The 57,671-nt window shown below is 69.5% G+C and carries 47 protein-coding genes (2 of these 47 cut by a window edge); 21 read left to right on the forward strand and 26 right to left on the reverse strand.

The genetic code is table 11. The annotated features are described in order from the left end of the window. Positions 1-1,278 carry the 5' portion of a protein kinase gene (locus tag AB0F17_RS15160; protein ID WP_358022070.1) on the reverse strand. 1,140 nt of this gene lie to the left of the window's left edge, so only the first 1,278 of its 2,418 coding nucleotides appear in the window; it begins with the start codon at positions 1,276-1,278; its stop codon lies beyond the left edge, outside the window. Between the two features lie 86 nt (positions 1,279-1,364). Continuing rightward, positions 1,365-2,003: a pyridoxamine 5'-phosphate oxidase family protein gene (locus AB0F17_RS15165; RefSeq protein WP_358022073.1), complete on the reverse strand. Its 639-nt coding sequence runs from the start codon at positions 2,001-2,003 to the stop codon at positions 1,365-1,367. A 71-nt stretch (positions 2,004-2,074) separates the two neighbouring features. Between AB0F17_RS15165 and AB0F17_RS15170 the strand changes: the two genes are divergently transcribed. Together AB0F17_RS15170 and AB0F17_RS15175 are read left to right on the forward strand one after the other, a co-directional pair. Then, a complete protein-coding gene (locus tag AB0F17_RS15170; protein WP_358022076.1) occupies positions 2,075-3,490 on the forward strand; it encodes a PLP-dependent aminotransferase family protein in 1,416 nt (471 codons plus the stop codon). A gap of 15 nt (positions 3,491-3,505) precedes the next feature. After that, a complete protein-coding gene (locus AB0F17_RS15175) occupies positions 3,506-4,222 on the forward strand; it encodes a hypothetical protein (protein WP_358022079.1) in 717 nt (238 codons plus the stop codon). A 5-nt stretch (positions 4,223-4,227) separates the two neighbouring features. On the opposite strand, the gene AB0F17_RS15180 is transcribed toward AB0F17_RS15175, so the two are convergent. Together AB0F17_RS15180 and AB0F17_RS15185 are read right to left on the reverse strand one after the other, a co-directional pair. Beyond that, positions 4,228-5,364: a DegT/DnrJ/EryC1/StrS family aminotransferase gene (locus AB0F17_RS15180; protein ID WP_358022082.1), complete on the reverse strand. Its 1,137-nt coding sequence runs from the start codon at positions 5,362-5,364 to the stop codon at positions 4,228-4,230. Continuing rightward, positions 5,361-6,443 carry a GNAT family N-acetyltransferase gene (locus AB0F17_RS15185; protein WP_358022085.1) on the reverse strand — a complete coding sequence of 361 codons (1,083 nt, stop codon included), beginning with the start codon at positions 6,441-6,443 and terminating at the stop codon, positions 5,361-5,363. The genes AB0F17_RS15180 and AB0F17_RS15185 overlap by 4 nt, the downstream gene beginning before the upstream one ends. Positions 6,444-6,597: 154 nt before the next feature. Here AB0F17_RS15185 and AB0F17_RS15190 point away from each other — a divergent pair, with 154 nt between their 5' ends. From AB0F17_RS15190 to AB0F17_RS15230, 9 genes are all read left to right on the forward strand, one after another. After that, complete coding sequence (locus AB0F17_RS15190) at positions 6,598-7,632, forward strand: phosphotransferase family protein (RefSeq protein WP_358022088.1); 1,035 nt, start codon at positions 6,598-6,600, stop codon at positions 7,630-7,632. A 35-nt stretch (positions 7,633-7,667) separates the two neighbouring features. Beyond that, the gene (locus AB0F17_RS15195) at positions 7,668-8,417 is read left to right on the forward strand and encodes an SDR family NAD(P)-dependent oxidoreductase (RefSeq protein ID WP_358022091.1); all 750 of its coding nucleotides are present in this window, start codon (positions 7,668-7,670) and stop codon (positions 8,415-8,417) included. A 172-nt stretch (positions 8,418-8,589) separates the two neighbouring features. Next, entirely contained in the window at positions 8,590-9,897 is a 1,308-nt protein-coding gene (locus AB0F17_RS15200) for a xylan 1,4-beta-xylosidase (RefSeq protein WP_358022094.1), read from the forward strand. Positions 9,898-10,351: 454 nt separating this feature from the next. Further along, positions 10,352-12,256, forward strand: coding sequence for an ABC transporter ATP-binding protein (locus AB0F17_RS15205; RefSeq protein ID WP_358022097.1), 1,905 nt, complete (start codon positions 10,352-10,354; stop codon positions 12,254-12,256). Positions 12,257-12,475: 219 nt separating this feature from the next. Beyond that, entirely contained in the window at positions 12,476-13,819 is a 1,344-nt protein-coding gene (locus tag AB0F17_RS15210) for an ATP-binding protein (RefSeq protein ID WP_358022361.1), read from the forward strand. A gap of 68 nt (positions 13,820-13,887) precedes the next feature. After that, positions 13,888-14,307, forward strand: a complete 420-nt coding sequence (locus AB0F17_RS15215; RefSeq protein ID WP_358022101.1) for a roadblock/LC7 domain-containing protein — start codon at positions 13,888-13,890, stop codon at positions 14,305-14,307. Beyond that, the gene (locus tag AB0F17_RS15220; protein WP_358022105.1) at positions 14,304-14,663 is read left to right on the forward strand and encodes a DUF742 domain-containing protein; all 360 of its coding nucleotides are present in this window, start codon (positions 14,304-14,306) and stop codon (positions 14,661-14,663) included. The genes AB0F17_RS15215 and AB0F17_RS15220 overlap by 4 nt, the downstream gene beginning before the upstream one ends. A 31-nt stretch (positions 14,664-14,694) precedes the next feature. Continuing rightward, on the forward strand, positions 14,695-15,252 hold the full coding sequence (locus AB0F17_RS15225) for an ATP/GTP-binding protein (RefSeq protein ID WP_358022108.1): 558 nt from the start codon (positions 14,695-14,697) through the stop codon (positions 15,250-15,252). Further along, positions 15,249-16,469, forward strand: coding sequence for a cytochrome P450 (locus AB0F17_RS15230; RefSeq protein ID WP_358022111.1), 1,221 nt, complete (start codon positions 15,249-15,251; stop codon positions 16,467-16,469). Before AB0F17_RS15225 ends, AB0F17_RS15230 begins: the two co-directional genes overlap by 4 nt. A gap of 57 nt (positions 16,470-16,526) precedes the next feature. Here AB0F17_RS15230 and AB0F17_RS15235 read toward each other — a convergent pair whose 3' ends face one another. From AB0F17_RS15235 to AB0F17_RS15245, 3 genes are all read right to left on the reverse strand, one after another. Next, positions 16,527-18,170, reverse strand: coding sequence for an alpha/beta hydrolase (locus AB0F17_RS15235; RefSeq protein ID WP_358022114.1), 1,644 nt, complete (start codon positions 18,168-18,170; stop codon positions 16,527-16,529). Positions 18,171-18,277: 107 nt separating this feature from the next. Then, positions 18,278-18,703: a nucleoside deaminase gene (locus tag AB0F17_RS15240; protein WP_358022117.1), complete on the reverse strand. Its 426-nt coding sequence runs from the start codon at positions 18,701-18,703 to the stop codon at positions 18,278-18,280. An 11-nt stretch (positions 18,704-18,714) separates the two neighbouring features. After that, entirely contained in the window at positions 18,715-19,569 is an 855-nt protein-coding gene (locus AB0F17_RS15245) for an LLM class flavin-dependent oxidoreductase (RefSeq protein WP_358022120.1), read from the reverse strand. A 93-nt stretch (positions 19,570-19,662) separates the two neighbouring features. Here AB0F17_RS15245 and AB0F17_RS15250 point away from each other — a divergent pair, with 93 nt between their 5' ends. Beyond that, positions 19,663-20,118 (forward strand): Lrp/AsnC family transcriptional regulator, encoded by a 456-nt coding sequence (locus AB0F17_RS15250; RefSeq protein WP_358022123.1) that lies wholly within the window; start codon positions 19,663-19,665, stop codon positions 20,116-20,118. On the opposite strand, the gene AB0F17_RS15255 is transcribed toward AB0F17_RS15250, so the two are convergent. From AB0F17_RS15255 to AB0F17_RS15305, 11 genes are all read right to left on the reverse strand, one after another. After that, a complete protein-coding gene (locus AB0F17_RS15255; protein ID WP_358022126.1) occupies positions 20,097-21,311 on the reverse strand; it encodes a DUF418 domain-containing protein in 1,215 nt (404 codons plus the stop codon). The genes AB0F17_RS15250 and AB0F17_RS15255 overlap by 22 nt on opposite strands. A 43-nt stretch (positions 21,312-21,354) precedes the next feature. Then, positions 21,355-24,282, reverse strand: coding sequence for a hypothetical protein (locus tag AB0F17_RS15260; RefSeq protein WP_358022129.1), 2,928 nt, complete (start codon positions 24,280-24,282; stop codon positions 21,355-21,357). An 8-nt stretch (positions 24,283-24,290) separates the two neighbouring features. Then, a complete protein-coding gene (locus AB0F17_RS15265) occupies positions 24,291-25,607 on the reverse strand; it encodes a hypothetical protein (RefSeq protein ID WP_358022132.1) in 1,317 nt (438 codons plus the stop codon). Further along, positions 25,600-26,403, reverse strand: a complete 804-nt coding sequence (locus tag AB0F17_RS15270; protein WP_358022135.1) for a polysaccharide deacetylase family protein — start codon at positions 26,401-26,403, stop codon at positions 25,600-25,602. Before AB0F17_RS15270 ends, AB0F17_RS15265 begins: the two co-directional genes overlap by 8 nt. Continuing rightward, the gene (locus AB0F17_RS15275) at positions 26,400-27,341 is read right to left on the reverse strand and encodes a glycosyltransferase (protein WP_358022138.1); all 942 of its coding nucleotides are present in this window, start codon (positions 27,339-27,341) and stop codon (positions 26,400-26,402) included. The genes AB0F17_RS15270 and AB0F17_RS15275 overlap by 4 nt, the downstream gene beginning before the upstream one ends. A gap of 11 nt (positions 27,342-27,352) precedes the next feature. Beyond that, entirely contained in the window at positions 27,353-28,183 is an 831-nt protein-coding gene (locus AB0F17_RS15280; protein ID WP_358022141.1) for a glycosyltransferase family 2 protein, read from the reverse strand. A gap of 154 nt (positions 28,184-28,337) precedes the next feature. Further along, on the reverse strand, positions 28,338-29,465 hold the full coding sequence (locus AB0F17_RS15285) for a GNAT family N-acetyltransferase (protein WP_358022144.1): 1,128 nt from the start codon (positions 29,463-29,465) through the stop codon (positions 28,338-28,340). After that, the gene (locus AB0F17_RS15290) at positions 29,462-29,830 is read right to left on the reverse strand and encodes a hypothetical protein (RefSeq protein ID WP_214637201.1); all 369 of its coding nucleotides are present in this window, start codon (positions 29,828-29,830) and stop codon (positions 29,462-29,464) included. Before AB0F17_RS15290 ends, AB0F17_RS15285 begins: the two co-directional genes overlap by 4 nt. Before the next feature lie 419 nt (positions 29,831-30,249). Next, positions 30,250-31,761: a sigma-70 family RNA polymerase sigma factor gene (locus AB0F17_RS15295; RefSeq protein ID WP_358022147.1), complete on the reverse strand. Its 1,512-nt coding sequence runs from the start codon at positions 31,759-31,761 to the stop codon at positions 30,250-30,252. Positions 31,762-32,144: 383 nt separating this feature from the next. Then, the gene (locus AB0F17_RS15300) at positions 32,145-33,920 is read right to left on the reverse strand and encodes a substrate-binding domain-containing protein (protein ID WP_358022150.1); all 1,776 of its coding nucleotides are present in this window, start codon (positions 33,918-33,920) and stop codon (positions 32,145-32,147) included. Positions 33,921-34,054: 134 nt separating this feature from the next. Continuing rightward, entirely contained in the window at positions 34,055-34,627 is a 573-nt protein-coding gene (locus tag AB0F17_RS15305; protein ID WP_358022153.1) for a cation transporter, read from the reverse strand. Between the two features lie 212 nt (positions 34,628-34,839). Between AB0F17_RS15305 and AB0F17_RS15310 the strand changes: the two genes are divergently transcribed. The 3 genes from AB0F17_RS15310 (at position 34,840) to AB0F17_RS15320 (ending at position 39,197) form a co-directional block, all read left to right on the forward strand. Beyond that, the gene (locus tag AB0F17_RS15310) at positions 34,840-35,613 is read left to right on the forward strand and encodes a DUF4184 family protein (protein ID WP_358022156.1); all 774 of its coding nucleotides are present in this window, start codon (positions 34,840-34,842) and stop codon (positions 35,611-35,613) included. Further along, a complete protein-coding gene (locus tag AB0F17_RS15315; RefSeq protein WP_358022159.1) occupies positions 35,561-36,418 on the forward strand; it encodes an RNA methyltransferase in 858 nt (285 codons plus the stop codon). The genes AB0F17_RS15310 and AB0F17_RS15315 overlap by 53 nt, the downstream gene beginning before the upstream one ends. A gap of 232 nt (positions 36,419-36,650) precedes the next feature. Then, positions 36,651-39,197 carry a M4 family metallopeptidase gene (locus AB0F17_RS15320; protein ID WP_358022162.1) on the forward strand — a complete coding sequence of 849 codons (2,547 nt, stop codon included), beginning with the start codon at positions 36,651-36,653 and terminating at the stop codon, positions 39,195-39,197. Positions 39,198-39,242: 45 nt separating this feature from the next. On the opposite strand, the gene AB0F17_RS15325 is transcribed toward AB0F17_RS15320, so the two are convergent. Beyond that, on the reverse strand, positions 39,243-42,119 hold the full coding sequence (locus AB0F17_RS15325; protein WP_358022165.1) for an AAA family ATPase: 2,877 nt from the start codon (positions 42,117-42,119) through the stop codon (positions 39,243-39,245). 394 nt (positions 42,120-42,513) lie between these two features. Between AB0F17_RS15325 and AB0F17_RS15330 the strand changes: the two genes are divergently transcribed. After that, entirely contained in the window at positions 42,514-44,457 is a 1,944-nt protein-coding gene (locus AB0F17_RS15330; RefSeq protein WP_358022168.1) for a hypothetical protein, read from the forward strand. A gap of 49 nt (positions 44,458-44,506) precedes the next feature. Next, positions 44,507-46,096: a hypothetical protein gene (locus AB0F17_RS15335; RefSeq protein ID WP_358022171.1), complete on the forward strand. Its 1,590-nt coding sequence runs from the start codon at positions 44,507-44,509 to the stop codon at positions 46,094-46,096. Between the two features lie 11 nt (positions 46,097-46,107). On the opposite strand, the gene AB0F17_RS15340 is transcribed toward AB0F17_RS15335, so the two are convergent. Then, positions 46,108-46,773 carry a rhomboid family intramembrane serine protease gene (locus tag AB0F17_RS15340; protein WP_358022174.1) on the reverse strand — a complete coding sequence of 222 codons (666 nt, stop codon included), beginning with the start codon at positions 46,771-46,773 and terminating at the stop codon, positions 46,108-46,110. Between the two features lie 133 nt (positions 46,774-46,906). Here AB0F17_RS15340 and AB0F17_RS15345 point away from each other — a divergent pair, with 133 nt between their 5' ends. Both AB0F17_RS15345 and AB0F17_RS15350 read left to right on the forward strand, forming a co-directional pair. Continuing rightward, entirely contained in the window at positions 46,907-47,470 is a 564-nt protein-coding gene (locus tag AB0F17_RS15345) for a DUF6461 domain-containing protein (RefSeq protein WP_358022177.1), read from the forward strand. 221 nt (positions 47,471-47,691) lie between these two features. Beyond that, positions 47,692-48,393: a hypothetical protein gene (locus tag AB0F17_RS15350; RefSeq protein WP_358022180.1), complete on the forward strand. Its 702-nt coding sequence runs from the start codon at positions 47,692-47,694 to the stop codon at positions 48,391-48,393. A gap of 148 nt (positions 48,394-48,541) precedes the next feature. On the opposite strand, the gene AB0F17_RS15355 is transcribed toward AB0F17_RS15350, so the two are convergent. Further along, complete coding sequence (locus tag AB0F17_RS15355; protein ID WP_358022183.1) at positions 48,542-48,664, reverse strand: hypothetical protein; 123 nt, start codon at positions 48,662-48,664, stop codon at positions 48,542-48,544. 203 nt (positions 48,665-48,867) lie between these two features. Between AB0F17_RS15355 and AB0F17_RS15360 the strand changes: the two genes are divergently transcribed. Continuing rightward, entirely contained in the window at positions 48,868-50,451 is a 1,584-nt protein-coding gene (locus tag AB0F17_RS15360) for an NAD(P)/FAD-dependent oxidoreductase (protein WP_358022186.1), read from the forward strand. A 97-nt stretch (positions 50,452-50,548) separates the two neighbouring features. On the opposite strand, the gene AB0F17_RS15365 is transcribed toward AB0F17_RS15360, so the two are convergent. Both AB0F17_RS15365 and AB0F17_RS15370 read right to left on the reverse strand, forming a co-directional pair. Next, on the reverse strand, positions 50,549-51,394 hold the full coding sequence (locus AB0F17_RS15365) for a serine hydrolase (RefSeq protein WP_358022189.1): 846 nt from the start codon (positions 51,392-51,394) through the stop codon (positions 50,549-50,551). A gap of 70 nt (positions 51,395-51,464) precedes the next feature. Further along, a complete protein-coding gene (locus AB0F17_RS15370) occupies positions 51,465-51,959 on the reverse strand; it encodes a VTT domain-containing protein (protein WP_358022192.1) in 495 nt (164 codons plus the stop codon). 151 nt (positions 51,960-52,110) lie between these two features. Here AB0F17_RS15370 and AB0F17_RS15375 point away from each other — a divergent pair, with 151 nt between their 5' ends. Beyond that, positions 52,111-52,635: a hypothetical protein gene (locus AB0F17_RS15375; protein ID WP_358022195.1), complete on the forward strand. Its 525-nt coding sequence runs from the start codon at positions 52,111-52,113 to the stop codon at positions 52,633-52,635. On the opposite strand, the gene AB0F17_RS15380 is transcribed toward AB0F17_RS15375, so the two are convergent. The 3 genes from AB0F17_RS15380 to AB0F17_RS15390 form a co-directional block, all read right to left on the reverse strand. Then, positions 52,604-55,972: a BTAD domain-containing putative transcriptional regulator gene (locus tag AB0F17_RS15380; protein ID WP_358022198.1), complete on the reverse strand. Its 3,369-nt coding sequence runs from the start codon at positions 55,970-55,972 to the stop codon at positions 52,604-52,606. The genes AB0F17_RS15375 and AB0F17_RS15380 overlap by 32 nt on opposite strands. A gap of 78 nt (positions 55,973-56,050) precedes the next feature. After that, positions 56,051-57,112, reverse strand: coding sequence for a lysylphosphatidylglycerol synthase domain-containing protein (locus AB0F17_RS15385; protein WP_358022201.1), 1,062 nt, complete (start codon positions 57,110-57,112; stop codon positions 56,051-56,053). Positions 57,113-57,161: 49 nt separating this feature from the next. After that, positions 57,162-57,671, reverse strand: the 3' portion of a protein-coding gene (locus AB0F17_RS15390; RefSeq protein ID WP_358022204.1) for a PIG-L family deacetylase. Its footprint extends 309 nt past the window's final position; only the last 510 of its 819 coding nucleotides appear in the window; its start codon lies beyond the right edge, outside the window — the gene reads right to left on this strand; its stop codon occupies positions 57,162-57,164.

A 57,671-nucleotide genomic window follows, 5' to 3' on the forward strand; every position in this document is an offset into this window, starting at 1 on the left:
GGGCTTACCGCTCTTGGTGACCTTGGGTGTCGGGGTGGGCGCGGGCTCGGTGGTCGGTGGCGCGGTGGCCGCCACGGGCTCGGCGGTCTCCGGCTCGGGGCTGGTGGGGGTTACGGCGAGCGGGGACGGATCGCCGCTGGGCCGGTCGACCGGGGACTCCTCGGGCGGCTGGGTCACCGCGACCGGCGGGGCCTGCTCGGCGGGGCCCTGCGACTGCGAGGGCCCCACCAGGGCCACGTCTATGGGCGTCGTCCCCCGGTCACGGCTCGACAGTGCGACGATCACGGCGATGGTGGCGACCGCGACCAGCCCCACGCCCGTGCCCAGCCGCACCGAGTTCCGCTTGGCCGTTCGGAGGGTCGTACGGAAGACGGTCTGCGCCAGTGAGGTCGTGACCTGGGCGGGAGGCGGCTGCGGCACGGGCAGGAGCAGGGCGAGCAGGGCCACCAGCCCGGCCAGCCGCCGCCTGCCGCGCTCCTCCCAGTCCTCGCCGTACGCGGCCCGCGCCGCCGCCTCCAGCTCGATGACGAACGCGTCGGCGCTGACGGGCCGGGTGGCCGGGTCCTTGGCCAGCCCGCGCGTGATCAGCTCGCGGACCGGCTCGGGGGCGTCGTGGACCGGGATCGGCGCGTGCATGTGCTGGTAACCGAGCACGCTCGGCTCGGTCGACCGGTACGGCCGGTGCCCGGTCAGGCACTCGAAGAACACCGCCGTCGCCGCGTACACGTCGGTGGCGGGCGAGGCGGGCAGGTTCTCCCACAGCTCGGGCGCCATGTACGGGGGCGTGCCCTCGGGACGCGAGGTGGTCCCCTGGTGGACGGCGATGCCGAAGTCGACCAGCTTGCTGACCCCGTCGTCGCGGACGATCACGTTCTCGGGCTTGTAGTCCTTGTGCACCAGGCCGTGCGAGTGCGCCCTGGCCAGGCCGAGCAGCGAGCCCTTGAGGACGGCCAGGGCCGCCTCCGGCCCCGTCGTCCCGTGCTCGCGCAGCAGCGCCCGCAGGGACACGCCGTTGACCAGCTCCATCACGATGGCCGCGCCGTAGCCGTCCTGGATGTACTCCCACAGGGTGGCGATGTGCTGGTCGCGCAGCGTGGTCAGCAGCCGCGCCTCCGACTGGAACCGGGCGAGGGCCACCGGGTCGCGTCTTAACCTCTCCGAGAGGTACTTGATCGCGACCTTGACGCCGGTCTCATCGTGCACCGCCAGCACGACCCGGCCACTGCCGCCCGCCCCGAGCTGCTTGATTTCCGTATATCCAGGAGCGATCCACTCCATCGCCATCCCCCATCAGGAGTAGGGCCCACCTGATGAGACGCGTGATCAAGGAGAGAAGTTTGCCAGGTGGTTCCTGATTTATGGAACTACTCCCGGCCGCGGATGTGAACAGGTACATCCATACCTTCTGGGAGTTTCGGATCCGGCACGGGCTCTCCCCAGGACGTCACCAGCGGCAGCACCCCCGCCCAGACGGGCAGCGCGTAGTCGTCCTCCTCGTCCATGGGGCCGCCGCGCCGCATCTTCACCGACGCCTCTTCGAGCGACAGGGCCAGCACGGCGGTCGCGGCCAGCTCCTTGGGCGACGGCTTCCTGACGTAGTCCCACTGGCCGGGCGCGAGCTGCTCGGACAGGACGCGGAGCCCGGTCAGCCGCTCCTCCGGGTCCGTCAGCAGCCTGGCGTGGCCGTAGATGATCGCGGAGCGGTAGTTGACGGAGTGGTGGAAGATCGACCGGGCCAGCACGATGCCGTCGACGTGGGTGACGGTGACGCACACCTCCGCGCCGCTGCCCGCGCGCAGCGACCGCGCCCCGGTGGAGCCGTGCAGATAGAGGGTCTCGCCCAGGCGCCCGTATCCGGTCGGCACCACCATGGGGTGGCCGTCGACCACCACACCCAGATGGCAGAACAGGCCGGTGTCGAGCACCTCGTACAGATCGTTCCGGTCGCTGCTGCCACGGTTCTTCTCGCGGCCGAGCGTTGTGCGGGGTGTGGTGGAGAGCATGCCGCCACCGTAATGAGAAAGTGGACATAGCTTGTATGGCCACTAATGCCCGCTTCCCGGAGACCACTTTCGTGCGTACCCTCGTGGACCTGCCCATATCCCTGTCCAGGGAGTCGGCCGTCCCGCTCTCGGCGCAGCTCACCGGCTGGCTGCGCCGGGCCATGCTCGCGGGCACGCTCGCGCCCGGGGAGCGGCTGCCGTCCTCGCGCGGGCTGGCCGGCCAGCTACAGGTGAGCAGGACCGTGGTCACGGAGGCGTACCAGCAGTTGTACGCCGAAGGGTGGCTGGAGGGGCGGCACGGCTCCGGCACGTTCGTGGCCTCGCTGGAGGCGTCGCATCTCGCCGTCGAGGCGCCGCCCGCCCCCGAGCCGCCGCCTCGCCCACCGGCCGAGCGGACGATCGACCTGACCCCCGGCACGCCCTGGGTGCGCGACTACGACCGCGCCGCCTGGAAGCGGGCCTGGCGCAAGGCCGCCGACCTGCCTCCGGGTGACTCCCCGGACCCGTACGGCCTGCCGTACCTGCGCGAACTGCTCGCCGACCACCTGCGGCGGGCCAGGGCCGTGACCGTCGGCCCCGAGAACGTCCTGGTCACCAGGGGCACCGGCAACGGCCTCGACCTGTGCGCGCTGGCCCTGCTCGGCGAGGGCGGCCGGGCGGGCGTCGAGGATCCCGGGTATCACGTGGCGCGCACGGTGTTCGCGGCCAGGGGCGCGAAGGTCGTGCCGTGCCCGGTGGACGAGGACGGCGTGATCGTCGAGGGGCTCCCCGACGACCTCCGCGTCCTCTACACCACGCCCGCCCACCAGTACCCGCTCGGCGGCCGCCTGCCGATCCCGCGCAGGGAACGGCTGCTCGCCTGGGCCAGGAGCACCGGCGCGATCATCGTGGAGGACGACTACGACGCCGAGTTCCGCTACGACGTGGCGCCCTTGCCCGCCCTCTACGGCCTCGACCCGTCGCGCGTCGTCCTGCTCGGCACGCTCTCCAAGACCCTCGCCCCCGACATCGGCGTCGGCTGGCTGGTCGGCTCACCCGAACTGCTCGACCGGATCGCCGCCATCCGCCTCACGCTGTCGGACCGCACCAGCGGCCCGGTCCAGCAGGCCGTCGCGACCCTCCTGGAACGCGGTGACCTGGACCGCCACCTGCGCCGGATGCGCCTGGAGTACGCCCGCAGGCGCGGCGCGATCGTCGAGATCCTCGGCCCGCTCTGCCGCCTGCACGGCGACACGGCGGGCCTGCACCTGCTGGCGGAGCTGCCCCGCGAGACCGTCCCCGCGCTGGTCGCCGCCGCGCGGGAGAAGGGCGTGCTGCTCGACTCCACCGTCCGCCACCACTACGGTTCCGAACGCCTCCACGGCCTGGTGATCGGGTACGGCTCGGCCACGCTGGCCGACGTCAGGCGCGGCTGCCGGATAGTGGCCGGTCTGATGTGCTCAGCCGTGAATGAGTATGTGAGCGGTGATGCCGAGCCTCCCTCCTGAGCCAGAGTGGAAGGCATGAAATGGTGGTTACTTCTGGCCTCGGTCATCGGCACCCTGATCACCGCCTGGCTGATCCTCTACGCGGGGGTGCGGCTGTCGACGCTGCTCTCCCTCGGCCTGGGCGCCATCAGCCTCATCTGGCTGGTCGTCCTCCTCACCGTCCCGTGGAACCTGTACTTCGCCGCCCGCCGGGTCGCGCAGGACATCCCCGAGTCGCGTGAGCGTGGCATCGAGGTGCCGCAGGGCCGCGAGGACGAGGCGCGCGACATCGCCCGGCGGATGGTCAGGCTCGCGATCGCCGGGCACATCGTGTCGGCGGCCGTGCTGGTGGGCATCACGTTCTTCTCCGGCGCGCAGGTGGGCTACTACTTCGCGGCCTTCTACCTGCTCGCCACCTGTTTCCGCCCGGTGGGCGCGTACCTGTCGCACCTTCGCCGGCGGGTCACGACGCTGGCCGAGGAGGTCCGCTACCCGCGCAGGGACGTCGTCTCGCTGGCCGCTTTGGCCGACGCGCTCCACCTCAGGACCGACGAGCTGGGCAAGGACCTCGAACGCCTGCGCGAGGAGATGGCCGCCACGCGGTACGCCCTGGAGACGGCCGACCACGACCTCAACCGGCGCATGACCGGCATGACCCGCCGCTTCGACGAGACGGTGGACGGGCTCGGCGACAACCAAGAGGTGATCTCCGGGCTCAAGGCCTTCCTCCGCCTGATCCGCGCCGAGGCGTAGCCGTCTCAGGCGGGCTGGAGCTCGCGCAGGATCGGCAGGGAGCGGTCGGCGTACACCGGATCGACGGGCAGGGCGTGGCGGGCCCACCAGCGGGCCGGGGCCGGATCGGGGGAGGGGTCGGTGAAGGCGGCCGCGTAGTCGTCGTACGGCGGGTCGTAGAGGTAACCCGTCACCACTCCGCGCCGCTCCAGCGCGGCGATCGCCGCGTCCCGGTCGCGCACCAGCAGCGGCACCCGGAACAGCGGCTGGTCGACATGATCTCGTACGCCCTGCGCCACCGAGGGCAGCTCCGCCAGCCGGCGGACGCCCGCCACCCGGCGGGCCCGCTCCCCGGGCACCTTGGCCAGCCGCCTCGACTGGTACCAGCGGGCCAGCGCCCCTCGCCGGGCACGGTAGTCGTGCAGGTCGGCACGGACCCACGGATCGAACGGCGGCAGCGACGGCACCTGCTTCATGGCCACTTCGAGCTCGTCGGGCCGCAGCGGGATCCGGTAGCCCTCGCGTGACTCCTCCATGCCCAGCAGGCGCGAGAGCCGGAGCGCGGGCCGGACCAGGTCGAGCCGGAGCGCGGCCTGGCGGGCCATCGAGCTGGCCACGGCCAGCAGCTCGGCGCGGAAGGCGCCCGGCTCCAGCAGCGCGTCGCGGGCCTGTGCGAGGGCACGCAGGTCTTCCAGGCGCTCCACCGCGAGGACGCCGCCCGACCCGGCGCCCGGGTGCTTGGAGAGGCTGAACACCCCGGCCTGGCCGAACGTGCCCAACGGCCGGCCGCCGACGGTGGTCTCCATCGCGTGGGCGACATCTTCGATCAGGATTTTTCCGGTGAAGGCGGAAACGGCGTCCGGCAGGCCGTACAGGTTGGTGGTCAGGACGGCGTCCACCTGGCCGAGGTTCACGCGGGAGGCGTCGATGTTGCCGTCGCGGCGCGACAGCGGCGCGATCACCGGGCGCAGGCCCGCCGCCAGCACCAGGAAGAGGATCTCGTCGGCGGAGATCGGTGACATGAGCAGCCGCTGGCCCGGCGTGCACCAGTGACGCAGCGCGAGGTAGAGGCCGAGGCGGTTCGACGGGAGCAGCAGGCAGTGGCGGCCGGTGCGCTCGGCGATCCTCTTCACGACCGGCTCGGTCGTGGCTCGTTCGGTCACGACTGGAGCGCCGTGCGGAGTCGGCCGAACGTCTTCAGCGCCCGGTCGGCCGTCTTGTGCAGCAGCGGGTTGGCCAGCACGGTGGCCCGGGTCTTGCGCAGGGGCACCCGCACCAGCCAGTGGACCGCCGAAGCGGCGCCGATCGTGGCGACCCGGCCCTCGGCCACCTGGAACTCGCCGTTCTTCAACTTCTCTTTGTACTCCTTCTCGCCCCGGCCCATGTCGATCACCTGGATGCCGGACCCGGCGGCCTGCTCGGCCATCGCGAGATGGTGGATGAGGCCGGGGGAGTATTTGGCGTATTGCGTGTCGTACGCCGGGAACCAACCCGCGAGCGTGGTGCGCGTGCGCAGACCGAAATGGCCGGCCATCGGCAGGTCGTTCACGTAGATCATGTCGAGCACCCCGGCGAAGCCCTCGGTCTGCGTGGCCAGCAGCCGCTCGACCAGCTCGACGATCCACTGGTGCGCGAACCGGTCGGTGCGCCCCGTACGCCGGTACTGGTCGGTCTTCCAGCCGAGCAGCGTGTGCAGCGGCGCCGGGTCGGTGGTCGCGTACTCGTGCCGGACCGGCCCGATGTCACGCTGGAGCTTGCGCGACTTGGCCAGGGTCGTCTTGTACGTCTTGCCGGAGTGCAGCCGCAGATACTCGGTGTAGCGGTCGTGCCCCTCACGCAGGTCGATGATCGGCGACGGGTGGCGCTCATGCCGCTCGGCGATCAGCGGCTGGCCCGCGACCAGGTGGTCGAACTCGAAGACCGACAGCCCGCACTGCTTGATCAAGCGGCGCGGGTCGATCTCGAGGTCCTTGGCGTGGACTAACCCCTGCGCGTCGGTGAGCCCGGCGGCCACCGGCTTGCCGATGCCCATGGGGTGACGTTCGAACGGGAAGAAGCCCACGATGTCGGGCCCGTCGTAGAGCACGGCGACGCGGACCATGTCTCGTAGCTCACCGACCGTGATCGTGAACTCTGGAGACAGGAACGGGTTGTCGAAGGCCGCGTGTCCCTCCTGGAGAGTCCGCCATCGACTCAGCTCAGGTGCTCCCAGCTCGCGAGGGTGAGCAAGTGTGACGCGCATGGGCTCCTACTGTCGGCATACCTTCAGTTAGCTTGGAGGTAGCTGTTGTACAGCCAGGGTAAGTGGTCTTACATGATGGTCGTCTGCGCAGGTCCGGAACGTTACATAACTCTCAGCTAGCCTTCAGGACCGAGTGACGTTCTAATGTGTGTCCATGACCGTACCTGGGATTGACTGGCCTCGGCTGACCGGCTGGATGGGCGACAACGTGCCCGACGCGGGCGAGCCCCTGTCTGTCTCGCTGATATCCGGCGGCAAGTCTAACCTGACGTACCTCATCGAGACCCGTGAGCGCCGCGTGGTGCTGCGCCGTCCGCCGCTCGGCCACGTGCTGCCCACCGCGCACGACATGCGGCGCGAGTGGCGGGTCATCTCCGCGCTCGCCACGACGCCGGTTCCGGTGCCGGAGCCGGTCGCGTTCTGCGCCGACGAGGAGGTCATCGGAGCGCCGTTCTACCTGATGGGCCACGTGGACGGGCTGGCCGCCAGGACCCGCGAGCAGCTCGGCGCGCCCTCGCCGGCCGAGACGCGCCGGCTGGCCGAACGGCTCGCCGAGGTGCTGGCCGCCATCCACGCCGTCGACTACCGGGAGGTCGGGCTCGGCGACTTCGGCCGCCCGGACGGCTACCTGGCCAGGCAGCTCGCCCGGTGGTGCCAGCAGTGGGACCGCTCGAAGACCGCCGACCTGCCGGAGTACGACCGCCTGGTCAAGCGGCTGGGCGAGCGCATGCCGGCCCGCTCCGCCAGCACGCTCGTGCACGGTGACTACCGGCTCGACAACACGCTCGTACGGCTGGCGCCCGGTCCGCCCGAAATCCTGGCCGTGGTCGACTGGGAGATGTCCACTCTCGGCGACCCGCTGGCCGATCTGGGGCTCACACTCACCTACTGGCAGGACTCCGGCGACGAGGAGCGGGCCGGGATCCCGGTGGCGGGCGACGTGACGATCGCCCCGGGCTTCCTGAACGCCGCCGAGTTCGCCGCCCACTACACGAAGGTCTCCGGCCGCGACATCTCCGACCTTCCGTTCTACGTGGCGTTCGGGAACTTCAAGCTCGCGGTCATAGTGGAAGGTATCCACGCCCGTTTCCGGCAGGGCAAGACCGTGGGTGACGGCTTCGAGAACATCGGCTCCGCCGTACCCACCCTCATCGCCCGCGCGCACCGCCTGCTGGACCAGCCGTCGTAAGAGCCTTTGGGCGTTGAGCAATAGAGGGAGCGCACATGAGCACTGTGGCACTGATCACCGGAGCGGCGAGCGGCATCGGGGCCGCGGTGGCACGGCGGCTGTCGGCGGGCGGGGCCAAGTGCGTCATCCTCGACCTCGACGCCGAAGGCGCCGAGCGCCTCGCCAAGGAGGTCGGCGGCGTGTGGCTGGCCGGTGACGTCAGCACCGAGGAGGCCTCGCGGCAGGCCGTCGCGCTCGCCGAGGACACCTACGGCCGACTCGACCTGGTGCACCTCAACGCGGGGATCTCGGGCGGGGTGGACCTGGCGGAGTTCGACGTCGAGCGATACCGCAAGGTCGTCGGGGTGAACGTGGACGGCGTGGTCTTCGGCGTCGCCGCCTGCCTGCCGCTGCTCAGGCGCTCGGGCGGTGGCGCGATCGTGGTCACCTCGTCGCTGGCCGGGCTCGTCGGCTTCGGCGGCGACCCGATCTACACGATGACCAAGCACGCCGTGGTCGGGCTCGTCAGGGCGCTGGCCGGGCCGCTGGCCAAGGAGGGGATCAGGATCGGCGCCGTGTGCCCGGGGTTCACGGACACGCCACTGGTGGCGGGGGCGCGGGAGATGTTCGTCAACGCCGGCTTCCCGTTGCTGAGTGCCGCCGACGTCGCCGCGGCCGTCGAAAGCGCCTTCTACGCCGACGAGCCGGGCACGCTGCTCATCGTGCAACCGGGCAGGCAGCCGGTAGCGTACCGTTATGCGGGCGTTCCAGGTCCGGCCGGAGGTCAGCGCCCGCCGACGTCTTGATCGACCGCAAGTCCCTTGCAAGTACTGACATATACCGTGAGAAGGGCTGGGAGAGATGTCCCGGCCCTTGTCCACGCGCGAGGGTGGAGGCTCCGTGATACCCACCGATGGCAAACACGCACGTCGACGGCCACCATGGCCGATCGCGTTAGGCGTTGGAATCCTCGCGATAGTGCTCGTCGCGGGGATCATGGTGTACGCGGGCACGCGGAGCGGCCCTCGCGACGAGTACAAGGGCGGTGAGGTCGCCCAGGTCCAGCCGAGCGAGCCGGCGCCGACGCTGCCGCCGCCGCCCACCCTGGACGACTGGCCGCGCTGGGGCGTCACCCACACCCAGTACAGCGCCGACAACTCGCCCCGCGAGATCACCGAGCAGGCCAAGGGCATCCTCGGCCGGGTCCCCATGCTGCAGAACCAGCACATCATGGGCTGGGGCGTGGGCAATCCGGAGCCGAGCCCCGGACAGTTCAACTTACGAGATCTCGACCGGCGGCTGAAGCTCATGGCCTCATCGCGGGCCGTTCCGATCATCACGCTGTGCTGCGCGCCTGACTGGATGAAGGGCGGGCAGGCCGGCCGTACGGACTGGTCCAAGAACCACACGGTCGCCCCCAAGCCCGAGCACTTCGACGACTACGCCAAGCTCGCCGTGAAGATCGCCAAACAGTATCCGACGGTCAAGTACTTCATGGTGTGGAACGAGTTCAAGGGCTTCTGGAACCCGGCCACGAACCGCTGGGACGCCGAGGGCTACACGGAGCTGTACAACAAGGTCTATACGGCGCTGAAGAAGGTGAACAGCGACATCCAGGTGGGCGGTCCGTACATCCCGGTCGAGACCAACTCCGGCAAGTCCCCCTCGGAGCTCAGCGGCCCGTGGGGCACGGTCGACCAGCGCGCGCTGGACGCGATCGAGTACTGGATCGAGCACAAGAAGGGCGCCGACTTCATCGTCGTCGACGGTGCCTCGATGACCAACGACAAGGCCAACCTCCCGGACGACTTCGCCGCCCAGGCCAAGTTCGGCGCGGTCACCACCTGGCTCAAGCAGAAGAGCAACGACATGCCGGTGTGGTGGGCGGAGTGGTACGTCGAGCCCACCAACTCCGGCTGGACCGAGGACAAGCGCATCGCCGTACAGGCCACGACGCTGATGGAGTTCGCCAGGAGCGGCGTGACGTCGGCGCTCTACTGGAACCCGGAGCAGAAGGACGGGACGCAGTGCCCCGGCTGCCTCTGGTCGTCCGGAACGGGCCAGGAACTGCCTATGGCGGGGCTGCTGAGCGGGTTCACCAAGTGGTTCCCCGCCGGGGCGCAACTGGAGGCGGTGACCACCTCCGACCCGCGGATCAAGGTGCTGGGGCAGGAACGGCAGGTCGTCATGGTGAACACGGCCGCCACGAGCGTCACCGCCACCGTGGACGGCAAGCGGGTGACCCTGAAGCCGTACGAGATCCAGTGGGCGGGCCGCGGGACCTGACGCGTCTCTGAAACCCTCGCAGGCCCTCGATCGGATGCCGGTCGGGGGCCTGTTCGCGTGTCCGGATCTTGGCTGGAGCGCCGCGCTTCGCCATTCTTCGAACCAATATTTGCCATCGCCCGGAATTCCATTGCCGAAGGTGGCTTGCGCCGTTCGGAAAGACATCGAGGTGAATTGCTACTTCGGTGATCATCGATGCATCCGCTTGGGTTTGCCCAGGCTCCAGCGGGGCTCAGGTATCGCGCTCGATGTAAGCGCTTTATCGGCCATTTACCTCTGGCCCGCCTACATTCCTTTCCCGCGATGATCGTCAAATTGCCCCCAAATATCCCTCCAACCCCTGTTTTCTCACCTTTTGGGTGCTAGCGTCCTATTTTGAAAGCCGAAATGGTGCTAGTGCACAGGGGGGAATCATGGTTCTCGGTAAGCTCTTCCCGGCTCACCGCACTGACTGGTGGGGCTGGCGTCGTCGCGGCGGTTGCGGTCGTCGTCGCTGGGGTGGATGCGGCGGCGGCTGCGGCGGCGGCGGCTGGGGCGGCGGCTGGCGCAGGCGGTGGTGGTGGTAGCAGAGGTGCCACCTGAGAGCCGCCGGGTCTCCCAGCGGCTCTCACTCACCGCTCAGCCTCTGGCGCCGACGGTGTCCATCCGGAACACATTCCGGGCCTTCTGGCCGGACACGCGCGGCGTCAGGCGGCTGTTCGTGGCCGGGATCGTCTTCTCGATCCTGGCCGCTCTTTGTGAGGTCGCCGCCATCGGCCTGTTCGGCTTCATCACCGACCGGGTCCTCAGCGAGCGGGATCTGGGAGCTTTCTGGGCTCCCGCCGCCACCTGGCTCGGCCTGGCCGTTGTGGCCGGTCTCGTCTCCTTCGCCGGCGCGTACGTCACCGCCGCGGGCGCGGAACGCTTTCTCCTCAAGCTCCGCGACCGCGTCTTCGGCCACGTTCAGACCCTCACACCCGATTTCTTCGAGAACCGCCGCCTCGGCGACCTGATGGCCAGGCTCACCGACGACATCGAGTCCATCGAGGAACTGGTCGGCTCGGGCCTGGTCAAGGTGTTCACCACGGTGGCTAGCGTGATCTTCTTCGCCGGAGCGGCGTTCGTCATCCGATGGGACCTGGCGCTGGTCACGTTCGCGCTGATCCCCGCGTTCCTGGTGGTCTCCAAGCTCTTCGCGTCCCGGTTCAGGAACGCCGCCGCCCGCGAGCGCACCAGCAACGGCACCATGAACAGCGTCATCGAGGAGAGCCTGTCCAACCAATCGCTCGTCCAGGCCTTCAACCAGCAGCACACCGAGGCCAGGCACCTGCACCGCGAAGGCCGCACCTGGCTCCGCGCGAACCTGTCCCAAGCCTGGCTCTCCGGCCTCTACGGCCCGTCCGTACAGGTCCTCGAGACCATCTGCCTGATCGTCATCCTGGGCTTCGGCGCCTGGGAGATCGCCCAAGGCCGCCTCACTCTGGGTGGCCTGCTCGCCTTCGCCGCCTATCTCGCGTATCTGTACCCCGCCGTCCAGGGCCTGGGCGAACTCGCCCTGACCGTCTCGCAGGCCGCCGCCGGTTCGGACCGCGTCCTGGAGGTCCTGTCCGTACGCCCGGCCGTCGTCGACCGCCCCACCGCCGTAGCGGTTCGGGGGCGCAGCAAGGGCCGGATCGAGTTCTCGCGAGTCGGCTTCACCTATCCCAAGCGGATCCGGGCGACCCTGCGCGAGCTGTCGTTCGTGATCGAACCGGGGGAGCTCGTCGTCTGCACCGGACCCAGCGGCGCCGGCAAGTCCACGCTGGCCAAGCTGCTCCTGCGCTTCTACGACCCGAACATCGGCCGCATCCTTCTGGACGGCGTAGACCTGCGCGACCTGACCCGATCGTCCTTGCGCGACAGCATCACCCTCCTGCACCAGGAGAACCTCCTGTTCTCCGGCACGGTCCGTGACAACATCACCTACGGCTCCCCGGACGCCGGCGACGCCGCCGTGGTGCAGGCCGCCGAACTGGCCGACGTGCACGACTTCATCCAGACATTGCCTCAGAAGTACGACACGCCGATCGGCCAGCGAGGTCGCCTCATGTCAGGCGGCCAACGCCAGCGCCTCGCCATCGCCCGCGCGATCCTGCGCGACGCGCCCGTCCTGGTGCTGGACGAGCCGATGACCGGCTTGGACGTGGCCACGGCCGAGCGGGTGATGGAGCCGCTGCGCCGCCTGATGGAGGGGCGGACCACGCTGCTCATCACCCACGACCTCCGGCACGTCCCGGAGGGGGTACGCCGGATCGACCTGGAACCGGTACGACGCTCGGACCGAATCCGGCTCAGGCCGAAGCGGCATGATCTCGGGGTGCATGGCCAGCGCGCCACTTGAGAATGGCGAGTGCGCCTTCCAGCGTGCGTGGCGCGCCGTCCGTCGGCATTTGTTAGTGGACCTACCAGCAAGAACAGCAGCAATTGGTGACCAACCGCCCACACAAAGCGAAGATTCCACTACAATCCGACGAAGATCTTTCAGGTTCTACGTTTCCGACCTCCGACGAGGAACCGCTTGATGCCAGCTCACATACCTGTTCACCGTCGGGCCTTGCTCGTGCCGCTGGCCGCCGCGATCGTCGCCGGCACCGCGTGCGTGTGGGCGGTGGCCGAGGCGCCGGTCGAGGGGCGGACCCTCATGGCCTGGTGCCTGGGGATAGCCGCCGTCCTGCTGTGCGCCGCGATCTCGTTCGGCCTGTACGGCCGGCAGCAGACACAGCAGCTCCGCGACCGTCTCCAGGCGATGGACGCCGACATCGCCCAGCTCGCCGACCAGACGCTGCCCGCGCTGGTGAAGAGGCTGCGCGACGGGGCGTCGGTCGACACCGCGCTCGCCGAGGTGCACAGGCCCGTCGATCTGGCCCAGCAGCGCATCCTGTGGACGCTGGCGCAGGAGGTCGGCAGGGGTGACCGCATGCGCGCGGCCGCCATGTCGGCCTGTGCGAATGCCGCGGGCCGGGTTCAGGCACTGGCGACCAGCATGCTGGCCGATCTGCGGGAGATGGAGGACCGGCACGAAGAGAAGGTCCTCGGCGACCTGCTGAGGCTGGACCACAGCACCGCGCAGGCGGGCCGGCTGGCCGACAGCATCGCCGTGCTGACCGGCGCGCGGTCCGGCCGGCGCTGGACCAAGCCGATCGTGATGGAGAGCATCATGCGCGGCGCGGTGGGCCGGATCAACGCCTACCAGCGGGTCCGGGTGCACTCGGCCAGCACCGTCGCGATCGCCGGGCACGCCGCCGAAGGCGTCATGCACGCCCTCGCGGAGCTGATGGACAACGCCACCAGCTTCTCGCCTCCCTCCGAGGAGGTACACGTGTACGTGGAAGAGGTGAGCACGGGCGTCGTGATCACCATCGAGGACTGCGGTCTCGTCATGAGCGCCGCCGCGCTGGCCCGCGCCCGGCAGGCCGTCTCGTCCGAGCCGCTGGACCTGACGACGCTGTCCGGTACGCGCCTGGGCCTGGCCGTGGTGGGCTGCCTGGCCCGCAAGCACGACTTGACCGTCTCCTTCAGGCCGTCCTCACGCGGGGGCACCGGAGTGGTGGTCATGATCCCGCAGAAACTGGTCACACAGCCTCCGCCGCCCCCCGCGCCGGACCCGCCGCGTCCGCCGAGCATTCCGGCCGCCCGCCGGGCCACCTCCGTGGCCGCCCCGGCGCCCGCGGAGCGCGTCGCGGACGGCGATCTGCCCAGGCGCCGGCGCGGCCAGACGCTCGCGGCGGCGACGTCCACGACGTCCGCGCCCGAGACCACGACTCCGGCGAGGGCGAGGCCCAAGCCGTCCCTCGCCGACGCCGGAGCGAGATTCAGCGCTTTCCGCCAGGCCAGCCGGGGAACCGCCGGCGGCGCAACACCTGCCGACACACCTGATGTCAGCGCAGAGGACGACACCCTGTGACCGACCAACAGATTGGAGGGAGGGCTGTCCGTCCGGTGTCGACGCCGGATGACCGTCCCAGAATCTCGATGAGAACCTCAGATCGCGACCTCGCCTGGCTGCTGGAGAACCTCTTGGAGAGGACGCCGCAGACCCGGCACGCCCTGGTGCTGTCGAAGGACGGCCTCAAGCTCTCCCACACCCACGCGCTTTCGGTGGACCGGGCCGATCAACTGGCCGCCATCGCCTCGGGTATCCAGAGCCTCGCCCACGGCGCGTCCATGGAGTTCGGCGACGGTTCCGGCGGACTGCGGCAGTCCATGACGGAGTTCCACGGCGGGCTGCTGTTCATCGTGGAGGCGGGAGAGGGCGCCCATCTCGCCGTCGTGGCCGGCGATGACGCCGACCCCGGCATCATCGGTCACAACATGAACGAACTGGTCGAGCAGATCGGGGAATACCTGACCGCCCCGCCGCGCGAACCTCAGCAGAGCAGCCGGGCTCTATGATCTCGCGGCGAGTGGCGAGCGAGAACCCGGACCGGCTGTACACGGTCACCGGGGGACGCAGCCACACGGACGAGAGCGCCATGGACATGGTCACCTTGATCGTGAGCGAATGCGATCCGACCCCGGGCATGCAGTCCGAGCACGTCAAGATCCTCCAGATGTGCCGCCAGCCGATGGCGGTCGTCGAGGTCTCCTCGGAGCTGAGACTGCCGATCAGCGTCGTACGGATCCTGCTGTGCGACCTGCTCGACACCGGACGCATCACCGCCCGCCATCCGCCCAAGGCTCCCGCCAAGGCGCAACTGCCCGATCCCGAAATCCTGGAGCAGGTGCTAGTTGGACTTCAGAACCTCTGACCCACTCGTCCGCACACCGCTGCGGAACACGATGACCACCGGACTCAAGATCGTGGTCGTCGGCGGGTTCGGCGTGGGCAAGACGACCATGGTCCGCTCGGTCAGCGAGATCCGGCCGCTGAGCACCGAGGAGACGATGACCCAGGCAGGCATGGGGATCGACGACGCGAGCGGCGTACAGACCAAGTCCACGACCACGGTGGCCTTCGACTTCGGCCGCATCAGCCTGAACGAGCAGATGGTGCTGTACCTGTTCGGGGCCCCGGGTCAGGAACGGTTCTGGTTCCTGTGGGACCGGCTGTTCTCGGGGACGCTGGGGGCGGTGGTCCTGGTGGACGTCCGCCGCCTGGCCGATTCGTGGTACGCCATCGACCGGCTCGAACACCACGGAATGCCGTTCATCGTCGCGCGCAACAACTTCGACGAGCCGACCCATCCCCTGGAACGGATCCGGGAGGCACTGGACCTGTCCGACGACGTTCCGCTGATCGACTGCGACGCCCGCCAGCGTGACTCCAGCAAGGCCGTGCTGATCGCCCTCGTGAACCACCTCCACGCGATGTCCTCCGCCCAGGGGGTTACCCGATGACCTACATCCCCGAGCCCGTGGCGATGTACGGCCCCCGCTTCCAGGAGGATCCGGACCGGCTGTACCGGGACATGAGGAAGGAGTACGGGCCGGTCGTCCCGGTCCTGCTCGAAGGCGACATCTTCGCCTGGCTGGTGATCGGCTACCGCGAGCTCCGCTACGTCCTCAGCAATCCGCAGCTCTTCGCCCGCGACTCCCGCCGGTGGAACGCCTGGGATCGCATCCCGCCGGACTGGCCGCTGATGGCGTTCGTCGGCTACCAGCCGTCCATTCTGTTCACCGAAGGCGCCGAGCATCAGCGGCGGGCCGGCGCCATCGGCGACGCCCTCGCCGCCGTCGACCAGTTCGAGCTGAGAACCAGGACCGAGAGAGCCGCCGACGGCCTGATCGACGCGTTCACCGGCCACGGCCGGGCCGACCTGATCGCCCAGTACGCCCAGCCGATGCCGCTGCTGTCCATCTCCACGCTGTTCGGCCTGCCGGACGCCGAGACGCCACGCCTGGTGGCGGACGTGACCGAGTTGCTGAACACCGGCCCGGGCGTCGTGGAGGCGCATCAGCGAGTCCAGGCCACGATGCAGCGCCTGCTCGACAGCAAGCGCGAGCGTCCCGGTCCGGACCTGCCCTCACGCCTGATGGCCCATCCCGCGGGGCTCACCGACGAAGAGCTCATCCAGGACCTGGTCGTGCTGCTGAGCGGGGGCCAGGAACCGACCGCCAACTGGATCGGCAACACCCTGCGGTTGATGCTGACCGACGAACGGTTCGCCGTGACCCTGTCGGGCGGCCGCCGCAGTGCCGGCCAGGCGCTGAACGAGGTCATGTGGGAGGAGTCGCCCGCCCAGAACAGCCTGGGCCGCTGGGCGGTTCATGACACCCAGCTCGGCGGGCAGCGCATCCGGGCCGGCGACGCGCTCGTCATCGGCCTCGCCGGCGCGAACGCCGATCCGCAGGTACGGCCGGACTCCTACGGCGGCTCCGCCGGCAACCACGCGCACATGTCCTTCGGCCACGGCGAGCACGGCTGCCCGCACCCGGCGCCGGAACTCGCCGAGGTCATCGCCTACACGGCCGTCGAGGTGCTCCTGGACCGGCTCCCGGACCTGGGGCTGTCGGTGCCCGCCGACGACCTCGTCTGGCGGACGTCCTTCCGGCTGCGCGCCCTGTCGGCCCTGCCGGTCGAGTTCTCGCCCGGCTACGCCAGGGGATTGGGCTAGAAGTGCCGGTTGTGCGTCCCCGGTACGTCAGGGGACGCACAACCGGTCAGCTCGACGTCAGTGGACCGGGCGGCCCGTGATGGACAGCGGGGAGTCCTGCGTGGACAGTGTCGTCGCGGGCGGTTCCGTCGGGAACTGGGTGGGACAGTGCGTCCCCGCCGCGGGCAGCGTGCGGTTGATCAGGTACTTCTCGATGTAGTCGCGCGCACAGGTGCTGTTGCGGAACTGGCCGTGGCCGACGCCGTCGTACTCCAGGACGACCGAGCGCGGGATCTGCCGGGCGGCGGCGTAGTTCCAGGCAGCGGGGGTGGCCACGTCGTCACGCGCCTTGATGACCAGGGTCGGCGGAGTGCCGCTGATCTTGAGGCGGTGCTGCGGGTTGGACGTCTTGCCCTGCCAGTTGAGGCAGGTCGTGACATCGCTCCAGAACGGGGACAGCTCGGTGTGCGGGGCGACGGCCTTGAGGCGACGCTTGTAGCGGTCGAGCTCGGCGAAGCTCTTGACGTTCCACTTCCAGTCGGAGCACCAGATGGCCGGGTAGGCGTAGTTGACGCCCTCGGCGGCCGACGTCGAAGCCGAGGCGGCGGCCCTGGCCGTGGTCTTCGCGTCCCCTGACGCGGAAGCCGAAGCGGATGCGGACGGCGACGGCGACGGCGATGCCGACGGCTTGTCGGCGGCCTTCTCGGCCGCCTGGCCGGCCGCCAGTGCCTTCAGCCGGTCGGCCAGCGGGAAGAAGCCCGCCGACGGCTTGTACATCGGCTCGAACACCTCGATCCGGACCTCCTCGTCCGACAGCACGGCGCCGGTCTCCGGGTCCTTCAGGGTGCCCGCCCTGGCCCTGGCCAGCAGGTCGTCCAGGACCGCGGAGACGTCCTGGCCGTGCAGCGCGCAGGCGGCGGTCTCGCCGCACCACTTCGCGAACGCCAGGAACGAGCCCTCGAGGTCGTCGGTGGTGGTCTTCATGTACTGGTAGGCCGAGGTGATGCTGTGGTCCATGTTGGAGTCGATGGCCATCGCGCGCAGGTTCTTCGGGAACAGCTCGGAGTACTGCTGGCCGACCTGCGTGCCGTACGAGATCGCGAAGAAGCTGATCTGGCGCTCGCCGAGCGCCGCCCGGATCGAGTCCACGTCGCGCGCCACGCTGGTGGTGTCGACATGGTCGAACAGCGGGCCGGTGCGCTCGCGGCAGTCCTTCGACAGCTTGGCGTTGAAGGCCAGCAGGTTCTGGTAGTCGGCCTCGCTGGCCGGGTAGGTCAGCGGCGTCTCGTCGACCACGTCCTCGCCGCACAGGATGGGCGTGCTGCGGCCGACGCCGCGGGGGTCCACGCTGACGATGTCGAAGTACTGGCGCAGCGGGCTGTCGTCCGGGATGCCGCGGCCCATGATGTAGGAGTTGAGGCCGGAACCACCGGGACCACCCGGGTGCACGAACAGCACGCCCTGCCGCTTGGCCGGGTCGAGCGCCGTCAACCGGCCGATGGCCAGGTCGATCGTCGGGCCGCCGGGCTTCGCGTAGTCCAGCGGCACCTTGATGGTCGCGCACTCACCCTTGTACGTGGTGCCGCATTCCGCCCAGCCGATCGCCGTGGGCACCGCCTCCAGCCGCTCGGCCGAAGCGGCTGACTGGGCTGATGCCACCCCGGCGAGCTGGGACAGGAGTGCGGCACCGGCCAGTGCCGCGGTGAACAACCGTAACCTCACTATCGGTCCTTCCTGATGCGTCGATGTGTTCCCATCGATCATCCTGGCGGCCGACAGTGAGGTTTGCGTGGTTTTACTGAGGTTGTTGGTAAAAGGCCAGGGTTGGACTAGACGTAATACCCCTCGACCGGCACCCGCGCCTCGTCGTACAGCGCCGGTCCGTCGAGCCGCGCCCCGGCGTTCTCGGCGGCCGGCTTGAGCCCGCTGAGCTGCTCGCTGGACAGCGCGAACACCACCCGCCCGAGCCCCGACCGCTCGATGGCGGCCGAGCACATGCCACAGGGCTGGCAACTGGTGTACATGATGGTGGCGGCCGCGGCCTCGGGGGTGAGCTCGCGGGCCGCCCAGCGGGCCAGCTTCAGCTCGGGGTGCGCGGTGATGTCGGCGTCGCTGATGGAGGTGTTCGTGTCCTCCGCGAGCACGTCGCCGTCCGGCCCCACCAGGAGCGACCCGAACGGCGGGTTGCCCCCCGTCCGGGCCTTGGCGGCCAGCCCGATGGCCCTGCGCAGAAACTGCTCGTCGTCGTACGTCATGATCGCTCCGTTCATAGGTGGTTCGCGTGAAGATCCCAGGAGGCGGCCACGGCCGCCAGAGCGTGCCAGGCCGCCTCAGGGCGACAGGTCTCCTGAGGGTCGCCGCCGAAGGGGTCGAGGACGACGGTGTCCGCGCCGAGGAGGCGTAGTTGTTCGAGGTCGTCCATGATCTGCTCGATCGTGCCCGCGCCGGCCAGCCGGTCGGGATCGGTGATCGGGGTCGTGGTGAGCCGGAGGACGATGCGGGGCATCAGCGCGGGCACCGGGCGCCCGTGCTCGCCGGCCAGGGTTTCCAGGCGGCCGGCGGCTTCGCGCAGCCAGGGCAGGGTGTTCCGGAGCGGGTGCCACGGCTCGCCGAGGCGCACCGCCCGGCGCAGGCCGGCGTCGCTGTTGCCGCCGATCCAGATCGGCACCGGCCCGCCTCGGTAGTCCTCGCCGTCCGCCCAGGCGGCGCGCAGCTCGTGGAGGTATTCGTCGGTCAGTGCCCCGCGCCGCTGGAACGGCACGCCGAGCGCCTCGAACTCCTGCCGTGCCCACCCCACGCCCACGCCGAGGACCAGCCGCCCCCCGCTGAGGTCGTTGAGGTTGGCGGCCATCCGGGCGACGAGCTGCGGATGCCGGTACGGCATGATGAGCACCGTGGTCCCGAGCCTGATCCGGTCGGTGATGCCCGCCAGCCAGGACAGCGTGGTGAAAGGCTCGTAGAACGGCGCCGGATACTGCTTGGCGACGTCGGGTGTCACCACCACATGGTCGGAGATCATCAACAGGTCGAAGCCGAGGCCCTCCACTGTCCGTGCCCAGCCGCGCAGCATGTCGGGGTTGGTGCCTGGTCCGAAGTTCGGGACATTCACGCCTATTCGCACCCGTGCAGGCTAGCCAATCAATCATGGCGGCAGGAAGGGAGTCCTCCCTGCGTGCGCGACGATTGGCCGGGGAATTACCGGTATTTTGGGCGGATGGCCGAAAGCCTTGACATGACGGATTGGTCGATCATCGCCGAGCTCCAGAGAGACGGCCGCATCGCGCTCACCGAGCTGGGGCGACGGGTCAATCTCAGCCCCTCCGCGACGACCGAGCGGGTGAAGCGGCTGGAGGCGGCCGGTGTCATCACCGGCTATCGAGCCGAGGTGGATCTGGAGAAGGTCGGGTTCGCCGTGCTCGCCGTGGTGCGGCTCAAGTTCCCCGGCAACCGGCACGACCCGCTGCACCGGCTGCTCGGCGAGCGCTCGGAGATCCTCGAATGCCTGCGTACGACGGGCGACGACTGCTACCTGCTGAAGGTGGCCGCGACCTCCATGTCCCACCTCGAACAGGTCGTCGACGACCTCGCCCAGTTCGGCAGCACCACCACCAACCTGGTCTACAGCCGGACGCTGCCCTATCGGGGGCCTCAGGCGCGCCCTGACCTCTGATGGGCGCCCCGCCCCGGCCGGCTCCAGTACGTCAGGGCGCGCAGCAACCATTCCACCGGTCCGTACCGGTGGGATCGCAGCCACCAGTGACTGAGGAGGACCTGGGCGACGAAGACGGCCATCGCGATCAGCACCTCCAGCGGCGGGCTGACGCGGTCCACGAGCGCCAGGCCGTACCCGGTGAAGATCAGTGAGCAGATGAGCGACTGCCCGAGATAGTTGGACAGCGCCATCCGGCCCGGCGCCGCCAGCGCCCGCCCGATGCGGGGCAGATACGGCAGCAGCCGCAGGAACGTCGCCGCGTAGGCGGCGGCGAGCAGGGGAGCCGTGACCAGGTCCACGGCCTCGCCGAGGAACTTGTTCACGCTGCCGTGCCAGGCCGACAGCGTGTAGACGAACGCGCCGCCCAGCCCGACGGTGAACCCGAGCCACTGCAGCCGGCGGAGCGTGGCCGTGTGCGCCGACAGGTCGCGCAGCACGCCGAGCTTGCCGACCGCGAGTCCGATCAGGCAGGCGGCCAGTACGGCGGGCCCCTGGAAGAGCACGCGCAGCACGACGATGAGGGAGAGCTTGCGCAGGTGCTCGCCGATGATCTGAAGGCCGGAGCCGCGCAGCGCCGAGTCCGAGTGCACCGCCTCCGCGACCCCCTGCGAGACCGTCCCCGCCGTGTCCAGACCCACCATCGCCAGTACGGCCAGCAGCACGAACCCCAGGGCCAGCAGGGACGTCAAGGCGACCGCGAGCATGACCGCGGTCCTGGGCGAGATCTTGCGGAACAGCAGCAGGGCCAGGCCGACCGCGGCGTAGGTGGTGAGAATGTCACCCGGGAACAGCAGCACGGCATGGGCCAGCCCGAGCAGGAACAACCCGGCCAGGCGGCGCAGGAACATCGGCACGAACGCCTTGCCCCGCCGTACGGCCGAGTCGACCTGCAGCGTGAAGCTGTAGCCGAACAGGAAGGAGAACAGCAAGTAGAACTTGTTCTCCATGAGCAGGGTCACGGTCCACCGCACCGCCCAGTCGAGCGGAGAGACGAACGCGGGCTCGGCCATCCCGGCCATCCGGTAGCCGGAGGCCAGGAAGGCGATGTTCACCACGAGGATGCCGAGCAGCGAGAAGCCCCGCAGGGCATCAACAGAAGTGATACGCGCAGCTACGGATCGTTCGGGGGATATGGCGGGATGTGTCCTCATCAGCGAACATCATTCCGCAAAACCTGAGAGTTTCCTGTGAATCCTAGGTATTTGATGCGATATAGATAAATCGCTCTATGATCACGCCCACGGCCACGGCGAACGCCGGTATGGACACCCACAGCAACACCCTGCGCGCCCTGACCGCCCGGTTCGGCCCGTTGAGCCGGATCACCTCGTAGCCGAACATGCTCGCCCAGGTCAGGGCCAGTGCCGCGAGACCGACCGGCGTCCATGGCGAGGTCGGGTCGCCGCGCCCCTTGTACGGCTGGGGATCCGGGATCTCGGTGCCCTTGACGAACTTCTTCCACGTGTACAGGGCGGCGTCGCTGTTGGAGTAGACCTTCTTCACCTCCGGCGAGGCGTCCAGCGCGGCCCGGAACCTGGCGCCCCAGTCTGCCGGGAACCCCTCGTTGAGCTGCAGGTAGCTGATCTGACCGGTGCTGACGGCGAGATAGCTGTTGCGCGGGCTGGCCTTGAGCGCCGCCACCGCCTTGGCGGTCTGCGTCGGATCCTTGAACACGAGCGCCTGGCCGTTGAAGTTGACCAGCTCGATGTCCTTCTCGCCCCACGGCAGCGTCGGGGTGACCTCGGGGCCCTCCTTGGCCGTCAGGTAGAGGACCCGGGCGCTCGGCTTGTCGTGCGCGTAGATGTAGTGCATCGCGGCGACCTCGCCGGTCGTCACCCGCTCGAACTTCTCGTTGCCGTAGCGGGCGATCAGGAACGCCCCCGCGAACAGCACCGCGAAGCAGGCCGCGAGCACGACCGACAGCTTCCTGGTCAGCTCGGGGTTGAAGCGCACGTTCCGCTTGCGGATGGGCACGGTCTCTTCGCGCACGTCCGCGCTGTCGGCGGGCAGGTTCGGGAAGAACGCGTACGCGGCCAGCAGGCAGGCGCCGGGCAGCGCGAACATGTAGATGCGCAGCCCGATCTCGCCGCCGTAGCTCTGCAGCCCCAGCGCCAGCACCGGCACGCAGAGCAGGATCAGTGACGCCCGGTCGAACACCCCGCGCCGCAGCCGCCTGAGCAGGCCGACCGCCGCCAGCAGCAGGATCGCGCCCAGGATGCCCAGCCGCGCCTTCAACACCAACGCGTGCGCCGGGTCGCTGCCCGCGATGCGGTCGCCGGTGTTGGTCTGCAGGTTCGTCAGAATCCTGCCCAGGCCGCCGAAGATCGCGTCGATCTGGCCCGCCCAGAACCCCACGGTCTCGTAGCTGATCCAGGCCAGGACGGCCAGACCGAGGAAGAACGGCAGCGCCCACGTCAGCTTGGTCCGCTTGAAGATGAGGAACGCCGTCAGCACGCCGAGCATCATGAACGGCGTGATCTGGTGCGATGCCGTCGCCGCGAAGAACAGCGCGAGCAGCATCATCAGCATCAGCAGCCGGTCGGCCCGGAACGTCCCGGTGTTGGCGATCTCGCCGGGCGTCATCGCGTCGAGGCGGCCGAGCAGCTTACGCAGCCCCTTCGGCGCGATCGGCTTGGTCCGCGGCTCCACCCGCCCGAACCAGCGCAACAGGATCGCGACAAAGGCCAGATAGAGGGCGAAGGTAAAGCCCTGCGGCGAGAAGTAGTCCTGCCCGATCCACTGCACCAGCACGAACAGCAGCGCCGCGAACCAGCGCGCCCGCGTGGTGGCCACCACCTGGCGCAGGATCAGCACGAACGGCAGCAGGTAGAGCAGGTTCGTCAGCAGCGGCGTCCACTGGAGGATCGTGGTCATGTCGGTGATGCCGGCGGCCTTCGTCACGAAGGCGAACAGCGCGAAGTAACCCGGCCAGCCCATGCGGGCGTCGATGTTGATCGCGGTCTCGCCGGTCCGGCCGATGAAGTCGACGAAGCCCGCGTGGATGTACGCCGTGGGGAACCTGGGCTCGGAGGCCACCAGTGAACCGGCGCCGTGCAGGGCGAACGTGATGACGGCGATCTGGAACAGCAGGAGGAACTTGCGGTCCGTGCTCTGGGCGACGGTCACGAAGAACGACACCAGCATGATCAGGATCGCGGCGAACGCGCTGGCCGGGAGGGCGGCGATCAGGCCGAGGCCGTTGATGTCGGCCGGGTTCACGCCGCGCAGCGGGCCTGGGGGGACGCGCAGGGCCAGCACGTACATGACCAGGCCCTCGACCGTGAGCAGCGCGGGGAGCCACGTGGGCGCGCTCCGCACCAACCGGCTCACCCGTCCGCCCGGCCCCGGCGTCTTGGCGGGAGCGGGCTTCTCTGGGGCCTTGGCAGGAGGCTGGGCGGGAGTCTCTACCGGGGTCCTGGCCGCGGTCTTGGCCGGGGGGGCGGCGGCAGGCTCGACGGGTGCCTTGGCGGGAGCAGGGGGAGCCGGGGGAGCTTCCACGGACAGTCGCGCGACCGGGGCGGCCGCCTGTGGGGCAGCGGCCCTCGGCTCAGCGGCCTGCGGGGCAGCCCCCTGAGGGCGAGCTCCCTGCGGGCGAGCGGCCTGCGGGACAGCAGCCTCCGGCACGGCGGCTTTCGGGGCGGCCGTCTGCGGGGCAATGGCCTGTGGGGCGGCCGCCTCTGGGACGGAGGCATACGGGGCGGCCACCTTCGTCGGCACGGTCCCCGCGGCGCCGTCATCCGCAGCGGGCTCGGGCGCGGCGGGTTTGGGCGCGGCGTCCTTCCTGCCCTTCGAGCCCCCCGTGCCTTTCGAGTCTTTTGCGGGCGTGTCTTTTGCGCCCTCCGGGGCCTTCGGCGGCGTGCCGATGTGGAGGGTGGCAGGCAGGCGTAGCGCGGGCCGGGTGCCCGTCTCCTCCTTCTCGTCGTCACCATCGGTGACCTCGGCGGAAGAGCCGGACGCGGGGCTGTCCGAGCCGTCCAGGCGCGGCAGACGCGGGATGACGCCCGTGGCATCCGGATCGAAGGCCACGCCCGTTTCCTCCTCTGTGCCGTCTGTGGAGTCGCCCATGGGCTCGGAAGAGCCCGTGATCCCCGTTGTCATGCCATCGCCGTCACGTTGCCTCACGTTGACCATCATGCGGCCCCGGACGACCCCTGAGTGACGCTAGCCCGTCGCATATCACCAAGAATGAGTATTTTGCGTAGAGATTTGAAGATCAAAAGTGCCATCAGGGTCTCGCTGAGCAGCAAGCCGTACCCCACCGCATTGACTCCGGCGAACGGGAACAGCCCCAAGATCGAGACCACCACGAGCACCGCGAGCCCGATCTGCACGCCGGCCAGTCTCCGCGCGTCACTCTGCGCCCGCAGCGCGCTCAGATAGACCTCTATCAGCACCCGCGGCAGCACGGCCAGCGCCATGAGCCGCAGCAGCGTCGTACCGACTGCCGCGAAGCCGTCACCGAAGATGCTCAGGATGAGCGGCGCGCCCGCGAGCACCACCACGATGACCGGTACGATGATCATAAAGGCCCGCTGCAGCGCCCGGCGGCAGTTCGCGGCCAGTTGTGATCGGTCGAAGGAGCCTTCGACGGTCAGCGACACGGCCATGTTCATGGCCAGTAGTTCGATCATGCTGGCCAGCGTGTGGGCCATGGAGAAGCGGCCGAACGTGGCCTCGTCCACCCGGGTCGCGACGACGGTGGGCACGAGGTAGACGATCGCCAGGATCGACAGCGTGCCGGGGAAGTCGCCGGCCAGGAACCGGCCGATCTCGCGCAGGCGCGGCGGCTCCTGGACGGTCTCGGTCCGCTTCATGTGCCGGGGGACGATGACGCCGAAGATCAGCCAGTTGACCGGGATCAGCGCGAGCGCCGTCGGCACCATCCAGGAGGTGAAGATGCCGCCGTCGGGCAGCGCGCCGGCCATCGCGACCAGCAACCCCATCTTGGCCAGGCCGAAGACCAGGTTGTTGAGCGGCACCCAGGTCGCCTCGCGCAGCCCGGTCAGCACCACGTCCTGCAACGTGAACACCGACCAGACCAGCACCGAGGCCAGGAAGAACAGTCCCGGCCCGAACCCGCCGAGCACCGAGTAGGTCCGCCCCCACAGCGGCAGGGTCAGCAGGAAGCCGAGTGCCGCCACGCCGCCGGTCGCCGCCGCCAGGCCGTACCCCCGCAGGATGAGCTCGGGGATGCGGCGGCCCGCCAGCGGCAGGAAGCGCGAGAGCGCGCCCACCAGACCCAGGGCGGTCAGCGACGCGAACAGCCGCATCGCGGTGATCATCGCCTGGCCGCGGCCGAACTCCTCGGGCGTGTAGAAGTGGGCGGCCAGCAGCCAGTAGCCCATGCCGAGCGTCGCGGTGATCGCCGTGTTGGCCATCAGCGCGTAGCCGTTACGGAACAGTGGGCTACGGAGGTCGTGCAGCAGCCTGCCCCAGAGGTTAGACATTGCCACGCACCCGCTGCAGGCCGTACCTCGTGCGCCTGACGATCGCGTAGCCCTTGGTGAGGACCCGCTCCTTCAGGTAGATGAGGGGGACGGCGCTGCCCTCTACGGCGCGCTTGAACATGCTGATGGAGGTGTGCCGGGCCACGGTCAGCCGGGGGATGGCCAGCATGTCGTGGCGGTCGGCGGCGATGGTGTTGTTCACCGCGCAGGCGGCGAAGTAGCCGGCCTTGCGCACCTCGCGGCGCACGCGGGCGCTGGAGTAGCCGTAGGGGTAGGCCATGGTGGCGACGGGCGTGCCGATCATGTCCTCCAGCAGGCCCTTGTTCCGGCGCAGTTCCTGGCGCAGCTCGTCGGTGCGGAGCTGGTCGAGCTGCGGGTGGCTGTGGCTGTGGCCGCCGATCTCGATGCCGGTCTGGGCGGCCTCGCGGGCCTGGCCCCAGGTGAGCATGTCGTCCAGCGGCCGGCCCGCGGCGTCGTCCCCGGCGTCCGACACCCAGCCACTGGTCAGGAAGACCGTGGCCGGGAACTTGTAGCGGTCGAGCATCGGCAGCGCGTGGCTGTGGAAGTCGGCGTAGCCGTCGTCGAACGTCAGCACGATCGGCTTGGCCGGCACGCTCCTGCCGTTGTTGTTGTTCAGTGAGGCCACCAGATCGCCCAGCGTGAGCGCGGTGAACCCGTTCTCCGACAGGTAGGCGAGCTGCTCGTCCAGGTCCGACGGCCGTACCGAGTGAGGGCGCGTCTCGTCGTTCGGGTTGTCGGCGACGGAGTGGTACATCAGGATCGGTACGCGGATCATGCGCGCACCGCCTTCAGCCGTGCTGAACCGACCACGTAGCCCCAGGTGGTCCAGGCCAGGCCGACCACGATCGCGGCGGCCCGGCCGAGCCCGCCGACATCGCCGCGGAACGCCTCGCCGACGCCCCGCAGCGCGCCGAGCGGCAGCGTCTTCAGCGCGTGCGCCCGTTCGCTGGCCAGCCCGTCCTGGGTGCCCACTTCCTTGGTGACCAGGGCCTTGGACAGACCCTCCGCGTAGCATCTGGACCTGAAGTAGGCGAACCGCTCGCGCTGCCGCGACACCTTGTGCCCGATCAGCGCGCGCGGCTCGAACAGCATGACCGAGCCGGGCTTGCGCTGGCTCAGCCTGATGCAGAACTCGGTCTCCTCGCAGCCCAGCGGCCTGCTCTTGCGGCCCTGCACGCTGCGCCCGATGCCGCTGTGGAAGCCACCCACCTCGGAGACGACCTCACGCAGAAAGGCGGCGTTGCCGCCCATCACGTTGCGGATCGGCGCCCTGACCGCGGGCATGCCGCGGTAGGAGCAGCCGACCGTCCAGTCGAACTCGTAGGGGAACCAGCGCGGCCTGCGCTGGGACGCCCACAGTGGATCGGTACGACCGCCGACGCCGACGACGCCCGGATCCTGGAAGCCCTCCTCCAAAGCCTCCAGCCATCCGGGATCGGCGACCGCGTCGTCGTCGAGGAACGCGACGATGTCACCGGTGGCCGTGGCCACGCCGGTGTTCTTGCCGCCGGACAGCCCCTGCTCGTGCGTGTTCTCCACCACGATGGCCTGTGGGTAGGCACGCTTGAGTTTCAGGTGCAGGTCCGGGTTGTAGTCGACGACCAGGATCAGCTCGCGTGGCCGGCATCGCTGCTGCTCGACCGACTCGACGGCTTGCCTGATGTCCTCCCACCGCTCGTCGGTGTATACGCAGATGACAACAGACGTCTTCACAACTGACCTTCTTACGCGACACCCCGGTCCGCGGCCGGAGCAGTGGCGGGCTTGGGCTGCGGTGGGGCGGGCTGGCGGCGCCACTCTCGCAGGATGGTCGTCAGTACACGCATGCCGTCACGCACGACGCGCAGGTTGCTCTCGCCGTGGATCCGGTTGCGTTCGTGGCTCGGCACCTCGTGCACCTTCAATCCGGCCTTGGCGGCGCGGACGTTCAGCAGGGTCTCCACCTCGAAACCGTCGCAATCGAGGTCGAGCGCCTCCAGGTGGCGGGCCCAGAAGGCGTTGTAGCCGTAGCACAAGTCGGTGTACTGGGTGCCGTACATCACATTGACTATGCCGGTGAGGACCCGGTTGCCCAACCGGCGGCCGAACGTCAGGTCGTCGCTGCCGCCACCGGCGGCGTAGCGCGAGCCCTTGACGAAGTCGGCGCCGGTCACCAGCGCGCCGACGAACGAGATGATCTCGTGGCCGTCGGTGGAGCCGTCGGCGTCGATCATCACGATGATATCGCCGCTGGCTGCCGCGAAACCGGCCCCCAAGGCGTCACCCTTGCCCTTGCCGGTCTGGGTGATCACCTTCACGTTGGGCCGCAGGCGTCTGGCCACCGCCACCGTGTCGTCAACGGAGTTGCCGTCGACCAGGATGATCTCATCGATCCACTGTGGCAGCGTGGCGAAGACGTGCGGCAGGTTGGCCGCCTCGTTCATGGCCGGAACCACCACACTCACCGTCGGAGAGATCGCCAGGTGAGGGGTGACGGGTGTGAAACGCTCAATCGGCGGCATCGATCGCAGGGGCGCGACCTGCACTTTGCCGTTGTGCTTGATGTCGGGACTCATGGTGAGGGAATTTCCTTCCGTGACCCCACCACGCGGGCCGGACGCAGCCACTCCCGGGTGCGGGAGGAATGGCGGTGCTGCGAAACGGTGCATGAAGGGTCCACTGAGAGCGAGGGTTGCGCGGGCTTGCTGTGTGCTGTGGGGGTGGGAGCGCTCAGCGCGCTCCCGTTGGTTCCTTGACGACTGCGTTGGATGACTCCTGGTGCAACGAGCTGCGCACCCGACCGAAGCCCTTCAGGACGCGATCGGCTGCCCTATAAAGAGACGGCCGGTCCATGACAATTGTTCGGGCTTTGTTGAAAGGAGTTCTGCCCATCCAGTGAACCGCCGCCGAAGCGGAGGGTCGGGAGACGCGGCCCTCGGCGACGTACAGCACCCCGCTCTTGAGCCAGTCCTTGTATTCCTTGCCGCCCTTGCCCATGTCCACCATGTGCAACCCGGCCGCCGCGGCGGCCTCTGCCATCTGCAGATGGTGCACGATGCCCGGTGAGTACCGGGCGAACTCGGTGTCGTAGGCGGGGAACCACCCGACGAGCGTGGTGGCCGTGCGCAGTCCAAAATGGCCGGCGACTGGCACGTCTCCCGCGTACAGCATGGTCAGGACACCCGAGAAGTCGGCTGACTTCTCGGCGAACATCAGATCGATCAGCTCGACGATCCAGGGCTGGGCGAACCGGTCGACCCGGCCCGTCCGCCGGTACTGATCGGACTTCCACGCGAGCAGGGTGCGCAGCACCTCCGGATCGGCCGAAGCCCATTCGAAGCGCAGCCCGCCGTGCTCCCTGCCGAACTTGCGCTCCTTGTAGCGCACGGTCTTCAGGTTCTTGGGGGAATTGGTCTTCACCTGCTGGAGCCAGGCGTCGAAGCCCTGGGTGAAGTCCATGACCGGCGCCGGGCGCACGTCGCTCTCATAAGGCGCGAACGTCGGCTGCCCCGCGACCAGGTGGTCGAAATCGAAGACACTCAGCTTGCATGCCCTCAGCAGGGCTTTGGCCTCTAACCTCAGGTCGGGGACGGAGATCAGGCCATGGCACGTGGTCAGGAAGCCGCCGAGCGGCTTGCCGATGCCGAAGCTGTGCCGTTCGTAGGGGAAGAAGCCGGCGATGCCGGTCTCGTCCTGGATGACCGCGACCCGCACCCGATCCCGCAGCCGGTCCATCGCCAAGGCGAACTCGACGGAGAGGAAGGGATTGTCCAGGCTCGGGTCCGCCTTCTGGAGCGCGCGCCATCGGGCCCGCTCGGACTCTCCGAGGTCTCCGGGGCGGACTACTGTGATCTTCACCTTGCCCTGGCCCCCTGTTCGGTCTGCATGTTCTTCCCCCGGTACAACACGCGAAGCACGTACATGAAGCCTCCGAGCACGGCGACCGTTGCCACACCGGCCCGGGGCGACCATGCGTTGAACTGCAGCATGGCTTGAGCAAGAAGCACGTTAAGCACGAGACTTGCCGCAGCTCCTACTGATAGTGCGGCAAGTGGGTCACGATCACGCAACAGTCCTACGACTGCCGCTCCTGGCACCACCAGAAGGAAAAGAGAGATGAGGAACGGGCGCAGCGGTGTCTGGATGTCGAACAGCGCGATCACCGCTCCCGCGATGCAGGCGAGCGCGAGGAGCCACGTCAACGCTCTGCGGTGCTTGAGCATCTACCGTCTCTCTCCTGGACCTAGCTGGGTAAAGGCGCGTTTGATCGCATTTTCATGGGACCAATACACCCCTGGACACGTCAATGCCGACGCTTGGCGACACGCTCTGGTTTACCGGCAGGCAAATATTCCGCATGTGGTGTTCAACACATGCCCGCTGAATCCGGCCTCCGTTGCGGTCCCCAAACCCCAAGGATGCCCTATATGCCGCTAGATCTTCGAGCTAAGGTCCGTTTTCTCCCCATTTGTAACGTAAGTGTACTCATGGCCCACCGGTCGCGCTGATCCGGGGGCGAAGATTCGACGACCGGCAGTCAGGATTTCTGCGGCCGAACAGGCGGAATGTCACGCCGTATGGCTACATCGGCCGGATACCGGTGGCCCGTCACGCATGGGGGGAATGGCGGCCGGTCGACTCGTCAGGAGTCGTGAGTCGGGTCCGCCTGGACGTTGTCCACGGACGTGCTCTGCGTCGGGCCGCTGGGCGTCTCACTCGGGTCGGGGACGGTCGTCGGCTGGTCGGTGGGCGGTTCCTGCGTCTGCTCCGGGCCGCCGTCCCACGACAATGAGCACTTCGCGCCGCCGCCGTTGGAGCTGAACGAGACCGTGCCGCTGCCGCCGGTGCCCGGGTCGTCGACCGTGACCCAGATCGCCACCGAACCGCCCGCCTTGATCGACCCGCTCGCGGGCAGCACCTCCAGCCCCGCCGACGCGGTCGCGCTCCAGGTGACGGTGGCGTTGCGCGCGCTCAACCCGATCTTCGCGGCCGCCTCGACGCTCCCCGGACAGGAGGCGGCGAACCGGGCGCCGCGCACGGTCCGCCGGCGGGTGGCCGTCGGAGCGGCCGCGGGCCTGGTGGTCGCGGCGGTGGCGGCGGGCCTCGCGCTCGGCACGCCGGTGGGGGAGGACGTGCGCGACGGATCGGGGGCGGGTGTGGTGTCGTCCTCCAGCTCGGGCGCGGTGCCGGTCGGCTCGTCAGGGGAGGCAGATGGGGAGGCCGAGGGGGCGCGGGTCACAAGCAGCGCGTTCTTGGCGGGGTCCCCGGTGTTCATCACGACCATCGCCCCGGTCGCCGCGAGAACCGCCGCGCCGGCCAGCATCACCGGCGCGAGGCGGCGCGGCCTGCGGCGCCGCGACCGCCGCTCGGCCGCCACGGGGAACCCCGTGCGGTCGAAGCTGTCGCCCCGATCGGTGATCAGCGTCCGGGTCTGGTCCCGCTCCGGGCTCACGCAGGTGTCGACCACCCGCCGGCGCAGCGAAATGGGGGGAAACGCCACCGGCACCATGTCGAGCAGCCGCGCGGCCGCCACCTGCCGATGCCGCCCCTCGGTACACACCTCGCACCCGGAGATATGTCCCGACAACCGCCGGCGCAGCAACGGGGTGAGCGGCCCTTCCCAGGAGTCCAGCATCGCCGACAGGTCGGGACAGTGCGCCCGCCCGGTCCTGGCCAGGATCACGGCGGCGGCGGCGTTCTCCAGATGATCACGAGCCCGGCCGAGCCGGGTGACGGCCTGGCGAGAGGTCAGGCCGAGCACCGCCCCTGCCTCGGCCGGAGTGAGCCCGTGCCGCAGCGACAGCTCCAGAACCTCGCGCTCGTTCCTCTTCAGCTCGCCGAGCGCCTCATGCACGAGTTCGGCGAGTTCGGGGTCCTCCGGCTCATCGAAAACCGGCAACGGCACGCTGCCGGATTTCGCCGATCCGGTCCTATGGGCTAACCGGGCGGCGGCCTGGAACCTGGTCAACGCATACAACCAGGCTCTGAGCCGGCCGGGCTCCTTCAACCGGGATACGCATCCATGCGCGGTGACCAGCGCGTCATGCACGGAATCGGCCGCGGCGTCGCGCTCTCCGGTAAGAGAACACGCGTAATCATGCAACCGCTCCGCATAAGCGTCATAGAGCTTGGCAGCGCCTTCGACAGCACCCATTCGAAGCGCGTCAACCACCTGCTGATCGTCACCACGGTCAACAGCCGGCCATCCAGACACGTTTCCTCCCCGGTCGAAGGCGAAAGCCAACAGCGGGTAGGACGCCTCCTCGGTCAAGCCGGGTTACCACCGCATGCCAAACCATGCTCAACAGGCATGAGCTGGGGAAACAGTGTCAGGTGTGACTCGGGGTGAGAAAGGAGAGGCAAGGGTCAAGAGGGCGCACGTCACGGCGCCCAGCCGCGAAAACCGCAGGAGCGTGTCCCTGGACAGGGGCCGGCCCCGGTCGGTGGGTGGGGCCGGCCCATGCTTGCCGTAACGGCGAACTGAGCATGAAGGCCGGCCCATGCCGGCCGTAAAGGCAGGATGGGGTTTATCCGAAGTCAGCCGTCGCAGCGTGGCGAGCAGAGGCGGCGCTGCATGCCCTGGAGGAAGAAGTCGCGCACCTGCAGAACATTCTTGGCGATATATGCCTCGCCGCCGGTCGACTGCGCGACGGCGTCCATTTGCTGCTTGCCCTTCGGGGCGTCAGGGCCGAAGGCGATGAGCAGGATGCTGACCGGGCGCTTGGGGTTATACGTTTTCTTGAGATAATTCAGGATTTGCTTATTCGACAGCCCGCCGTCCGGATCGTCGTTGCCGGCGCCGTCGGTGAGGACCACAATCGTGTTGATCTTGTCTTCCTGGTACGACTTCGTCATCTCCGCATAAGCGGCCTTGAGCGTGTCGTTCAACCCCGTGTCGCCCGTGGCCTTGGCCTGGACCGTCGAGAACTGTCTGGCGATGGCGTCCTTGCGGAGCACGCTGTTGACGCTCTCGCTGAGCGGTCCGACCGAGACCAGCTCGCGCCAGTCCTTGCCCTGTCCGTCGAGGTGGGTGGAGAACGTCCACACGCCGATCTCCGCGTCGGCGGGGAACAGCCCGAGCCCCTCGACGGCGATCTTGGTGATCGCCTGCATGCGGGTCATCTTCGTGCCGGGGACCGGCAGTGCCATCGTGCCCGAGACGTCGACCAGCGTGAGCAGGCGGGTGCCGAGGTTCAGCCGGGACCAGGTCTGCGCCATGCTCACCACCGTCTTGTCGTCGGGGGCGGGCAGCGCCTCGGGCTTCGCCGGATTGAAGCCCTTGTCCTTGGACAGGGCGTCGCCGGCCTTGCCGTCAGGCGTACGGAAGCCCTGGTCGCGCAGCGTCCGGTGCGCCGACTCGGTGCCGAGCTCCTGCTGGAAGGCTGCGGCGGCCTTCTGTACCGCCGCGTCCTTGGTGACGATCACGATCGGATAGTCGAGGCTGAGCGTGCCTTCGGCCGGGTAGAGCGGCACCACCTGGTTGTCAGGCTTTTTCGTGTTATAGAGGTAGATGGTCTGTTCGGACGTGACGCCGATCGGGACCTTGCTCCCGGACTTCACGGTCAGGCTCGCCAGCAGCGCGGTCGGGTCGGCGACGAGCTGGCCCGACAGTTCCTTGAGCGCGCCCACCAGCGCCTTGCCCTGACCGGCCTGCTGCGCCTGGCCCGCGGCGGCCAGCAGCGCGGCCATCCCGGCCGAGTTCTTCTGCGGGTCGAGGGCCAGCACGCGGATCTTCTTGCCGGGTCCGTCCGGATTGGCGACGTTCGCCGCCGCGATGACGCCCGCCCAGCTCGGCTGGAGGCTGCTGGCCAGCTTGGCCGCCGCGGTCTTGGCGGCCACCAGCACGACCGGCGAGGTGGCGACCGAGCCGGTGGACTCCGGCACCGTGGCGCCCGCGGCCTGGCCGCGGAGCCTGGACACGACGAGGCTGGAGTCGGCCACCCACAGATCGGCGTTGATCTTGCCGGCGGCCAGCGCGTTCGCGGTCCGGGCCGCGGACTCCTTGGCCACCGTCACCTCGACGCAGCGGCTGTCGATCGAGTGCATGGCCTTGTTGTAGTTGCCGGCGATCTTGTTGAGCGCGGGCTGGATGTCCGGGGTCGCGACGACGCGGAGCGCCAGCTTGCCGTTCGAGCAGTCATGGTCGCGGTTGAAGATCACGAACGCCGCGACGCCCAGGAGTACAGCGAGTGCGACCGCTCCGGCGAGCGGGACGAACACCTTGCCGCGGCCACCACCGTTCCCACGCTTACGGGGAGTCGGTTCCTGGGCTTGGTAGCCGCCATCAAGCTCGTCTGTGCGGTGTCGCCCCACGATGTCCTCTTCGGTGTGTCGGGACCTTCCGGAGACCCTAGCGGGAGATGCTCCGCAATACTTCCGGAACGATACTCGGTGCGCTTACTGTGGCAAAACAGCCCGTTTGGTGCGGCGATTACCTGGTGTGATGGTTAGTGGCAACATGAGTGACCATGCCAGGCCCGAGTTCCCTCTCTCGCCGCGACTCCCGCCAGCGCCACCGCCATCACCGGATCGACCCACCACCAGCCGAGCGTGTTCAGCCACAGCCCGGTCAGGACCCCCGCCGCCATCGCGGCGCAGATGAGGTTCTGGGTGCCCTCTCCGGAGGTCGCGGCGGACCCGAGCCGCCGGCCGAGCCGCCGCTTGGCCAGTCCCAGCACGGGCATGCTGACCAGGCTGAACGCCGTCACCGCGATGCCCAGCGCGGTCGGTACGGACCGGTGGCCGGCGTCGAGATCGTGGGCGACATGGATCACCAGATAGGGCGCCAGCAGCCAGAAACTCACCGCCACCGCCCGTCCCGCCCTGCGCTCCGCGCTCGGCGACAGCGTGCGCGAGCCGGTGAACCGCCACACGACGATCAGGCTCGCCGCCGCCTCCACGAGAGCCGACAGCCCCCAGCCGATCAGCGCCACCGAATGCGCCGACAGTCCGGCGGTCAGGCCGAGCGAGCTCTCCACCGCCAGCCAGACAAGGGTGCCCACCGAGAGCGAACGAGCCACGCGCGCAGCGCGCAGCCAGTCGGCTGACGCGGCCGGATGAGCGTGAACTCGCTGTTCAGGCACCTCGAACCCCCGAATCCCGACTCCCGGCCGTCGACAGCGATACGTAAGCTACCCATTACTAATCGTGACTTTAGGGGTAACGGGCAAAGCTTGTTCAAGGTTCGCGAGGTAATCTACGAAGATCAGCCACGGGGGAGGGGTCGGGGCCTGTGCCGTTCACGCCCAGTCACATCGCAGCGGTGCTCCCGCTGATGTCATCGCCCCTGCTCCGCCGGTTGGCGAATCCGTGGGCGCTGGCGATCGGGGCGATGGTCCCCGACCTCCCGCTCTTCCTGTGGTTCCTGCCGGACTACAGCGACTGGCACTCCTACTACGGCGTCGTCACCATCGACCTGGCCGCCGTCCTCCTCCTGCTGGGCCTGTTCCACCTGCTGTTCCGCGAACCGCTGATCTCCCTGCTGCCGCCCGCCCTCGCGGGGCGGGCCGCGACCCTGAGCCCGCCGCGCCTTCGTGACCTGCCGTCCGTCGTGTCCGGCGCCGTGATCGGCGCCGCCTCCCACGTCCTGTGGGACTCCTTCACCCACTCCACCGGTCCCGAGGAGTGGGGCTCCTGGCTCTCGGTGTCGGTGTTCGGGGTGGTGCGGCTGTTCCGCCTGCTCCAGTACACCTCCTCGGTGATCGGCCTGGCCATCGTCGTGTGGTGGGCCTGGCGCGGCCTCACCCGGATGTCCGCCGCGACCGTCCCCGCCCGGCTGCGGATCCACTCGGCGCTACGGCGGGCGATCCTCGTGCTGTGCACGGTCGGCACCGTCGCGGGCGCCTTCCTCTGGCCCCTGGTCTCCGAGCCCGACCCCCGCCTCGGCCTGGCGAGCGTCGTCACCAAGATGGGCGCGGGCACCGTAGTCGGGCTCTGCCTGGTGCTCACCTGCTATGCGGTGGTCTGGCAGGTCACGCGCCTCGTGGCAATATCTGAAGGTGCCTGACTACGTAACCGACGCCGCCGATCCACGCCTCACCGACTACACCCGGCTCAGGGACGTGGACCTGCGCAAGAGCCTGGAGGCGGAGCGCGGCCTGTTCGTGGCCGAGGGCGAGAAGGTGATCAGACGCGCGATCGCGGCCGGCTACCCGATCAGATCGGTCCTGACGACTCCCCGCTGGCTGGAGCCGCTGGCGGACGTGCTCGGGGATGCGACGGTGTACGTGGTGAGCGACGAGACCATGCTGGGCGTCGCCGGGTTCCAGGTGCACCGGGGGGCACTGGCGTCGATGGAGCGCCTGCCGCTGCCGCCCGTGGAGGAGGTGCTGGCGGGCACGTCACGCGTCGTGGTCCTGGAGGACCTCGTGGACCACTCGAACGTGGGCGCCATCTTCAGGTGCGCGGCCGCCCTGGGGGTGGAGGGGATCGTGTTGTCGCCCCGGTGCGCCGATCCGCTGTACCGGCGGTCGGTGAAGGTGTCGATGGGGGCGGTCTTCTCCATCCCGTACGGGCGGATGGACGACTGGTACGGCGGCCTGGAGCGGATCCGTACGGCGGGTCACACCCTGCTCGCGCTGACCCCCGATCAGAGTGCGACACCCATGGACAAGGTGAAGATGGGGGAGCGGGTGGCCCTGCTCCTCGGCTCGGAGGGGGACGGTCTGTCCTCCCGCTGGATGCGTGAGGCTGACGAGTCGGTGTGCATCCCCATGAGCCCGGCGGCCATGGCCGCCGGAGTGGACTCCCTCAACGTGGTGGCCGCCGCCGCGATCGCCTGCCACAGCCTGATGCGCGCCGACGAAGCCTGACGGCCGTCGCCCCTCCTCGATGCCTGATCCGAAAACATCGGTATACCTACCGATGCACATACGGATTTGCAGGCCCGAGCGCAGCGCCTAGCGTCTCGGCAGCAAGGTGAAACGGCATGCTCAGTCACCCCCCTTTCCCGGTCGACTCCGTGGCCCAGGCGATCCCTGCGGCGCGGTGGTCGGCGTGCGCGCACGTCGCGGCGCCCGGGAAATGCCGAAAGGAGCACGACGCGTGAAACGCACTGCCTTAGCCGCCGCGGCCGTGGGACTCGCCACGGCCGCGTCGATGTCTGTCTTCGTTCCTCCCGCGCACGCCGCCCCACCCGGAGCCAGCAAGGACGACTCCAACGCGCAGGCACGAGCGGCGGCCGACCCGGCCTCGCTCGCGGCGGCGGTCGCCGACAAGGCCGTCTCCAGCGGGCTCGACAAGCTGGCCAAGGGGCCCGACGAGGCGTACAGCCGCGTGTCGGTCACCCGCGGCACCAGCGACATGTACTTCGTCAGCTACGAGCGCACCTACAAGGGGCTGCCGGTGGTCGGCGGGGACGCGGTCGTCGTCACCGACTCGGCGGGGCACGTCCGCGACACCGTCGCGGCGGCCGGACCGAACACCCCGGACGTGCAGACCCAGGCCAGGATCAGCGCGGAGAAGGCCACCGAGGTGGCCAAGACCCGGCTCTCGCGCGTGGACGACTCCGCCGCCCCGCGCCTGGTGGTGTTCAACTGGGGCGCGAAGCCCGCGCTGGCCTGGGAGGCCGTCGTCAGCGGCCTGGTCAAGGGCCGGCCGAGCATCCAGCACGTGTTCGTGGACGCCCGCACCGGCAAGATCGCCGACTCCTACGACCAGGTGCGCGAGGGCACCGGCAACGGCTACTACTACGGGCAGGTCACCATCAACACGAGCGGCTCCGGCAGCTCGTACTCGATGACAGACACGACCAGGCCAGGCATCCAGTGCGGCGGGCAGGGCGGCACCGCCTACACCGGCACCGACGACGCGTGGGGCAACGCCTCGGGCACCAACCTGGAGACGGCCTGCGTCGACGTGCTCTACTCCGTCCAGCGCGAGTGGGACATGCTGCGTGACTGGCTCGGCCGCAACGGCATCAACGGCAGCGGCCGGGGCTACCCCGCGCGCGTCGGCCTGGCCGACGTCAACGCCTACTGGGATGGCAGCGTCACCAACTTCGGCCACAGCCAGGACAACGCCCGGCAGGCCAGCAACATCGACGTGGTGTCGCACGAGTTCGGGCACGCCATCTTCCAGACCACGCCCGGCGGCGCCGGTTCCGGCAACGAGAACGGCGGCATCAACGAGGGCACCGGTGACATCTTCGGCGCTCTCACCGAGCATTTCGCCAACAACCCCAACGACCCGCCGGACTACCTGGTCGGCGAAGAGGTGGACCTCGTCGGTGACGGGCCGATCCGCAACATGTACAACCCGAGCGCGCTCGGCGACCCGAACTGCTACTCCTCCTCGATCCCCAGCACCGAGGTGCACGCGGCGGCCGGTCCGCTGAACCACTGGTTCTACCTGCTGGCCGAGGGTAACAACCCCGGCGGCGGCAAGCCGGCCAGCCCCATCTGCTCCGGTGGCCCGTCGTCGGTGACCGGCGTCGGCGTGCAGAAGGCCGGCCAGATCTACCTGGGCGCCCTGAACCGCAAGACCTCGGCCTGGCGCTACACCAACGTCCGCGCCGCCTCCGTCGCGGCCGCGATCGAGCTGTTCGGCGCCAACAGCGCCGAGTGCAGCACCACCAAGGCGGCGTGGAGCGCGGTGAGCGTGGCGGCGGCGACGGGCGAGCCCGCCTGCGGCACGGCCACCAACGACTTCGCCCTCTCCCTCACCCCGTCGACCGGCAGCGCCCAGCCCGGGGCGCAGACGACGGCCACGGTCAACACCCAGACCACCTCCGGCAGTGCCCAGACGGTCAACCTGACCGCGTCCGGGCTGCCCAGCGGCGTCACCGCGAGCTTCAGCCCGTCGTCGGTCACCTCCGGCAACTCCTCCACCCTGACCTTGTCCGTCGGCTCCTCGACGGCGACGGGCACCTACCAGATCACCGTCACCGGCACGGGGTCGCTCACGCACACCGCGATCTTCACCCTCACGGTCGGCACCGCGACCCGTGACTTCTCGATCTCGGCCAGCCCGGCGTCCGGCACGGTGACGGCCGGCTCCGCGGCCACCACCACGATCGGCACCACCACGACGGCAGGCACCGCGCAGGCCGTGAACCTGGCCGCGAGCGGGCTCCCCACGGGCGCCTCGGCCACCTTCAACCCGGCCTCGGTGACCTCGGGCGGCTCGTCCACCCTGACGATCTCGACCGCGGCGACCACGCCCGCCGGCTCGTACAGCGTGACCGTGACCGGCACCGGCGTGACGGCGACGCACACCACGACCTACGCGCTCACGGTGCAGAGCACCTCGGGCAGCAGGACGTTCACCAACGGCACCGACTACACCATCAGGGACTTCGGCACGATACAGAGCCCGGTCACCTCCACGGCGACGGGCTCGGCGGTCTCGCCGGTCAGGCTGTCGGTCACCATCGTCCACACCTGCGCGGAGGATCTCCACATCCGGCTCCGCGGGCCGAACGGCACGTGGTACGCGGTCGACAGTTCCGGCGGCACCAGCTGCACCTCGTACGGCACCAGGACGTACTCGATCCCGGTGAGCCAACTGGCGGCGGGCACCTGGGTGCTCGAAGTCACCGACGATTACTTGCTTGACACCGGTTACCTGAACTCCTGGAGCATCACCGTCTGACACACGGCACCACAGCCCCGGCCGGTCATCCGGCCGGGGCTTCGCTCATGGCGGCGGACAAACCTCGTAGCGGGTGCGGACACCGAGTTTCTGCAGCACCCGCGCCACGTGTGTGTCCACCGTGCGGCGCGACAGGAACAGCACCACGGCGATCTCCCGGTTGGTCTGGCCGAGCGCGACCAGCCTGGCCACCTCGCTCTCCCTCGGCGACAGCACCCCGCGGGCCTTCCTGCCGCCGCGGGACTTCCTGCCCACGTGGGGCCGGCTGCCCGCACCGATCTCCCGCAGCAGATGGCGGCAGCGGGCGGCGTCGTGGGTGGCGCCGAGCGCGGTGTACCGCTCGCCCGCGCGGGCGATGATCTCCGCGGCGGCTTCCCCGTCGTCCAGTTCGAGCCGCGCCCCCGCCTCGGCTTCCGCCGCCCGTGCCGCCCCGTAGGGCCTTCGCATCGCCTCGTAGGCGGCGCGGGCCCGGCCGTGGCGGCGGGCGGCCTCCTCGAACCGGCCCCCCGCTCCGGCCAGCGCTCCGTGCGCCGACTCCAGCGCCGCCTCGGCCGCCGGCGCGTCCGTGCCCTCGATGCCCGCGGCGAACTCGGCCACCAGCTCGGCGGCCTGGTCGGAGCGTCCGGCCCTGAGCAGCGCGGTGACGGCCGCCGGCACGATCTGCTCGCCCCACACCCACACGCCCTTGCGCCGGAGCCTGGTCACCGCGCTGTCCGCCTCCGCCAGCGCGGCGTCCACGGAGTCGCGGATCAGGTGCAGCTCGACCAGCCCGCCGGAGGCGGCGGCGGCCACCGGGAGGAAGGCCGAGTCCAGCTCGCGCGGGCCGGCCGCCGCCAGGCGTTCCTCCGCCTCCTCCCATTCGCCCCTGGCCAGCGCCAGCATGCCGAGGACCAGCCGGGCGTCCACGGCGAGCAGCGGCGCCTCGGGGGTCATCTCGACCACCGCGGCCGCCCGCTCCCGAAGGCCGTCCCAGCGCCCGGTCAGCCAGTCGAGCCTGATCGACGACACTTCCACCAGGTACGCGGGGTACAGCGCGCCGCTCTCCTCGGCGATCCGCCTGCCCTCGCACGCGAACCGGTCGGCCGGGCCGTAGTGGCCGAGCGCGGTCGCCGCGTCGCACAGGTTGGAGTAGGCGCGCGCGACCTGCCTGCGTACCGCTGCCGACGGGTCGTTCACGGGCAGCGTGCCGGCCAGCGCGAAGGCGTCGGGCGAGCCCACGAGCATGGCGAAGGTGACCTTGTTGGCGTGCACCGTGGCGGTCAGTTCGGGGTCCTCGTCGGCGACGGTGACGAGGAGGCTCTCGGCCTGGTCCATCCACTTCCTGTGGGTGGCGATCGGCTCGGCGCCGTAGGCCGGCATCGCCAGCAGGGCCAGCCCTCTGGCGGCGATGCCGGGCCTGCCCTCCAGGTCGGGGAGCGCGGCGAGGACCTCCTGGCGTCCCTCCGCGATGGCGCCCGCCTGGTTGGCCAGCAGCACGCCCAGGTTCAGCCTGGCCTGGCCGCGGACCTCCCTGGACAGGAAGTCGTCCGACAGCAGGTGACGGAGCAACCGCACCGCGCGCCGATGGGAGAGCCCGATCGCCGCGAGTCGGCTGAGCTGGAGGGCCAGTGGGCCGCGGGCGTCGCGTGGCAGCTTGGGGTCGGCCAGCATGCCCTCCAGCAGCTCGACCGCGAGCGGGACGTCGCCCAGGGCCGCCGCCTGGTCCGCGGCGGTGCCGCCGTGCCGCCGCCACGCCTCGTACTCGCCCGCGCACCGGGCATGGTAGGCGAGCTGTACCAGTGGCGGCGGGTCCAGCGCGGAGAGCGCCGCCATGGCCCGCCGGTGGGCGAGCTGCCTGTCGGGGCCGGGGATCGCGTCGTAGACAGCCTGCTGGGCGAGCGCGTGGCGGAACCCGTACTGGCCGTCGGGGTGCTCCAGCAGGACGCCCGCTTTGAGCACCTCGAGCAGGCCCGCCCCGGTGGGGGCGGTGGCGCCGGAGACGGCGGCGATCAGCCGTTCGTCGGCGGGCAGCTTGAGCACGGCGGCGGCGTGCACCGCGTGCAGCGCGGGCGGCGACAGGCCGGCGAGCTGCTCCGCCATCGCCTCGCGGAGGAGCAGCGGCACCGCGATGTGGTCGAGCGCCTCCGGCTCCTCCACGCCGCCGGGGAACTGGCCGTCGCCGTCGAGCAGCGAGCGGGCGACCTCTTCGATGAGGAACGGGACGCCGGCGGTCCGTTCGCGCAGCCTGGCGGCGAAGCCCTCCGTCACCTGGGAGCGGCCGAGCAGGGTGCTGGTCAGGGTTCTGACGGCCTCGACGTCCAGCGGCTTGAGCGAGATCACCAGGCTGTTGGCGCCCGGCGGATGCCGGTAGGCGTGGCCCAGCGGCAGCTCGGGCACGGGCAGGTCCTCACGCCGGAAGGTCATCACCAGCGCCAGGCCCTCGGGCGGTTGGTGGGTGAGGAAGCGCAGCAGGTCCCGGGTGCCGTCATCGGCCCAATGCAGGTCCTCGACCACCAGCACGGCGGGCGCCGCGGCGTCCAGCAGCGCGTGGACCGCGCGGAACAGGCGGTGCCGCTCGGCTCGCGGGTCGTCGACCGGCGGCGGCGACGGCGGCAGGTGCCCGGCCAGCTCGGGGAGGTAGCCGCGCAGTGCGCCGGTCACCGGGTTGAGCGCCTCAGCCTTCGGCAGGGCGGCGGCGACGTGGCGAAGCGCGTCGAGCACCGGGCCGTACGGGAACGGCTCTCTGAGCTGGTGGCAGTGGCCGAGCAGTACGGTGCGCCCGCCGTCGCGCAGGACGTCGATGGCCGCCCGCACCAGCCGAGTCTTGCCGATCCCCGCCTCGCCCTCCACCAGGGCCACAGCGGGCGGTCGGGTGATCGCGTCGAGGAGTGCTCGCAACGGTGCTTCACGTCCGACCATCGCGGGGCTGGCGACACTCGTCATCGGCGTCTCCGAGGGTCGGGTTTGGTGCCCGTGCCGAATACCGTTATCTACTACCAGTCATCTTCGGTCAACCCTCGCTTTACCTTTCATATCACTATGTAACGTTCCAAAGCGGACGTTAGGGCGGCCTATCCCCTTCAGTTGGACCGATCAAACCCGGCTCGGTGATGATCTTTTCCGCCTGGCGGACGTGTCTCGCCAGGAGGGCTGACCATGCGCTAACAAAAGGACTAAAAGGGGTGTTAGCTATTTCTTTCTATATATCCCGATAAGTCGCTAGTTGCTGCTGCGAAGCGGGCGGCTGTTCTTTGTTGCTGCATTTACGAGATCCATTCCAGAGTTTGTCGCAGAATTAAAGGTCCATCACCCACGTGGGTTCGGGCAGGAGACGCGCATGGATGTCCCGGTACGGTCGGGCCTGGTTTCGCTGATCGATCAGTTCATCCAGGTAGCGGGCGGCCCACAGGTCGGAGGAGACGCCGCTCGCCCGACCGTGATCCTGGAAGGTGTCGGTGGCTCCGGCCGCTCTCGCGTGCTGGACGACACATGGCGGCGCTGGGCGCGGAAGACCCCGATCGTGAAGGTGGACCCGCTGGTCAGGGGCGACGACGCCGACTCCATGCGATCCGTGCTGACCGCCGTCATGCTCGGCCTCACCGCCGAGGCCCCGGGCTATCAGATCTCCTTCCCCCGGGGCGTGCTGGCCCACATCGCGATGTCCGGACCGATCGAAGACGCCGATCCGAGGAAGAGCACCGGCATCATGCGGCAGCGGATCAACGACTACCAGGACCCGAGCCTGGTGGCCACGCTGCTCCGTCGGCTGCTGTCGCTGGCCGGGGGATCTCTCGGCCTCGACGCCGCGGGTCTGGACAAGACCATCGAGGAGATGACCGGGCGGCTGAGCAGGTCGGGCCTGCGGTCGAGGCTGCTCTGGCGGGAGGCCCTGGCCTGGTTCGAGCACCAGGACCAGGGCTTCCGCCACGACCCCGAACACGCGCTGGTCCGGCTCAGTCTGCAGGCCTCGGTGCGGAACGTCGGTGTGCGGGAGAACGTCGACAGCCTGCTGATGGCCGCGCTGCTGGCCGACCTGCGTGACAGCTTCGACCGCGCGGTCAACCATCCCTCTCGCGCGGTCGTGTTGCTCGACAACGGCGACGTCCCCTCGGCCACCCAGTTCGTGAAGACCCTGGTCAAAGTACGCAACAAGCTGGCACGTCACCAGGTGCCCCGAGATCCCCTGACCGTGATCACCGCCAGCGGCGGCTACACACTGGCCGATTCGGTCGGCCTGTACGGCCGGGCGGCGCAATGGCCCGAGTCCGCGCTGCCCCGCCTGTCCGCCGACGACCTCGACAGGACCGGCCCGTGGCTGCGCGTACTCCTCGAAGGCATCACCACCGACGCCATCGAGCACATCGTGGAGGCGGATCTCACCTGGTGGCCCCCATCTCTCGGCACCGGCACCATCACCAGCGCCGTCCGGCGGCTCACCGGCGGGCACGCCGAGGCCACGGACCTCGTGCTCGCGCGGCTCCGGGATGATCCGGATCTCATCGACGACCTGGGACGGGTGCTCTCCGAGCATCTGCCGGACCTGGAACAGACGATGGACGGCCACCTGATCAACAAGATCACGGTGGATCTGAGCCCGCGGCGGCGCTTCGACGAGCACCTCAGAGGGGCGCTGATCACGCTGGCCGGGGCGCGGGACAACGACGAGGCGCAGTGCCTGACGCCGCTCCTGGACAACACGGTCCAGGGGGAGCCCATCCTGCTCGTCTCACCGTCGCTGTGGCCCGTATCCTCACCCGGGGAACCCCGGGCTGAGGGCCCATGGGCGATGGCGCCGTTCGTCCGCTTTCTGCTGCTGCGCGAACTGGCCGCGCGCCCGGACAGCCACCAGGCCTGCTGGACCAGGGTCTTCGAACGGCTCCGTGACCACACGCCGGATCAGGACATCTGCGGCAAACTCCATCACGAGCTGGCCTTGGGCAACCGCGAGACAGTCGTGGCCGAGCTGCTGAGGCTCCTGGACAAGGTCTCGGGCGCCGAGTGGCTGAGCTGTCTCGATCGGATCGTCGCCACGCCCGATCTCCGCCCGCCGCGCGGCGGACCCGCTTCCGCCCGGGTGGCGGCGGAGCCGCGCTGCGCGGCGGTCTCCCAGCTCGTCGCCGCTCTGCATCAGCTCGCCGACCCCCTGCTCAGTGACCGGGGGCTGCGCCGCGGCCGCTACATCATCGCCGCCGAGGAGTGCAGGCGGCTCTCCGACGTGGATCCGCTCTCCTTCCTCAAACGCGCCCAGTGTTACCAGAAGCTCGCCGATGCCCTCGCCTGACCGCGGCACTCCGTACTCGCCCGGGATCCGCCGACTGGAGCCGACAACCATGAGCACCCGCACCTACATATGGCGGATCTGGCCGAACCGGGGGCGGTTCCCGAGGCAGTGGTGGCACTGGTGGCGCCCGCTCGGCGCCGTCATGGCCCTCGGCGCCCTCGTACCAGGCGTGGTGAAGGGCGTTCCGTGGCTGTCGGACAGGTTCTCCTGCGGGTGGCAGCCGCTGAACGGCGTATGGAAGCAGGAGGGCGAATGCGTTGGTCTCACCGTGGGGCCGTACGCTTTCGACCGTCGCGAGCTGACGGATGTGATGAGTAAGATCGCGCGGCAGAACGAGGCGGCCAAGGACGGCTCGTGCGCTTCGGGTGCCGAGGCGGTGTGGGTCGGCGCATTGATGACCCTGACGTCGGCGGAGAGCGGCGGCCGGGCGCTGCACCAGCTCGAAGGCATCGTCGCGGAGCAGGCGAACGCCAACGGCAACAAGGCCGAGTGCGTGCATCCGATAAAGCTGCGGGTGGCCCAGATGGGCGCCGGAGAACAGGCGGCGACCAAGATGGCCGAGTTGCTCGCCGACGAGGGCGTCGTCGCCGTGACCGGCATGGGGCTGAGCCGGCAGGAGACGGCCGACGCCGCCCTGGTGCTGGCCCAGCGCAAGATCCCTATGGTCGGCAACGTGATCACGGCCGAGGGCTTCGACGGGAACGGCTCGCAGCAGGACAGGCCTGACTACGGGCGCTGCGACCCGTCACACACCTACAAGAACGGCATCGGACTGGGCTACTTCTACCGCGTCTCCTACCGCAACGCGGTTCAGATCGAGCAGCTCGCCAAATATCTGGGGCCGGGCAAGAGGACGCTCACCTTCATCATGACGCCGATCACCATGGACGACCCGTATACGTGCACGACGCTGCCGCTCGTACATGCGAGGTTCGACCCGAAGTCGCGTCCTCTGCGGGAGGTGAAGTTCGACCCGGGGGACCCGGCGACCGTGAAGCAGTCGGCGCAGCGCGTCTGTGCCAGCGCGGGGCCGGTGAGCGTCTTCTACGCCGCGCGGGCCACCCACTTGCCGCAGTTCCTCAAGAGCATCGCGGACCAGTCCGAGCTCGGCCAGTGCCAGTTCACCAGCATCACGGTGCTCAGCACCTCGGATGCGGGGCGGATGCGGGCCGTGGAGGTCGATCCGAATCTCGAGCAGCAACGGGTGGCGGCCCTCAGCACCCCGATGTTCGTGGATGGGACCGTTCGCCTTATCTACACGCCTTTGGCCGACCCCGACCTGCTGCCGAAAGAAGGGGGAATGAGGGTGCTGCGGCAGTCGTTCGCCGCGCTCGGCTTCGATCCCGCGCACCTGGACAGCGGATGGGCGATCACCGGCTTCGACGGCATGGCCGTCGTCGCCGGCGCCGTCAACACGCTCACCGCGAAGGAGCCGGTCACCTCGTCCCGGATCAACGCCGCGCTCGGCGGATTCGTCCAGGGCGGCGCGACAGTTGGCGGCGCCAGCGGAAACATCACCTTCGACAACTACGGAAACCGCGACGACTCGGCGCCGAGCGTCGTGCGCCTCTGTCCAGGCAAGGGCGGCGGCGAGCCCAAGACGGTACGGGTCTACCCGGTTCGTACGGGCTGCCCTTGATCACCCGGCCGTCAGAGCCCCAGGTCGTCCAGTTCCTTCAGTAGCGCGGATCTGGAGCTCGGCTCCGGTGAGGCCGGGGCCGGCCGGGCACGGCTGCCGCGGTCGCGGAACAACCAGCCGCCCACCACGCCGGCGAAGAAGCCGAACAGATGCGCCTGCCAGCCGATGCCGCCCTCCTGGGGCAGCAGCCCGGCGAATTGATAGGCGAAGGACAGGGCCATGACCACGCCCACCACGATGTCGATCAGATGCCGGTCGAATATGCCGCGCACCAGGGTGTAGCCGAAATAGCCGAAGACGACGCCGCTCGCGCCTACGCCGACCGTCCGTGGATCAGAGGTGAACCAGGCGCCGAGTTCGCTGACCACGATGATGAGCCCCGTCACGCTGAGGAACTTGGTGACGCCCCGATAGGCGGACAGGAAACCGAAGATGAACAGCGGCCCCGAGTTGGCCTCGATGTGCTCCCAACTCCAGTGCAGGAATGGCGACGACACCATGTTCGGCAGGGCCGCCGGATCCCACGGCCGCAGGCCGTAGTCGTAGCTCAGCGCGTAGCCCGAGGCCCAGTTGACGATCTGCAGCAGCCAGATGACAGCCAGAAACCCGACCATCACCCAGAATGCCTTACGGGCTTCGGCGATCATGATCTCAGCCGTACGACCTTTGGCCTCCACCCGGTTCCTCCTCGGCTGTCCGCGTCTTGCGAGCGGGACCAGTATCGGGGTAAAAGATCACGAATCCAGCATCGGCCGGACGGGGCATGTTCGCGATTCCGTATGGCGGAGAACCATCGATCGAGGAGCATATGTGTACGCTGCCCGTGATTCCTGGGCACAGCTCGACGAGTTCATGTGCGCCACCTGGATTTCCGGCGCCACAGTGGCGGAGGTCGTCCAGACCTTCAACGCCCGGAGCGAGGACTTGACCCATCCCCGCGCGGTGACCGTCCAGGACGAGGTCGAAGACGGCTTCGCGGCCGATCCCATCGGGGTGCGCCTGCTCATCCGGGAGGTCGCGGGGTGGGTGGCGGTGTTGGAGGTGCGGAGCAGTCGCGGGGCCGATGACGCGGTGCTCACCGCACTGTCTCAGGGCGGGCGGGCGCTCAACATCGTCGCTGGGGAGCGGGGCACGTACCTCACGTACGCCGTCCAGGGCCGCGTCACCCATGACTTCGACGCCGACGACATCGGCGAGGACGACCCGGAGGTTCGGGAGATCCGTGACTGGGCGAATGGCCTCGGCGTGGACGTCCACGAGTGGAGCGAGTATCCGGGAGGGGCCGCCTTCTCCCTGGCCGAAGCCATCACGGGAACGGAACTCGACGACTCCTGGGCCGTCGGCGAATGGATCGGCGTGCGTCTGCCGGGGTAGTTCAGCTGGATTGCTCACGGATTCATGGAGCGCAGATTTATATCGTCCCCTGGGAATGCGCGGTGAATTTCCAGCTTATTGGTAACGATGAGTAAGGTGCGTCTTGACGGAGTCCTGGGCCGAAGTTACTTTGTGCGCATGATCATGAAGAATTCGCGGAAGCGTGCGTTGTGAAAGCCCCGTTTCCCGGCTGGCGGCACATGCTCACGACCTTCTTACTCATGGCGGCGACCCTGGTCATAGGCCAGGGCGCCGCGTACGCCGACTACCCCGGCAACCAGTGCGACGATGCGGCGCAGGACGACATCGTCACCGTCAGCGGCGAGACCTGGATCTGCGCCTACGACGGGGACATCGACGACTACATCTGGAAGCCCGAGTTCGAGGAACTGGGACCGCCCAACTACTGGATCTTCAGCTACGGCTGGGCCACCTCCAGCACGGGCAGCTATGAGCACGGCACCCGGTCGCGGATGGAATTCCTGCCGGACGGCGTCCACACCGGGGGCGACGACTTCTCCTACCACAACGGCAGCCGGTGGCGCACCACCCACATCAGCGAGAACCTCCTCTACTACTGGGACGGCAGCACCTGGGTGCAGTGCGGCGGCACCGGGCAGGTGTCGGGTTCGTCGTCGTTCACGTTCGCGCCGACATGGGGCTGGGGCGGCGCCTGTGGCGAGAACCGCTACTACGCGACGACCGCCTGGTCCTGGCAGTGGACCGGATCGGCGTGGAACGGCTCCTCGGCGTGGTCGGGCTTCCTGTGGGCGCCGTGCCGGGGTTGCCTGGCGGCGGCGGACAAACCACCGGCCCCCACGGGACGGCCCTCGGCCGAGCCACCCAAGCCACCGATCGGGCCGCCGGGCCGACTGAAGCTGCGCCCGCCGACCGGCACGGCCCCGGAATCGCTCCGCATGTGAAAACCCGGGTCCGGGGCCCGGGCTCGGTGATGGCAGCGAGTTCCACGCGAAACGCCGCCACCCGGCGGGTGGCGGCTACCTCTTTGGCGAAACGGGCTCTGGCCTGCGCCCTTTCCATCCAGCCGAGCCTGAGCAGCTTGACGGCTACTCAGGTGCCGTCCCTGTCGTAGACCTCGTAGACGACCCCCTGTCCGCCGGAGCCGAGCCGCCTGCCGAGCCAGTGATCGCCCACCTGCCTATCGGTCCCTCGGGCGAATGGTGCTTGAGCCATCGAGCCCCCCGCATTCGATGGAGGAAGTCACCATGCGCACCTCGGGCCGCAGGTGGGACCCAGCGTAGGTCGGTGGCGGATCGGGCGCCTCAGGGCTCGACCAAGGGATGCCCCTAGGACGGTCCGCCGCGATCTTCGGCTGCCGCCCTGACGGTCGTGTTCTCCTATAGGGGAGGACCGCCTCGATCGCCTATGGAGGAGCGATGCCCCCAGGATCGACCGACCACGACGTGATCATCATCGGTGCGGGCTTCGCGGGCCTGTACATGCTCCACCGCCTGCGCGGCCTGGGCATGTCGGCTCGCGTTCTGGAGGCGGGTGGCGGCGTCGGCGGCACCTGGTACTGGAACCGCTACCCCGGAGCCCGCTGCGACGTCGAGAGCCTCCAGTACTCCTACTCCTTCGCCGAGGATCTCCAGCGCGAATGGACCTGGACCGAGCGGTACGCCACGCAGCCCGAGATCCTCCGCTACCTCGACCACGTCGCCGACCGCTTCGACCTGCGCCGCGACATCGAGCTGCACACCCGCGTCACGACCGCCTCCTGGGACGCGCCCGGGGCGTGGGTGGTCGAGACCGACGGCGGCGAACGGCTGTCGGCCCGCTACCTCGTCACGGCCGTCGGCTGCCTGTCCGCGGCCAACCTGCCCCGGCTGCCCGGCTCCTTCCGGGGGCCGAGCTACCACACGGGACGGTGGCCGGCCGAGGGCGTGGACCTCGCCGGGCGGCGGGTGGCGGTCATCGGCACCGGCTCTTCCGGCATCCAGTCCATTCCGGTCATCGCGGAGAGCGCCGAGCAGGTGACGGTGTTCCAGCGGACGCCCAACTTCAGCGTCCCCGCGCGCAACGGGCCGCTGCGGCCCGAGGACGACCAGTGGTTCAAGGCCAACCACCACGAGCTCCGTCACCAGCTCCGTACCTCACACAGCGGGCTCCTGACCAACCCGAACCCCGACTCCGCCCTGATGGTGACGGATGAGGAGCGGGGACGCGAGTTCGAGGCGCGCTGGGAGCGCGGCGGCCTGGCCTTCCTCGGCGCGTTCTCCGACCTGATGATCAGCGAGGAGGCGAACAGGACGGCCGCCGACTTCGTCCGCGGCAAGATCCGCGCCACCGTACGGGACCCGGCGGTGGCCGACCTGCTCCTCCCCGGCGATCACCCCGTGGGCAGTAAGCGCGTGTGCGTCGACACGGGCTACTACGCCGCCTACAACCGTCCGAACGTCACGCTCGCCGATCTCAGGACCACACCCATCAGGGAGCTCACCCCCGATGGCGTGCGTACGGCCGACCGTGAGCATCCCGTTGACGTGATCGTGTACGCCACCGGGTTCGACGCGATGACCGGGCCGCTGCTGGCCATCGACATCCGCGGCAAGGGCGGGCTGTCGCTGAGGGAGAAATGGCGGGCGGGGCCCAGGAGCTATCTCGGGCTGATGAGCGCCGGCTTCCCCAACCTGTTCACGATCACCGGGCCGGGCAGTCCGTCGGTGCTGAGCAACATGATCGTCTCGATCGAGCAGCATGTGGACTGGATCGCGGAGTGCCTGGACCGGTTAGGCGGGCAGACCCTTGACGCGGATCCGCTGGCTGAGGACGCGTGGGTGGAGCAGGTGAACGAGATCGCGGGCCTGACGCTGTTCCCCCGGGCGAACTCCTGGTACATGGGGGCGAACATCCCCGGCAAGCCTCGGGTTTTCATGCCTTACGTCGGCGGTGTCGGCGTATATCGGGATAAATGCGCTGAAGTGGCGGCCAACGGCTACCAGGGATTCCTTCGAGACTGAGGGGCGCTCGACCGTGCGCGAGGTCAGGTCTGGCCGGAAGCGGTCACGGGCCGGCGATGACCTGGCCGGTCGCCAGGTCATCGCCGGCACCGGCGGGTCAACCGCCGGCGATCTGCTCGCCCGCGAAGTCGAGCAGCTTCTCGGCCGTGCTGAAGCGGCGCGCGTCCTGGTCCCCGAGGAGTACGCCCACCACCTGCCGGCCGCCGCGCTCTCCCGCGAACAGCAGGCAGAATCCCGCCGTGCTCGTGTAGCCGGTCTTGACGCCCAGCACGCCGTCGGCCTGCTTCAGCAGTTTGTTGGTGTTGCGCCAGGTGTGCGCGCGGTGCGCCGCCGTCTTGGCCACCTTGTGCTCCGTCTGCCCGACGACCGTCCTGAACGTCGTGTCGCCGAGCGCCGCCTGCGCCAGCTTGACCTGGTCGACGGCCGTGGAGTAACCGCCCTTACCGGGGGTGGGCAGGCCGTCGGGGTTGGTGTAGCGGGTGTCGGCCAGGTGCAGCCGCTGGGCCGCGGCGTTCATCTTGGCCACGAACGCCGCGTTGCCCGGCCCGTACGTCCTGGCCAGCGCGCTGGCGGCGTCGGCCCCCGAGGGGAGCATGAGCCCGTACAACAGATCCCTGACCGTGAGCCGCTCGCCCTTCTTCAGTGCCGCGGTCGTGGCGCCGTTCTGGGTCGCGTGCTTGACGTCGGCTGCGGTGATCGTGATGGTGTCACCCAGTTTGGCCTCGCGGAGCACCACGTAGGCCGTCATCACCTTGACGAGGCTGGCGACCGGGACCCGGCGCGTCTCGCGCTTGCTGAAGTGGATCGTTCCCGCCGAATCGATCACATACGCGGACTTGGCCGCCACCGCGGGTGCGTCCGCCGCCTGCGCGGCAGTCGCGGGCGACGAGACCCCGACGACCACGGCGAGTACGGCGGAGCCAATGAAACCCCCAATATGCATGCCAGCCATGGTCGCAGGTGATCATCGCTAAATATGCCGAACTTGCCCTCAAGCCGCGAAATCCCCGGCGTCAGGCGGCCAGCGCCTTCTCGGCCCGCTTCTTCCTGCGCCACACGACGAACCCGACCACCCCGCCGACGAACAGCACGGCCAGGACCGCCGCCGTGATCGGTGACCGGGCGGCGACCTGGAGCCAGGCCCAGATCAGCGCGGTCAGGCCGAACCACCAGATGGGCGCCCAGGTCAGGCAGCCCAGCGCGCTGGCCACGACGTACCAGGGGTAGGAGACGCGCAGCGCCCCGGCGACCCACGGCAGCGTGTGCCGGAGCATGGGCACCCAGAAGCACCCGTAGACCGCGAACGCGCCCCACTTCTCGACGACGCCCTCGACCTTCGCGATCCGTTCCCGGCCGAGCTTGACGCCGATGCGCGAGTCGTACAGCCGCTCGCCGAGCTTGCGGCCGATCCAGTAGTACGCCTGGAACGCGCCGAACAGGGCGATGATCAGCACGACTCCGAGCCAGATCGGCCCCACGGGATCGATGGTGATCGCCAGACGTCGCATCAGGACCCCCCACACCCCCGTCGCGCGTTTTAGGTCAGCCTTACCTTAGTTCAAGGGGCAAGTCGCCGCCATACCAGGGTGCAACTCGCCGACAAGCAGGGTTCAACCACCTTCGCATACACCTGTAGGTGAGTGAGAAGGAGTGCCGATCATGGCAACGAGAAGCAGTGCGGTTCTGGTCTCCGGCACGGCCAACACGGCCAAGCTCTTCGTGGCGGCTCTCGCCTTCACCGGAGCCTACGTCGGTTTCTCGGCCTACGGCACCGCCAGCTCCGCGCCACGGCCCACGCAGACCGTCACCTTGTCGTCCCGCGAACTGCCCATCACCTCCTCCCTCAGCACCCGGACGGCGCCGCCCGCCAAGGCGGGCAAGGTCAGCGTCAGCGCGCTGCCGGGCGGCACCGGGTGCGTCAAGACGTTCGTGGCCCGCAGCGTGGTCGTCAACCCCGGCCCCGGCCCCGACCGGACCGTGATGTACGACTGGCGGCTGGCTCGCTGGAGCGCCGACACCCACACCTGGCACACCTACTTCGTCAACTACGACGGCTTCGCCGGCGACAAGAAGACCGTGGACTGGAAGCCCAGCATCTCGGCCAACCCCGGCTGGTATCGCATCGAGCTCACCGTCGAGGGTGCCAAGACCGTCAAGAGCGACCGCTTCCAGGTGAGTTGCTGACCGACCGCTGCGCCGCCTCCACCCAGCGCGGCACGCCCACCCGCTGGGCCACCTCCAGTGCCTTCTCGTAGTGGGCCCGCGACGCGTCCGGCTGGCCCAGCCGCACCGCCAGGTCGCCGAGCGTCAGCGCCACCGGCCAGAGGGCCACGACGCCGGTGCCGGCGCCCGCGATGCGGTCCGCGAACGGCTTGAGCTTGTCATAGCAGTCGATCATCCGTTCGCGGTCGTCGAGCAGCATCCCGGCCAGCGCCCGCCAGGTCATCGCCAGCTCGTACAGGAAGTCGGGCCGCACGGGCGGGCGTACGGCGGCCACGGCCTTGGCGTCGGACACGTGACCCGCCGAGGCGAGCGCCAGCGCGTAGGCGTCGAGGGTCCACTTCGCGCCGCCCTGGTGCTTCTCGGAGAGCAGCCCGATCGTCTCGGCGGCCCGCCCGTCGACCAGGTGCAGGCAGAACGTGGTGATCACCGGCAGGTCCTGGCGGCCCTCCAGCATGCCCGCCTGCCTGGTCATCCTGGCCGCGTCGCGGTAGGCCCGCTCGGCACCGCCGTAGTCGCCGGCGATCATCAACCGCTGGCCCGCGTACCAGGCGCAGACGGCCGCCGGGGCCGACAGGTCGTACTGTCTGGCCAGCCGGTCGGCCGCGGCGGCGTGCTCGTCGGCGACGGAGAACTCGCCGCGCGCCGCCGCGCATTCGAGCAGCACCAGATGGGCCAGCGCCTGCGTGGCCATCTGCCCGGATCGCTGGGCGACCTCCAGGAGCTCGCGGCCGATGTTCTCGCGGGTGTCGACCGCCGGGATGTCATAGGACTGGCGCAGCCGCCCGCTGAGGGCCGCCGCGAGCAGCGTCGGGTCGCCGCTCTGCCTGGCCAGCTCCAGCGCCTCCAGCGACGCCTGCCGCCCCCGCTCGGGCGACGAGGAGCCCTCCAGCTCCAGCGCCAGCGTGGTGAGCAGGCTCGCGCGCAGCGTCTGCTCCCCTTCGGGGAGCTCCATCAGCGCCTTCTCGGTGACGTCGACGATCTCCCACGCGGTGCGGGTGAAGTCGCGGGCCATCCCCTTGTGCGGTACGGCGAGCGACGCCGCCACCCGCGCGGTGATCTCCAGGTCGCCCAGCGGCAGCGCGGCGTCCATGGCCTCGCGGCGCAGCAGCCTGGCCGCCGTCATGTCGCCGCACAGGGCCAGGGCCCTGATCCGGCGGAGCATGAGCTGCAGCCGCTCCTTGGTGTCGCCACCGGTGCGGTCGAAGGCCGCGATGGCCTGCTCCCACAGCGTGGCGGCCTCGCGGTGCGCGAACCTGCGCTCGGCCTGCTCGGCGGCCAGCCCGGCGTAGTGGACGGCCTTGTCCGCGGCGTCGGCGAGGAAGTAGTGGTGCGCCAGCGCCGCCACGTCGGACGGCGTGCGCCGCTCGATGACCGCCGCGACCGCCGCGTGCAACCGGGTGCGGCGCAGCCGTGAGGCGTCGGAGTAGATCGTGTCACGCACCAGGTCGTGATCGAACCTGAGCAGCCCCGGCCCCGGCTCGGTCACCAGCCCGGCCAGCAGCGCCGCCTCGACCGCCTCGACCACGGCGTCTTCGTCGCCCGCCACGTCGACCAGCACGTCGACGTCGACGTCGCGACCGATCACCGCCGCCTGCAGCAGGATCTGCTGGGCCCCGGCGGGCAGCCGGGAGATGCGCCGCCGCAGCACGTCGCGGACCCCGGTGGGCACCCGCGACAGCACTTCGGCCGCGCTGGCCCGGTCGGCCGCCGCCTCGGAGTCGAGCAGGCGTACGGTCTCGCGCACGAAGAACGGGTTGCCGCCGGTGCGCTCGACGATGGATTCGACCGCGTCCTCGTCGATCTCGCGCACGCAGGTGGCCCTGACCAGCTCGCCCACGGCCTTCGGATCGAGGCCGGACAGCCCGACCCGGACCGGGCCGAGCCGGGCGAGCGAGGCCAGCACGTCGGACTGGCGGTCGTCGAGCTCGCTCTCCCTGCACGTGACCACGAGCAGCACCCTGCTGGTGGCCAGCAGGCTGGGCAGCGCGCGAAGCAGCGCCAGCGTCTGGTCGTCGGCCCAGTGGAGGTCCTCGAGCGTGAGCAGCACCGGCGCGCGCCGCGCCACCCCGGCGAGGTAGCCGCCGACCGCCCGGTGCAGCCGGAAGCCGCCGGACACCTCGTCGTCGTCGGGATCGGGGTCGGCGTCGTCCAGCAGCGGCGCCAGCAACTGGGCGTATTCGCCCGCGCCGGTCATCCCCACCAGGGTGCGCAGGATCTCCACCCACGCCCAGCCCGGCGGTGTCGCGCTGGAGTCCGGGCAGGCGCCGGACGAGGTGATCCAGCCGTCGCCGGTGAGCTTGCCGTCGAGCTGGCGCAGCAGCGTGGTCTTGCCCGCGCCCGCCACGCCCGCGACGATCGCCACCTGGAACCTGCCGGTGCGGGCGGCGGCCGTGGTGAGCCTGGCCAGCTCGGCGTCGCGGCCGACGAACGGCTCGGGCTCCAGCGGCGGCGGCTCGACCGGGGCGGCCGGCCTGGGCGGCCAGGTGTCGGTGGGCTGCTGCACGGGCCTGGACGGGCGCGGGGCGACGCTCAGCTCCAGCTCGGGCGACTGGGCCAGGATGTCGGACTCCAGCTTGCGCAGCGCGGGCCCCGGGTCGATGCCGAGCTCGTCGGCCAGGATGCCCCTGGCCCGGCGCAGCGCCGCCAGCGCGTCGCCCTGCCGGCCGCAGCGGTAGAAGCCGAGGCCCAGCAATCGCCAGCCCTCCTCGCGCAGCGGGTGCTCGGAGGTGAGCGCCTCCAGGTCGGGGACGGTCTCGGCGGGCAGGCCGAGGCGCAGCCCGGTGTCGGCGTGCCGCTCGCGCGCCACCAGCCGCAGCTCGGTCAGCCTGTTGACCTCGGCCTCCGCCCACTGCTGGTCGGCGAAGTCGGAATAGGGGGTGCCCCGCCACAGGCCGAGCGCCTTCTCCAGGCGAGCGCGGGCCGACTGCGGATCGCCCTCTTCGAGGTGCTCGCCCGCCGCCCTGACCAACTGCTCGAACTTGAGCGCGTCGACCTGGTCGGGCGCCACCCGCAGCGCGTAGCCGGAGGCGACGGTCACCAGCAGGCGGTTGGGCCCGCCACGCGGACGGCCGGGCTCCAGCACCCGGCGCAGCCGGGAGATGTAAACCTGGAGCCCCGATTGGGCTCCCTTGGCCGTGTCGTCATCCCACAAGTCGTAGAGGAGGGTGTCAACCGGCACGACCTGACCTCTGGCCACGAGAAGTCGGGCGAGGACGGCGCGCTGCCGCAACCCGCCGAGGTCGAGTTCGTCGTCGTGTTCGTACGCCTCGACTGGCCCCAGAACTCGGAACGCCACCATGTCAGCCGCCACGCTATGCGGGCTTCCGAATCACGCACAAGAGCCGTGATTGATTAACGCCAGTTGGGTTTGGGATTGTCACTGAGGGGCCTTCGAGATCGCGGACGGGGGCTCCGCGTCGGCGTTCCTAGCATTGCGCCTGCGCAGAAGCGCCCACGCGCCTAGTGCGAGGCCGCCGAACGGGATCTCGATAGTGTAAGTCCAGAAGCCGAAGAGCAGTGCGGTCGCGGTCGCCGGAGCGGCTGCCACACCGAAGGCGCCGGTCATCAGGATCACCACGCCGCTCTCCATGATGCCGGCGCCGCTCGGCGTCACCAGCGCACTGGTGAGCACGCGGGACAGGGCGAAGACGGCGATCGACTGGGCCAGCCCCGGATAGGCGCCGGTGGCGTGCATGCAGACGACCATGATCGCCCACTGGAAGCCCAGGAAGAAGATCATGGCCAGCGACAGTGCGATCGACCGCGACCTCACGATCTCGGCGGTGTCCTTGCGCAGCCGGTTGAGCGCGTCGGAGGCGTGGAACTTCAGTCGGAGCAGCCGTACGAGGACGTCGAGGCCCTTGCCCAGGAGGGCGGCGGCGCGGTCCCAGTAGAGGGCGGCGGCCACCACCGCGCAGAGCACCAGGATCGACACCGCGCCCACCCAGCCGGCCTTGGCCACCGTCGCGTTGGGCGCCTTGCCGGCCGCCAGCAGCGCGATGATGCCGACGGCGGGCAGGATGAATCTAAACAGAGTGTTCCAGATGCCGCTGACCAGGGTCATCACCACGATCGGCCGGTTGGCGAACCCCCAGCCCCGGGTCATCCCGAACGTCAGCGCCACCCCGGCCGCGCCGCCGAACGGCAGCAGGTTGCTCACCGCGCTGCCCGCCGCGTTGAGCGCGAGCGCCTGCCCGTTGTTGAGGCCCGGCAGCGAGTTGGTGAGCACGAACGTGTAGGCCAGCAGGCTCAGCAGCCAGAGCGCGCTCATCAGCGCGATCGTGCCCACGCTGAGGGTGCCGAAGAGCTTGCCGATCTCGTGCCAGGACACGGGCTTGCCGGTCAGCGCGTGGACGATCTGCGGCAGGTAAACGACGAGGACCACGGCCAGCGCGAGGGACAGCGCGGACAGCGTGATCTGGAGCCATCTGTTCTTCATCGGGGTACAGTCTGCCGGTCGCGGGGGCGGCCCGGATCATACTGGGGACTCATTTCGGCCACTGGTCCAGGGGATGACGGAGGCGGGTGCCGGGTGGAAGATCACGCCGTACGTACCATTCGGTGCCGAAGACGAGCCGGTAGATCGGGCCGGGCACCTTGAGCATGACGGCCAGCGTGCGGTCGCTGTCGCCGCCGGTGGCCTGGGAGGCGTGCGCGGACATCGACGCCCGCTTCTGTTTCGCATATTTCCGGACATTGACCCGGTGGGTGATCGTCTCGCTCGCCGAGTAGGCGCTCTCGAAGGTCCGTACGTCGAACTCGGGCGGGAACCGGTAGAACTTCCCCGCCAGCTTCAGCAGCCTGACCAGCGGGTCGCGGTTGACCGTCGCCTCCAGCACGACCGGCGTGCCCGCGATCTCCGCCGCCCGCCGGCCCACCCGGTGCACCTTGACGTGGTCGGGATGGCCGTAGCCGCCCGCCGGGTCGTAGATCGACAGCAGGTCGGCCTTCTCCTCCTCCAGGATGGCGGCCAGCTTTCCGGCCGCCTTCTCGGAGTC

Origin of the sequence: Nonomuraea sp. NPDC026600 (assembly GCF_040638335.1) — a bacterium.
GTDB lineage: Bacteria > Actinomycetota > Actinomycetes > Streptosporangiales > Streptosporangiaceae > Nonomuraea.

Excerpts from the sequence above, each read along its gene's own strand:
- AB0F17_RS15165 (WP_358022073.1), bottom strand. The coding sequence starts at position 2,003 with ATGCTCTCCACCACACCCCGCACAACGCTCGGCCGCGAGAAGAACCGT.
- AB0F17_RS15175 (WP_358022079.1), top strand. The coding sequence starts at position 3,506 with ATGAAATGGTGGTTACTTCTGGCCTCGGTCATCGGCACCCTGATCACC.
- AB0F17_RS15185 (WP_358022085.1), bottom strand. The coding sequence starts at position 6,443 with ATGCGCGTCACACTTGCTCACCCTCGCGAGCTGGGAGCACCTGAGCTG.
- AB0F17_RS15190 (WP_358022088.1), top strand. The coding sequence starts at position 6,598 with ATGACCGTACCTGGGATTGACTGGCCTCGGCTGACCGGCTGGATGGGC.
- AB0F17_RS15195 (WP_358022091.1), top strand. The coding sequence starts at position 7,668 with ATGAGCACTGTGGCACTGATCACCGGAGCGGCGAGCGGCATCGGGGCC.
- AB0F17_RS15215 (WP_358022101.1), top strand. The coding sequence starts at position 13,888 with ATGAGAACCTCAGATCGCGACCTCGCCTGGCTGCTGGAGAACCTCTTG.
- AB0F17_RS15220 (WP_358022105.1), top strand. The coding sequence starts at position 14,304 with ATGATCTCGCGGCGAGTGGCGAGCGAGAACCCGGACCGGCTGTACACG.
- AB0F17_RS15225 (WP_358022108.1), top strand. The coding sequence starts at position 14,695 with ATGACCACCGGACTCAAGATCGTGGTCGTCGGCGGGTTCGGCGTGGGC.
- AB0F17_RS15230 (WP_358022111.1), top strand. The coding sequence starts at position 15,249 with ATGACCTACATCCCCGAGCCCGTGGCGATGTACGGCCCCCGCTTCCAG.
- AB0F17_RS15240 (WP_358022117.1), bottom strand. The coding sequence starts at position 18,703 with ATGACGTACGACGACGAGCAGTTTCTGCGCAGGGCCATCGGGCTGGCC.
- AB0F17_RS15250 (WP_358022123.1), top strand. The coding sequence starts at position 19,663 with ATGGCCGAAAGCCTTGACATGACGGATTGGTCGATCATCGCCGAGCTC.
- AB0F17_RS15255 (WP_358022126.1), bottom strand. The coding sequence starts at position 21,311 with ATGAGGACACATCCCGCCATATCCCCCGAACGATCCGTAGCTGCGCGT.
- AB0F17_RS15265 (WP_358022132.1), bottom strand. The coding sequence starts at position 25,607 with ATGTCTAACCTCTGGGGCAGGCTGCTGCACGACCTCCGTAGCCCACTG.
- AB0F17_RS15270 (WP_358022135.1), bottom strand. The coding sequence starts at position 26,403 with ATGATCCGCGTACCGATCCTGATGTACCACTCCGTCGCCGACAACCCG.
- AB0F17_RS15280 (WP_358022141.1), bottom strand. The coding sequence starts at position 28,183 with ATGAGTCCCGACATCAAGCACAACGGCAAAGTGCAGGTCGCGCCCCTG.
- AB0F17_RS15290 (WP_214637201.1), bottom strand. The coding sequence starts at position 29,830 with ATGCTCAAGCACCGCAGAGCGTTGACGTGGCTCCTCGCGCTCGCCTGC.
- AB0F17_RS15295 (WP_358022147.1), bottom strand. The coding sequence starts at position 31,761 with ATGGGTGCTGTCGAAGGCGCTGCCAAGCTCTATGACGCTTATGCGGAG.
- AB0F17_RS15315 (WP_358022159.1), top strand. The coding sequence starts at position 35,561 with ATGCGGTGGTCTGGCAGGTCACGCGCCTCGTGGCAATATCTGAAGGTG.
- AB0F17_RS15325 (WP_358022165.1), bottom strand. The coding sequence starts at position 42,119 with ATGACGAGTGTCGCCAGCCCCGCGATGGTCGGACGTGAAGCACCGTTG.
- AB0F17_RS15330 (WP_358022168.1), top strand. The coding sequence starts at position 42,514 with ATGGATGTCCCGGTACGGTCGGGCCTGGTTTCGCTGATCGATCAGTTC.
- AB0F17_RS15335 (WP_358022171.1), top strand. The coding sequence starts at position 44,507 with ATGAGCACCCGCACCTACATATGGCGGATCTGGCCGAACCGGGGGCGG.
- AB0F17_RS15350 (WP_358022180.1), top strand. The coding sequence starts at position 47,692 with ATGGCGGCGACCCTGGTCATAGGCCAGGGCGCCGCGTACGCCGACTAC.
- AB0F17_RS15355 (WP_358022183.1), bottom strand. The coding sequence starts at position 48,664 with ATGGCTCAAGCACCATTCGCCCGAGGGACCGATAGGCAGGTGGGCGAT.
- AB0F17_RS15360 (WP_358022186.1), top strand. The coding sequence starts at position 48,868 with ATGCCCCCAGGATCGACCGACCACGACGTGATCATCATCGGTGCGGGC.
- AB0F17_RS15365 (WP_358022189.1), bottom strand. The coding sequence starts at position 51,394 with ATGCATATTGGGGGTTTCATTGGCTCCGCCGTACTCGCCGTGGTCGTC.
- AB0F17_RS15370 (WP_358022192.1), bottom strand. The coding sequence starts at position 51,959 with ATGCGACGTCTGGCGATCACCATCGATCCCGTGGGGCCGATCTGGCTC.
- AB0F17_RS15375 (WP_358022195.1), top strand. The coding sequence starts at position 52,111 with ATGGCAACGAGAAGCAGTGCGGTTCTGGTCTCCGGCACGGCCAACACG.
- AB0F17_RS15380 (WP_358022198.1), bottom strand. The coding sequence starts at position 55,972 with ATGGTGGCGTTCCGAGTTCTGGGGCCAGTCGAGGCGTACGAACACGAC.
- AB0F17_RS15385 (WP_358022201.1), bottom strand. The coding sequence starts at position 57,112 with ATGAAGAACAGATGGCTCCAGATCACGCTGTCCGCGCTGTCCCTCGCG.